Genomic DNA, 56,954 nt, shown 5'->3' with positions numbered 1-56,954 from the left:
CTTGGCGACCGGCATCAGATCGGGCTCGAGACCGTAGTGCTGGCTGCCAAACCACTCGCCAAGTCGCCCGAAACCGCAGATCACCTCGTCGACGACCAGCAGGATGTCGTATTTCGCCAGCACTTTCTTGACGGCCGGCCAGTAGCTCTCCGGCGGCATGATGGCGCCCCCGGCCCCCTGAACGGGCTCGGCGATGAAGGCCGCCACCCGGTCTTCGCCAAGCTCGAGAATCTTGGCTTCCAACGCGGCGGCGCACTCCCGGCCGAACGCTTCCGGCGACATGCCCTGCCCTTCACCAAACCAGTAGGGCTGACGGATATGGGCAATACCGGGAACGCAGGGGCCGCCCTGAGCATGCATCGGCGCCATGCCGCCCAGACTCATGCCAGCCAGGGTGGAACCGTGATAGCCATTCTCGCGACCGATGATCCACTGCTTGTCGGGCCGACCTTTCAAGGCCCAGTAACGGCGCACCATGCGCAGCACGGTATCGTTGGCCTCGGAGCCGGAACCGGTGAAGAACACCTGGTTGATGTGCGACGGCGCCAATTTGCACAGCTTCTCGGCCAAGCGCACCGCAGGGGGGTGCGTGGTCTTGAAGAAGGTGTTGTAGTACGGCAGTTGCTCGAGCTGCGCCGTTGCCGCTTCAACCAGCTCGCGGCGTCCGTAACCGAGATTCACGCACCACAGCCCCGCCATGCCGTCGAGAATGCGGTTGCCCTCGCTGTCACGGAGGTAGACGCCCTCGGCATGGGTCACGACACGACTGCCTTCTTCGCCCAGTGCCTTGAAATCGGTGAAGGGATGCAGGTGATGGGTGCGATCCAGGGCCTGATAGTCTTGGGTTTGCATGATGTTGTTCTCCATTCACAAGGGGCTCGCAAAGCACTCAGGCCGTCACCGCCGCTACCTGTCTGTGGTACGCCTCACAGGCCCCGGCGAAGCCGCGGAAGATGGCGTCGTAGAGCGGGTGTTCCCGAGGCTGCCACTCGGGATGCCACTGCACCGCCAGGGTGAACCCCTCGGCCTGGGTCACCGACACCGCCTCGACCAGCCCATCGGGGGCCACGGCCTCGGTCGTGAGGCCATCGGCGAGCCTGTCGATCCCTTGCTGGTGCAGCGAATTGACGCGTGACCGCCCTTCTTCGAACAGCCGCGACAGGACACCACCCGGCCGGATTTCCAGATCATGCACGGGCGCATAGCGTGTCGCCTTGTCGCCTTCGGGCTCCCGGTGGTCGAGCTTGCCGGGCTGGTTTTGCACCGCCTGATACAGGCTGCCGCCGAGCGCCACGTTGATCTCCTGGAACCCGCGGCAGATACCCAGCAGGGGCAACCTGCGCGCCAGCGCCACCGATACCAGCGCCAGGGCAAGCGCGTCGCGGTCGAGATCCGCTCGGGTATTCTCCGGCGCCCGCTCGGCCCCGTAGCGCTGTGGTTCGACATTGGTATGACTACCAGTCAACACCAGGCCGTCGAGCCGCTCGGTCAGGGCCTCGACCTCCGCCGGCGCGATGTCTTCCCAGACCGGCAGCATCACCGGCGCGAGCCCATAGTCACGCAGGGCGCTCAGATACTTGTCGGTGACCATGTGTGACGGATGGCCCTCCACCTCACGGCGGCAGGCGATGACACCCACCAGGGGTCGAGTCGGCATGGCAGCCTCCTTGATCGAATCGAGATCACGCTTGTTATGTTTTAATCAACATACACAGGTTGAATAATCTTGCCAACTCTCGTCAGAACGAACACCCAACCTCTTAACACAACCAATTGATATTAATCATAAATGCAGAAAAAACGGAGAAGCTATTGCCAGGCATCCGCGAGATGTCGTAAAAAATTTGACAACACGAAGAGTTGATTCAAAGATGACAGCATCATCAACAATCCGATTCCAACAGGTGCCACATGTCACCCAATCCCGTCGATGAGGCCCGAGCCTTTCTCGAGCGCCACCCCGACATCGTCAGCATCGATCTGCTGATCAGCGACCTCAACGGCGTACTGCGCGGCAAGCGCATTCCCCGGGACAACCTCGAGAAGGTCTATCGCGACGGCGTCAACCTGCCTGCCTCGGTGTTCGCCCTGGACATTCACGGCAATACCGTGGAGGAAACCGGTCTGGGGCTCGACAGCGGCGATGGGGACCGAGTCTGCCATCCGGTGCCGGGCACCCTGATGCCGAGTCCCTGGCTGCGCGACGGCCGGCAGGCCCAGTTGCTGATGACCATGACCGAGCCCGACGGCGCGCCCTTCTTCGCGGATCCCCGCCAGGTGCTCGCCCGCGTGCTGGAGCGCTTCCGGCGTGTCGGGCTGACGCCGGTCGTGGCGGTGGAGCTGGAGTTCTACCTCGTCGATCGCCAGCGCAACGCGCTGGGCATGATCCAGCCGCCGCTGTCACCGAGCAGCGGAGAGCGCGCCACCCAGAGCCAGCTCTACTCGATCAACGAACTCGACGAATACGCGGACTTCCTCGAAGCGATCCACAGCGCCGCCGAACGCCAGGAGCTGCCGCTGGACACGGCCCTGAAGGAGTGTGCGCCGGGACAGTTCGAGATCAACCTGCTCCACTGCGACAACGCCCTGACGGCCTGCGACAGCGCCGTTCTGCTCAAGCGCCTGATCAAGGGCGTGGCCCTCCAGCATGGTTTCGATGCCACCTTCATGGCCAAGCCCTACGGTAACGAAGCCGGCAGCGGCACCCATGTACACATCAGCCTGCTCGACGACAACGGTCGCAACGTCTTTTCCGCCGAGGACGAGGCACCCCTGGGCACTCCCGAGCTACAGCGCGCGGTGGCCGGCCTGCTCGAGACCATGCCGGCCTCGATGGGGCTGCTCGCTCCCAACCTGAATTCCTTCAAGCGTTTCCAGCCCGGCCTCTACGTGCCCATGGCGCCGACCTGGGGCTACGACAATCGCTCGGTGGCAGTGCGCATCCCTTCCGGCGACAACCGGGCGAGGCGCATCGAACATCGTGTTGCCGGGGCTGACGTCAATCCGTACCTGTTGGTGGCTACCCTGCTCGCCGCCATTGATCACGGCCTTCACCATCACCTGACGCCGCCACCGGCGATCACCGGCAATGCCTATGACCAGGTCGCCCCTACCCTGACCAACAGCTGGCGCCAGGCGCTGGATCTGCTGGAGCGCGATACCACCCTCGCCGAGGCGCTGGGTCCCGACTTCTTGCGGGTCTTCATCGCCAATCGACGCGTCGAGCGGGACCAGACCATGCAGTCCATCAGCAAGCTGGAATACGACTGGTACTTGCGCCACGTCTGATCTTCCCACCCCGGCACTACACCACCTTCCCGGCTGCCCCAGCGGCCGGGCCAGGGCCCGTATGCCCGGATATCCCATTCCATTCATCCACAACAAAGGGACAGGCAAGATGACAACGACAACCTGCATCGTCTCGACAACGGTCAAGCGGCCTGCCTTCCGTACCGAAGGAGGTCGAGCATGAGCCAGTCACCCCATCCTTTCGCTCCCAGCCTGCCGATGCAGCGCGGTACAGGCCGTACCCTGCTGCTGGTCATCGGCATACTGGCCACCGTGACGACCCTGGCCCTGACGCACCGCGGCGTCAGCGACTATGGCTGGGTCAGCCTGGTGCCTTCGTTGATCGTGCTGATCGTGGCCATCACCACCCATCGCACCCTTGAGGCCCTGGCGATCGGTGCCATCTGCGGCCTGATCCTGCTGCAGCCCGATGATTTCATCGGCGAGCTGGCCGATATCTCGCTGTCGGTGATGATGAACGAGACCATCGCCTGGCTGATTCTGGTCTGCGGCCTGATGGGCGGCTTCATCGCCATGCTGGAAATATCCGGCTGCACCCTGAGCTTCAGCCATTGCCTGACACGGCTGGTCAAGACCCGTCGGCAGTCGATGCTCAGCACCGCCGCACTGGGTGTGCTGATCTTCATCGACGACTATCTCAACGCTCTGGCCACCTCGGCGGCCATGAAGCGCCTGACCGACCGTTTCGGCGTCTCCCGCGAGAAGCTGGCCTATATCGTCGACTCCACGGCAGCACCGATCTGCATCCTGGTGCCCCTGTCGACCTGGGCGGTGTACTTCGCCGAATTGCTGGAAACCAACGCCGCCACTGACGGTCCCGGCATGTGGCTGTACATCCAGTCGATTCCCTTCATGCTCTATGGCTGGGTGGCCATGGGATTGGTGGTGCTGGTGGCGCTCGGCCTGCTGCCCGACCTGGGACCGATGAAGGCCGCCGAAGCGCGCGCCAAACGCGGGCAACCGATCCCCGACGGCGCTCCGGACAAGCCACTCTCCGACGACGCGGCCCCGAGCGGACGTCCGTGGGTCGGCGTGTTCAACTTCCTCGCCCCCATGGCGGTGCTGATCGGTGCCAGCGCCTATTTCGAGATCGACCTGCTCAAGGGCGTGATCGTCGCCACCCTGTTCACCCTGGTGCTCTATCTCATCCAGCGGCTGGCGACCTTCAATACATTGATGGACGCCATCATGGACGGCTTCCGCACCATGATGTTGCCGTTGGCCATCGTTGCCGTGGGATTCGTGCTGCGCGAGATCAACGACCAGTTGGGCATGACCCCGTTCATGATCGACGCCTTGTCGCCCTATCTGACCAAGGCACTGCTGCCGGCCCTGGTATTCCTGTCCATGGCGGTCGTGGTCTTCGCCACCGGCTCGTCCTGGGGCGTGTTCGTGATCTCGATTCCCATCGTGGTGCCCATGGCCCAGCACCTGGATGCCTCGATGCCCCTGGTGGTCGGCGCCCTGCTCTCGGCCTCGAGCTTCGGCAGCCATGCCTGCTTCTTCTCCGATTCCTCGGTGCTCTCCGCCCAGGGCAGCGGCTGCCTGCCCATGCAGCATGGCCTGACGCAGTTTCCCTACGCCCTGCTCGGCGCCCTGGTGACTGCCGCCGGCTTCCTGGCACTCGGCTTCGCCCTGAGCTGACCTCCTTCGACCACGCCCGGGCCGGGCGTGGTCGACCTCATCCCGCCATCAGCGCCTCGATCCCCTCGACCTCGCCACACCGGTTCAGCGAATAGCCCGGCAACGCCAGAACGGCCTCCTGGAAGGCCTGGCCGGCCAGCACCTCCCGAAAGCTTTCCAGCCTTGGCTCGGCAAGGCTGCGATGATGGCACAGCAGCAGATAATCCTCGCTGGCCAGCGGCACGAAATCGAGCCCGAAACGCCGTGCCGCCGTCTCCACCCCGAATCCCACGTCGGCCATGCCGGCCGCGATGTAGGCGGCCACCGCCGAGTGGGTGTATTCCTCCAGCTCATAGCCACGAATGCGACGGGCCGATAGGCCCTCGGCCCGCAGCAACCCGTCAAGCAAGGCGCGCGTACCAGATGCGGACTGACGATTGATGAAACGTGCCTCGCCGCGTGTTAGATCGGCCAGGCCATGGATATCGCAAGGATTTTCCGGCGTGACCATCAACCCCTGGCGGCGGGTGATGAAGCGCAGCACACGATGGCTGCGCGGTTTCAGCAACGCGCGATAATCACGTGCCAGCCGTTCACCGACCGGCCCCTGGGGCAGGTGAAAGCCGGCCAGGTCACAAGCACCGCGATTCAGGGCGACCAGCGCCTCCCGAGGGCTGCAATACTGCAGATCGAGGCGCAGCTCATCGAGAAATTCCGGCAGCAGCTCCACCGCATAACCGTGGCTGGCATGCAAGCGTAATACGGGCTTCACCCCTTCCAACGTCTGCTGGATGGCCAGGTTGAGCTCCGACCCCAGGCTTTCCAGTTGTGGACCGAGACGCGCGATCACGCGCTGCTCGGCCCACAGCAATTTCTCGCCGAGCGGCGACAGGTGCGCGCCACGCCCACGCTGCAGCTCGACCAGGCTGATGCCGAAGAATTCCTGCCACTTGCCGAGCAGGTTCCAGGCATGCCGATAGGACACCCCGGCCATTTTCGCCGCCTCGGTCAACTTGCCATGACGATGGACGCCCTCGAGCAACACGAACAGCTGCGGGTCGATCTGATTGCCTGCCTCGTCGCTGAAGTACCAGGCCGGCGTGATGCGTATCCGTTTCATATGAAGCAAGTTTCATATTTTGCAATTGGCATACCAATGCTAGCTTTAAATCAACCGTGACGCACACCGATCCACCATAATATGAAATGGTGTGCCTATATAGACACAACAACGATCAGGTGATGCCCGATGAGCGCTCCCGCCGAGTGGACGCCGCAGCTGATTCAGGCCGAAGTCGATGCCCTGAAGGACAAGCCCGGCGCCCTGCTGCCGATTCTCCATGCGATTCAGGATCGCGTCGGCTTCGTGCCCGACGCCTCCGTACCGATCATCGCCGAATCCCTGGGCCTGACCCGTGCCGAGGTCCATGGCGTGATCAGTTTCTATCATCATTTCCGCACGTCCCGCCCGGGAAGTCATGTGGTCCGTATCTGCCGCGCCGAGGCATGCCAGGCAATGGGGTCCAGAGCGCTGGAAGCCCACGCCAAGGCCAGTCTCGAGATCGACTACCACCAGACCACCCGCGACCGGGAGATCACCCTGGAAGCCGTCTACTGCCTGGGCAATTGTGCCTGTGGCCCCTCGATATGCGTGGACGACCGCGTCCACGGTCGTGTCACCCCGGAAGCCTTCGACCGCCTGGTCGATGACCTGCGCACCACGCCACTGGAGGTGAAATGATGGCTCGCGTCTTCGTTCCCCGTGATACCACGGCACTGGCGATGGGCGCCGACGAGGTGGCCGACCGCTTGATGTCCGAAGCCGAGGCCCGAGGCATCGAGATCGCCCTGACCCGCAACGGCTCGCGCGGCCTGGCCTGGCTGGAGCCTCTGGTCGAGGTCGAGACCGACACCGGCCGAATGGCCTATGGCCCGGTTAGCGTGGAAGACGTGCCGGGGCTTCTCGATGCCGGCTTGCTGGAGGGCGCCACCGACCACCCGCTGGCCCAGGGCCTCACCGAGTCGATTCCCTACCTGGCTGGCCAACAACGCTTGACCTTCGCCCGAATCGGCGTCACCGATCCCCTCTCGCTAGCCGACTATCTGGCACACGATGGCTTCCGTGGCCTGGAAACCGCCCTGACCCTCGACGCCCAGGCCATCGTCGACGAGGTCAAGACATCCGGCTTGCGTGGCCGAGGTGGCGCTGCCTTCCCTACCGGCATCAAGTGGCAGACCGTGCACGATGCCCCGAGCGACCAGAAGTACATCGTCTGCAACGCCGACGAGGGCGACTCGGGCACCTTCGCGGACCGCCTGGTGATGGAATGCGATCCCTACATGCTGATCGAGGGCATGGCCATCGCCGGCCTCGCCGTCGGCGCCACCCAGGGCTACATCTACCTGCGTTCGGAGTACCCCCTGGCGCATCGCATCCTCGATGACGCCATCGCGCGGGCCGAGCAGGCCGGTTACCTGGGGGCCGACATTCGCGGCAGCGGTCGACGCTTCGACCTCGAAGTGCGCCTCGGCGCCGGCGCCTATATCTGCGGCGAGGAGACTTCGCTGCTGGAGAGCCTCGAGGGCAAGCGCGGCATGGTTCGCTACAAGCCGCCGCTGCCGGCCATCGAGGGGCTATTCGGACGTCCCACCGTGGTCAACAACGTGCTCTCCCTGGCGGCGATTCCCTATATCCTCGCCCGGGGCGGACAGGCCTACGCTGACTACGGCATGGGCCGCTCGCGCGGCACCCTGGCGCTGCAACTGGCCGGCAACGTCAAGCGCGGCGGCCTGGTCGAACTGGCCTTCGGCACCACCCTTCGCACGCTGATGGAAGACTTCGGCGGCGGCACCTTCAGCGAACGTCCGTTACGTGCAGTACAGGTCGGCGGCCCGCTGTGCGCCTATCTGCCAGAGAGCCAGTGGGACCTGCCACTGGACTACGAGACCTTCGCCGGCGTCGGTGCGGGAGTCGGACACGGCGGCGTGGTGATGTTCGACGACACCGTCGACATGGCCGAACAGGCACGCTTCTCGATGGAATTCTGCAAGGTGGAATCCTGCGGCAAGTGCACCCCCTGTCGCATCGGCTCGACCCGCGGGGTGGAGGTCATCGACCGCATCCTTGCCAACCAGGATCGCGACGCCAACCTCGAGTTGCTCGACGAGCTCTGCGAAACCATGGAAGACGGCTCCCTGTGCGCCATGGGCGGCATGACCCCCTTCCCGGTTAAGAGCGTGATGACCCATTTCCCCGACGACCTGCAGCGTTGAACGCTGAGGGAGAGATCGCCATGATCGGCTATTACGACCCCAACAAGGATTACGGCACCCCCGCCAGGCTGTCAGAGAACCACGTCAGCCTGTCGATCGACGGCGTGGAGATCAGCGTGCCCGAAGGCACCTCAGTGCTGCGGGCGGCGGCACTCGCCGATATCAATATCCCCAAGCTATGTGCCAGCGACAACCTCGAGGCCTTCGGTTCCTGTCGACTGTGCGCGGTACAGGTCGAAGGCAAGCGCGGCTATCCGGCCGCCTGCACCACGCCAGTGGAAGCCGGCATGCAGGTGACCACTCAGAACACCAAGCTGGCGCGGCTGCGCCGCAACGTCATGGAGCTCTACATCTCCGACCACCCGCTGGATTGCCTGACCTGTCCGGCCAACGGTGATTGCGAGCTCCAGGACGTGGCCGGCGCCGTGGGCCTGCGCGAAGTGCGCTACGGCTTCGAAGGCGAGAACCACCTGGCCGCCGAGAAGGACAACTCCAACCCCTACTTCAGCTTCGACCCCAGCAAGTGCATCGTCTGCTCGCGCTGCGTACGCGCCTGCGAAGAAGTCCAGGGTACCTTCGCCCTGACCATCGACGGCCGAGGGTTCGACTCCAAGGTCTCGCCGGGGCAGATGGAAGACTTCATGGACTCCGAGTGCGTCTCCTGCGGCGCCTGCGTCCAGGCCTGCCCGACGGCGACGCTGATGGAGAAGAGCGTGGTCGATCAGGGCGTGCCGGAACACAGCGTGATCACCACCTGTGCCTACTGCGGCGTGGGCTGCTCGTTCAAGGCCGAGATGAAGGGCGATCAACTGGTGCGCATGGTGCCCTACAAGGGCGGTGACGCCAATCATGGCCACTCCTGCGTCAAGGGCCGGTTCGCCTTCGGCTACGCCACCCACCAGGACCGCCTGACCACCCCGATGATCCGCGATTCCATCGACCAGCCCTGGCGCGAAGTCGGCTGGGAGGAAGCCATCAGCTTCGCCGCCGAACGCCTCAAGGCCACCCAGGCAAAATACGGTCGCGAAAGCATCGGCGGGATCACCTCCTCGCGCTGCACCAACGAGGAAACCTACCTGGTGCAGAAGCTGATCCGCGCCGCCTTCGGCAACAACAACACCGACACCTGCGCTCGGGTCTGCCATTCGCCGACCGGCTATGGTCTCAAGACCACCCTCGGCGAATCCGCCGGTACCCAGACCTTTGACTCGGTGATGAAATCCGACGCCATCATCGTCATCGGCGCCAACCCGACCGATGCTCATCCGGTGTTTGCCTCGCTGATGCGTCGCCGGCTGCGCGAAGGCGCCAGCCTGATCGTCGCCGACCCGCGCCACATCGACCTGCTCGACACCCCGCATCGCAGCGATGCCCAGCACCTGCCGCTGCGTCCGGGTACCAACGTGGCGCTGGTCAATGCCCTGGCGCACGTGGTGGTCACGGAGGGTCTCGAAGACCACGACTTCATCGCCAAGCGGTGCGACACCGAGGCCTACCGGGCCTGGCGCGACTTCATCAGCGAGGAGCGCCACTCCCCCGAGGCCGTCGAATCGGTCACCGGCGTATCCGCCGCGGCCGTGCGCCACGCCGCTCGCACCTACGCAAAAGCCCCCAATGGCGCCATCTACTATGGCCTGGGCGTCACCGAGCACAGTCAGGGTTCGACCATGGTGATGGGCATCGCCAACCTCGCCATGGCCACCGGCAACATCGGGCGCGAGGGGGTCGGCGTCAATCCGCTGCGCGGCCAGAACAATGTTCAGGGCTCCTGCGACATGGGTTCCTTCCCCCACGAACTGCCCGGCTATCAGCACGTCGCCGACGCCACGGCCCGCCAACGCTTCGAGGAACTCTGGGGCGTGCCCATCGACGACGAGCCCGGCCTGCGCATCCCCAACATGTTCGACGCGGCCATCGAGGGCAGCTTCAAGGCGCTCTACGTCCAGGGCGAGGACATCGCCCAGTCGGACCCCAACACCCAGCACGTCGAAGCGGCGCTGACCTCGCTGGACTGCCTGATCGTGCAGGACATCTTCCTCAACGAGACCGCCAAGTACGCCCATGTGCTGCTGCCCGGCTCCAGCTTCCTGGAGAAGAACGGCACCTTCACCAACGCCGAGCGACGCATCAACCGGGTACGCAAGGTCATGCCGCCGCGTGCCGGCAAGGAAGACTGGGAGATCACCGTCGAACTGTCCCGGGCTCTGGGCTATCCGATGGACTATCGCCATCCCTCCGAGATCATGGACGAAATCGCCCAGTTGACGCCGACCTTCACCGGTGTTAGCTACGACAAGCTCGAGCGCCTCGGCAGCCTGCAGTGGCCCTGCAACGCTGAACATCCCGAGGGCACGCCGACCATGCACGAGTTCGACTTCCCGATCGGCCTGGGACGCTTCGCGATCACCGAGTACGTGGCCACCGAGGAACGCACCAACCGGCGCTTCCCGTTGCTGCTGACCACGGGGCGCATCCTCTCCCAGTACAATGTCGGCGCCCAGACCCGGCGTACCGACAACCAGGTCTGGCACGACGAGGACGTCCTGGAGATCCATCCGTCCGATGCCGAAATGCGCGGCATCGCCGATGGCGACTGGCTGGGCATCACCAGCCGCTCCGGCCAGACGGTATTGCGTGCCCGCCTCAGCGAGCGCATGCAACCGGGGGTGGTCTACACCACCTTCCACCATCCGGCCAGCGGTGCCAACGTGATCACCACCGACAGCTCCGACTGGGCCACCAACTGCCCCGAGTACAAGGTCACGGCGGTACAGGTGGAAAAGGTCAGCCGTCCCTCGGCCTGGCAGCGGCGCTTCGATGACTTCGATCGCGAACAGCGCCAGTTCCTCGAAGCGGCCAGAGAACCCGCGTCGCAGGGAGTGGCACCGTGACGGGTGACATGGAGCGCATGGGTCGGCTGCCGGTCGAAGAACACCGGGAGCCGACCTGGGAAGCCATTGTTCGCGACGACGACCTGACCCTGGAAACGCCCGTGGCGCTGGTCTACAACGGCATCTCCCATGCCGTGATGATGGCCAGCCCCGACGACCTGGAAGACTTCGCCCTCGGCTTCAGCCTGACCGAGGGCATTCTCGAGCATCCTCACGAGCTCTATGACATCGAGATGCACAACGAAGCGGCAGGCGTCGCCATTCATATGGAGATCGCCAGCCAGCGCATGGCGGAACTGCGCCAGCGTCGCCGGAGCCTGTCGGGCAAGACCGGCTGCGGCCTCTGTGGTACCGAATCGCTGGAGCAGGCCATCCGACCGATCCCTTCGGTCATCGCGCCTGATCCGAGCGACAACGCCATCCAGCATGCCTTGGTGCAATTGCGCGAGTACCAGCCGGTCCAGGCCGCTACCGGGTCCAGCCATGGCGCCGCCTGGTGCGACCTGAACGGCGACATCCTCCTCGTCCGCGAGGATGTCGGTCGTCACAATGCGCTGGACAAGCTGATCGGCGCCCTGGCTCGCGAAGCCGTCGACCGCCATGCCGGCTTCGTCCTGGTCTCCAGCCGTGCCAGCTACGAGATGGTGCACAAGTGCGCCAGCGTCGGCCTCGGCGCCCTGGTCGCCGTCTCGGCGGCCACCGATCTGGCAGTGGCACAAGCCGAGACCGCCGGCCTGTTACTGGTCGGATTCGCCCGCCCGGGCCGTCATCTCATCTACCATCGCCCCGCCATCCAGCCATCACCGGCGTCCATGGCCGGTTGAGGACATCGATATGCAGCACGACCAACGCGCCACTCTGATTCACATGGCCAACCAGATTGCCGCCAACCTGCAGAGTTCCGATGACGCCGCAGCGGGCGTGCGCACTCACCTGGAAAAGTTCTGGGCGCGCAGCATGAAAGAACGCCTGATCGGCTGCCTGGACGACGCCGACTGCGACCTGAGCCCGATCGCCCGGCAAGCCGTCGAACAAATGGCCGAGCAGCGCCGCCAGGCCTCTTGATCGCCCCTTTCCTGGCAGGACATCCACGCCCCAAGCCAAGGTCAGGGTGACGGTCGCTCATCCCTCGGCGGGCAACGACTTCCACTGGGGCTGGCCATCCACCAGTCGGACACGCTCGCCCTCGGGCCGGTTGTCCAGGCGCGTGGTACGTACCTCGCCATCGTGCTGCCAGGTCACTTCATAGCCCGTCGTCTCCTGATGGGTATCGGTCACCGTATGACAGCGCTGCTCGGTGGTGGTGACCGTCTGCCCGGACTCGATGCGCTCCTGCACCTCGCGCCCGGCCAGGCCACCACCGACCGCCCCGGCCACGGTGGCGATCTTCTTGCCGCTGCCGCCACCGATCTGATTGCCGAGAAGCCCGCCGACGATGGCGCCGGCAGCCGATCCGACGACACGATGCGGATCACGGGTCGGCGCCTGGCGCTGGACCGTCACGTTCTCGCAGACCTCTCGCGGCGTCTCGACGCTGCGCGTCAATGGCTCGACCCCGGTGATATCGGCATATTGCGGCTGCCGGGCCTCCTGCGCCTCCTGCATCTGCCAGGCGCCGAAGGCCATGCCACCCAGGCCCAGCACGGCCAGGGTGGTACCCACGACGATCGACTTGCTCATGTTCCACCTCCTCTTGTGATCATCATCGGCTCTACGACAGCAAGACCGAGGATAGCGATGGGAAACGGCGCCTCCCGCGCCCGATGCTCCTAGCATAAACGGCCGGAACGCCCCGAGGGGCGTTCCGGCAAGACTTCCACATTGATTGGACCGGCCGTCGCCGGTCGGCGACGATCCAGGGCCTATAGCCCCAGTCGGTCCCGGGTCTGGTAGTACCAGGCCCCGATGGCCGAGAGCGGTACGCGCAACATGCGCCCACCGGGAAATGGCAGGTGCGGCAGGCCGGCAAAGGCATCGAAGCGCTCGTCGCGGCCGGTCATGACCTCGGCGATCAGACGTCCGGCCAGGTGGGTACAGGTCACGCCATGGCCCGAATAGCCCTGAGCATAATAGACATTATCGTTGAGCACGCCGAACTGGGGCAGCCGGTTGAGGGTCATCAGGAAGGTTCCGCTCCAGGCATACTCGACGCCGACATCCTTCAGGCCAGGGAAGGTCTTCTCCATCTTGGGTCGGATCACTGCCTCGATATCGTTCGGATCCTGCCCCCCATAGTTGACGCCGCCCCCATAGAGCAGCCGGTTGTCGGCGGTGAGACGGAAGTAATCCAACAGATAGTTGCAGTCTTCCACCGCCATGCCGTTCGGCAACAGTGCCTGGGCACGCGTCGGCTCCAGTGGCTCGGTGGCGATGATCTGGGTGCCGCAGGGCATGGACTTGCCTTCCAGCTCGGGCAGCACGCCCTGCAGGTAGGCATTGCCGGCCATCACCACCCGAGCAGCACGCACCACGCCACCGGGTGTGGTCAGTTGCACCGGATCGCCATGCGCCAGGCGAGTCACCGGTGTCTGTTCGTAAATCGTGCCGCCCCGCGACTCGAAGGCGGCGGCCTCGCCCAGCACCAGGTTGAGCGGATGCATGTGTCCGCCCGAATGATCGACGAGTGCCCCGACATAACGCTCCGAATTCACCTCGCGCTTGACCGATGCTCCCTCCAGCAGCTCCAGCTCCCGGTGACCATAGCGCTCCCAGAGCGCCTTGTGCTCGCGCAACCCCTTGAGCTGTTTGGCATTACAGGCGGCGAAAAGGTTGCCATCACGCAGGTCACAGGCGATATCGTAGTCGGCCACGCGTTCGCGGATGATGCGATTGCCCTCGAAGGCCATGTCGCCCAGGGCGCGAGCCGTCTCGGCGCCGTACCGGGCTTCGATCATGTCCATGTCACGGCTGTAGCTGTTGACGATCTGCCCACCATTGCGCCCGGACGCACCGAACCCCACTCTGGAAGCTTCCAGTACCACCACGTCGAACCCTTGCTCGGCCAGGTGCAGGGCCGCCGAGATCCCGGTGAAGCCAGCACCCACGACGCAGACATCACAACTGACCTCCCCTTCCAGAGCGGGGCGCCTCGGTGCGGGATTCGCGGATGCCGCATACCAGGATGCGACGTGTTCCGTGGATGAGGTGGCAGTCATGGAAGCCTCCAATCGGTGAATTTATTCAACATGTTTTCGCCGATGATAGGCACTCTCCCATCACATGGCAAACCAAGAGTCACATTATATTCACCAAAAAAGCGAGCAAGGGATCTCTCCGTTGCTCGCCTTTCCGGGTCACGTGACCGTGCTCGGCGCAAGTGGCTAGCGACTGCGCACTTCCGTCCACAACTGCTGCAGCAATTGCAGCGCATCTCCCTCGATGAGCGGAGTGGTCACCAAACGACCGCGATGCTCCCCATCCAGCCGCGAACTCTCGGCCAACGCCGGGGGCAATCGTTCGAGTGCCGCTTCGTTGGGCGTCCGATAATAGGCATACTCGGCCGAGCGTGCAGCATTCTCGGGCTGCATCAGAAAATCGATGAAAGCATGGGCCAGTTCCGGATGCGGTGCTCGAGCGGGAATCACCAGAGTATCCACGCCCAGTTGCGATCCCTCTTCGGGCACGAAGAACTCGAGATGTTCATAAGTATCGGGAGACGCCGCCTTGCGATACTCCACGTCACCGCTGTAGGTCACGGCGACCTGAGTGACGCCCCTGGCCACCTGCTCGACGGCCGCTGTACTGTCGACGAAGCCCGTGAAATTGGGACGCTCCAGCGTCTCGCCGACCAGCCGCGCCGCCTCGACCCAGGGCTGCTGGCCGACACAGTCGAAGCCCGCTCCCTGATAAGCGCAGGCCATGCCCAATGCGACCTGCGGGTCGCCTCCCAGCAACGCAAAGGGCTGATCGGGATTCGCCTCCGGCTCGAAGAGCAGGCGCCATGACGGCGGCGGATCGGGGAAGGTCTCGGTATTGTAGACGATACCGGTCACGCCCCATAGATAAGGCACGCTGTAGCGCTCCTCCGGATCGTAGGGCGGATGGCGGAACGCTGTCATCAGGTGGTCGCGCCCTTGGAGCAAGGAAGCGTCGAGCGGCTGGACGAGCCCCGCCTCGATGAGCCTGGGCACGAAATAATCGGTGGGTACCACCACGTCGTACTGGGCATCGCCACCCGCCGAAAGCTTCGAGAACATCTCGGCGTTGGAGGTGAAGTAGTTCTGGATCACCTCGACGTCGTGGGCCTTCTCGAAGGCTTCCACGACCTCGGGATCCATGTATTCCGTCCAGTTGAACAGGTAGAGCTTGTCGGCAGCACTTGCCATCGTGCCGGAGCCGAGCAGACAAGCGCCGACAATGCCGGCCAGGAAGGGTCGCATGAGCGTATCTCCATATGGATGAAAAGCCCTTCCAGCCTAGCCTATCGCCCACTCAGAGGCTGTTTGCCAACATCACGAGGACGGCCCGACAAGGCGAAAATGCGAAGAGACGCGAAGTTTCGCCACCCTGCATGAGCGCATCGAGCCGAAGTCGACACCGTATGGGCGAGCGCCGTCATGGGTCGGCCCTCTCAGACTCTCAGCAGCAAATGCTCCCGCTCCCAGGAACTGATGACCTGGAAATACTCGCGATGCTCGGCGCTCTTCACCGCCAGGTAACTGTTGGTGAAACGCTCTCCCAGAATATCGGCCAGGGGCTTGCAGTCACGCAGAAGCTCCAGTGCCGGCCCGATGTCGTCGGGTAGCTTGCTGCCATGAGACCAGGCCGAGCCGACCATGGGGGGCCGCGGCTCGAGCTGGCTGAGCATGCCCAGATAACCGCAGGCCAGTGAGGTCGCCATCACCAGATAGGGATTGGCATCGGCGCCGGCCAGCCGATTCTCGACTCGGGTGGCCTCGGGCGTGGACACCGGCACCCGCAGCCCCACGGTCCGATTGTCCATGCCCCATTCCACGTTGATCGGTGCCGAACCGCTGCTCTCGGTTCGCAGCAACCGCCGATAGGAATTGACGTTGGGCGCCAGCAACGGCATGGCCGCCGGCAGATAGCGTTGCAGGCCACCGATGAAATGATGGAAGAGGCGGCTCGGCTGGCCGTCGTCGCCAGCAAACAGGTTATGCCCCTTCTCGGCATCCATCAGGCTCTGGTGAAGATGCATCGAGCTGCCCGGCTCTCCCGCCATGGGCTTGGCCATGAAGGTGGCATACATGCCGTGACGCAAGGCCGTCTCGCGCAGGGTGCGCTTGAAGAGCACCACCTGGTCGGCCAATGTCAGCGGGTCGCCGTGCTGGAAGTTGACTTCCATCTGGCCGGCCCCTTCCTCATGGATCAGGGTGTCCAGATCCAGGCCCATCGCCTCGCAGTAGTCGTACATCTCCTCGAACAGCGGATCGAACTCGTTGACCGCGTCGATGGAGAACGACTGACGACTGCTCTCCTGTCGCCCATTGCGGCCGATCGGCGGTTCCAGCGGATAATCCGAATCCGTGTTGGTCTTGACCAGGAAGAACTCCACTTCGGGGGCCACCACCGGCTTCCAGCCCCGAGCCTCGTACAACGCAAGCACCCGCTTGAGGACATGGCGCGGCGACAGTTCCACGGCTTCGCCGCTCAGATAATGGCAATCATGGATGATCTGAGCGGTGGCGTCCTCGGTCCAGGGCACCAGGTAGACGGCATTCGGATCGGGCACCAGCTCCATGTCGCGCTCGACGGGATTCCAGAACTGGGTGTCCTCGTCATCGGGATAGCCGCCGGTGACGGTCTGAATGAAGATCGAATCTGGTAGCCGTGGGCGGCCGCCATTGAGGTACTTGCCGGCGGGCATGATCTTGCCCTTGAGGATGCCGGTCAGATCGGTCACCAGGCACTCGACCTCGGTGATGCCATGCTGCTGAAACCAATCGCTGAGGAGCGGAAGCTCCTGACGGTTACTCATGGGAATATCCTTGCTGCTGAAGGTGGGCCCGGCACCAGGCCAGGCCCTCGTGCCTCACCGCGACTTCACCTCAGACCACAGCTGCTGGAATGTCTGCAGCTGCTCGCCCTCCAGGGTCGGCGTGAAACGCAGCCGCTCCATGTCCGCCTCGCTGGGCTGGACAGGCGGCTCGGTCAGCACCTTGTCGAGATAGGGCCGGGCCGCCTCGTTGGGGCTGGCGTAGTAGTTGTAGTTAGAAAGCTGAGCACCGATCTCGGCGTCGAGAATGAAATCGATGAACTTGTAGGCCATGTCGGGATTCGGCGCTTCACTGGGAATCATCATGGCATCCACCCACATCTCGGCACCTTCGTCGGGAATCATGAACTCCATGTTCGCGAAGGCATCCGGATTCTCCTCCTTGTAGAACAGAAAGTCGCCATTGTAGGAGAGTCCGACATGGGTCACGCCCCGTGAAAGCTGCTGCAATGCCGGCGTGCCGTCGGTAAAGCCGCTGAATGTCTCGCGACTCTTGGTTTCGATGAGCAGGCGCGCCGCTTCACGCCAGGCCTCCATGGAGGTGCAGTCGTAACCATGGCCGAGATAGGCACAGGCGCCTCCCATGCTGACCTGACCATCTCCCATCAGACCGAAGGGATGCTGCGCGTTGACCTCGGGATCGAAGAGCAGCGACCAGCTCTTGGGCGCATCGGGAAAGGTCTCGGCATTGTAGATGATGCCGGTCACGCCCCATTGGTAAGGCGCGGAATAACGTGCCCCGGGATCGTAGGACGGATCGGCGAACTGCTCCATGACATTGTCGAGATTGTCGAGCTTCGACTTGTCGAGTTCCTGGACCAGGCCCGTCTCGATCAGGCGCGGTATATAGTAGTTCGACGGTACGATGATATCGTATTGGGAGACGCCGCCGGCATTGAGCTTGGCGAACATCTCCGGATTGGAATTGAAATAGTTCTGGACCACCTCGACATCGTACTTCTCCTCGAAGGCCTCGATGATCGCGGGATCCATGTACTCGGTCCAGTTGAACAGGTACAGCTTGTTTTCCTGCGCCTGCACCTGCCCTGCCAGCGCCAGGCCAGCCAGGGACAGGGCCAATGCGGTCTTGTTGGTCTTCATGATGGACTCCTCGTTTCCCCTCGATGATGATGCCGGCTCAGGCCCGCCGGCGACGGCTGAAAAAGAGACTCAGGATGGCGGCGACCACCACCGCACCGATCATCAGAGATGCGATGGCATTGATCTCCGGCGACACGCCTTTCTTGATCGCGCCCCAGATATAGATCGGCAGGGTCGCGCTTTCCGGTCCCGCCGTGAAGAAACTGATGACGAAGTCATCGATGGACAGCGTAAAGGACAGGAAGAAGGCCGAGATCAACGCCGGCTTGATGGTCGGCAGCATGAAATGCAGCACCCGCTTGAATGGCGTGGCATACAGATCCTTGGCGGCCTCGAAGAGCGTCGGGTCGAGTCCCACGAAACGCGAGTAGACGATCAACGCCACAAAGGGAATCTGGAAGGTCACGTGCGCAATGATCATGGTGCCAAGTCCCGGCTTCAATAACCCGGTAGCCTCGTGGATCTGCACGAAGAAGGCCATCTCGGAGATGCCGAAGACGATATCCGGCAGAACGATCGGCAGATAGATCAGCACGATCAGCCAACCAAGCTTGCGATGGCGATGGCGATACATGCCGTAACCGATCAGGCAACCGATGACCAGGGCGATCACCGAGGAGACGATGGCCAGCACCATGCTGTTGGCGAAGGCCGAGAGTATCTGCTCGTTACCCAGCAGACGCTGGTACCAGCGCAGCGAGAAGCCCGCAAAACTGGCCGAGCTGTTGGCGGCATTGAAGGAAAACAGGACCACCACCGCCAGCGGCAGGTACAGGAAGACCAGGGTCAGCCACCAGAAGCCGGTCAGGCCACGCCTCAATACCCGCTTGTTCATATCACCACCTCCTCACCGCCGCCCAGGCGCTTGCCGATGCGTCGCATGGCAAAGAGCCCGATGAAGGTCGCGATCAACATCAGGATCGCGCCGGCCGCACCCAGCGGCCAGTTGGAGCCTCCCGAAAACTGGGTAGCCACCAGGTTGCCCAGCATCATGCCCTTGCCGCCCCCCAGAAGCTCGGGGATCACGTACATGCCGAACGCCGGGATGGCCACCAGCACGATGCCCGCCAGCAACCCCGGCAGGGTCTGCGGAAAGACCGCATGCCAGAAGGCGCGCACCGGCGAGGCATAGAGATCCTGGGCCGCCTCGACCTGAGCGGTATCCAGCTTCTCGAAGGCCGCATAGAGCGGCAAGACCATGAAGGGCAGGAAGTTGTAGACCAACCCCAGCGTGACCGCGAAGTTGGAAGGATAAAGCCCCATGTTGGGCGCGATCAGGCCAAGCCCTTCCGCCAATTCCGAAATGGGCGTTCCCGGCGCCAGCAAGTTCATCCAGCCAAAGGTGCGAATCACCTGATTGGTCCAGGAGGGCACCACGACCGCCAGCAGCATGATCGGACGCCAGCGTTCTCGGCAGGTGGTGATGTAGTAAGCGATGGGATAGGCCACCAGCACCACCAGGGTCGTGGAAAGCAGGGTCTGCCACAGCGAGCGCAGCAGGGTGTAGAGATTGCCCGGACTCCAGCCGAGAAAGCCAAACCCGGCCAGGCGCTCGAATGCATCCAGCGTCAGGGGCATCTCGGGCAAGCCGTAGGGGCCGTTGGTCATGAAGGCCACGCCCATCAGGTAAGCACTGGGCAGCACCAGGAAGATGACGATCCAGGCCGCACCGGGCGTGACACTGAACAGCAGATGACGCATTTCGCCGACCACGGCCCGGCGACGCATCGCATGTTGGGATATCTCGGCCATGACGCCCTCCTCAGGCAGCGACCCGAACCAGATCTTCCGGGCAGACGCTGATGGTCACCTCATCGCCCTCGTGATGTATCCGCTGGCCCAGATTGCTGGCCACCGCCATCACCATGCACTCGTTGACTTCGAGCCGGTACTCGATACGACTGCCACGATAGAGGCGTTCGCGTACGATGCCCGTCATTCGGTTGTAGCCCTCCGGCACCTCGGGCCCCAGCTCCAGCGTCTCGGGACGCACCAGCAACCAGCCATCGGCGTCATCACGCTGCTCGCCGGGCATCAGCCTCAACCGACCGATCTCGGTCTCCACCCAGTCGCCTTCACTATGATGAATGGCAAAGAGGTTGTCGTGCCCCATGAAACGGGCCACGAAGGCATTGGCGGGACGCTCGTAGACGTCGTTGGGAGCACCGACCTGCTGGATGTTGCCGCCATCGAGCACGGCGATGCGATCCGACATGACCATCGCCTCGTCCTGGTCATGGGTCACGAACACGAACGTCATGCCCAGTCGCTTCTGCAGGCGCTGCAACTCGACCTGGAGCTGAGCGCGCAGGCCGGCATCGAGCGCCGAAAGCGGCTCGTCGAGCAGCAGGACATCGGGCTCGCAGACCAGCGCCCTCGCCAGGGCAATGCGCTGACGCTGCCCCCCTGAAAGCTGGTCGACGCGTCGATCGACCAGGTCCCCCAGCTTGATGAATGCCGCGATCTCATCGACCTTGGCATCGCGCTTTTCCGCCGGCAGACCACGCATCTTGAGGCCGAAGGCGAGGTTGTCGCGCACCGAAAGATGAGGAAAGAGCGCATAGGACTGAAAGACAGTATTGACGCTACGCTGGTGCGGGGGCACCTCGGTGAGCTCCTTGCCGCCCACCACCAGCGTTCCCTGATCGGGCTCTTCGAGACCGGCAAGGATGCGCAGCAAGGTCGTCTTGCCACAACCGGAAGGCCCCAGCAGGGTGAAGAACTCACCGGCCTGGATCGTCAGGTCGACCCCGTCCAGCGCCACGGTATCCCGTCCGAAGCGCTTGTGCAGGCCCCGCAATTCGATGGCGGAGGCCTTGCGGGTCGACGCCTGGTGTCGTGTTGTCTTCGCCGCCGGCGCCACACCCGTCTTGTCGGCGATGTCCGCCGAGATGGTATCGCTCATGGAGGTGCCCTCTTCGTTGGTCGATGGCCTCACTCAGAGGCGATCGCGAAGTTTATAGAATTGAGTGGCCAGCACCAGTAGAGGCTTGCGCAGCAGCCGCCCCCCGGGAAAATGCCGGTGCGGCATGGCGGCAAAGGTGTCGAACCCCTCGCCATGCCCGGCGACGGCATCGCTCATCAACTTCCCAGCGAGCCCCGCCATGGCCATGCCATGCCCAGAATAGCCCTGGGCGTAGAAGAGGTTGTCGTCCAGGCGACCGAAATCCGGCGCCCGATTGAGGGTGATGGCCACGTCGCCACCCCAGCGGTACTCGATGGGTACGCCCTCGAGAACGGGAAAGAGGTGAGCGATCTTGGCGTCCATGCGTGTCTGGAGATTCGGGGGCTCGCGTCCATCGTAGCTGACCTCGCCGCCATAGATGAGGCGACGGTCCGCCGAGAGGCGATAATAATCGAGCACGAAATTGGCATCGGACAAGGCATCGCCACGCGGCAACACCTGGGCGGCCTGTTCCTCGGTCAGTGGCGCGGTGGCGACCATGTAGTTGGCCGCCCGCATGATGCGTCCCGACAGCTCCGGCACCAGGCCAGTCTGGTAGGCATTGGTTCCCAGCACCACGACATCGGCCGTGACGCTGCCCTGCTCGGTGCGCACGACAGCCGGTTCGCCACGGCGAATTTCCTGGACGGTACTGTGCGGATACAGCCGAGCACCGGCTCGCTGGGCGGCACGAGCCAGGCCCAGCGTATAGTTGAGCGGGTGAAGGTGGCCCCCCTCGCGATCGTAGAGGGCCGCGGGATAGACATCGGTGACCACGTGCTCGTGCAGCGCCTCTCCTTCCAGCCACTCCAGCGCCTCGTACCCGTACTTGCGGCTCAGTTCCTCGCGGAACTGTTCCAGCTCCCGGACGTGGCGCGGCTTGACCGCCGCATGGAGATAGCCCCAGGCCAACTCGCAAGGAATCGCATGACGCTCGACCAGTTCGGCAGTGAGGCGTACCGCTTCTCGGCTCATCTCCCAGATGCGACGTGCACACTGGAGTCCCAGCGCCTGCTCGACCGTGGCGATGTCGGTCCCGAGTCCGGGCAGGATCTGACCGCCGCTGCGGCCGGAAGCGCCATGGCCGATATCCTCGGCTTCCAGCAACGCCACCGAATATCCACGTTCGGCCAGATGCAGCGCCGCCGAACAACCGGTGACTCCTCCGCCGATCACACAGACATCGGCATGTCGGTCCTCGGTCAAAGGCGCACAGGGTTCGAGTTCGACGGCGATGGAATCGCGGTACCAGGAGGCGGGACGCTCGTGTGGCGCAGAAGTCTTCATACACTCAGCCTGTTCGGTGCGCAGTGCGCTCGTTGTTGTTCATCGCCCCGATGGCTGCCACCGATCGGGACAGCTTCAGTTTGACACCAGCACTGCGTTTAATGTCAAGTATTCAATAACGGAACAACAACGTCTGCCGACAGGATGGCAGGCCAAAAGCATCGCGTCTTGTCGCCTTCTTCAAGGCACCCGGCTCGGAATTCATGCAGCAGCCCTTCCACCGCCAGTCGCCACCAGGCGTCAAATAAACACCATCAAGCATCATCAAAGGGAGCATCGAGAGAGCCGGCCTGACCGGCTGGGACGCCGGGGCGGCAACATGGCGCCATTCAGGCCCCGCATACCGGGCACTCGGGGTCTCGGGGCACCTTGAAATGGCGCCACTGCCCCGTCAGGCCATCGAAGGTGGAAAGCCCCTGATGCACGCTGCCCGCGCCACTGACCAGCTTGAGCGCTTCCAGCGCCTGGAAGCTGCCGATGAGCCCGACCAGGGGAGCCACTACCCCATTCTCGGCACAGCGCAACTCGTCGTCGCCCCCTTCCCCCGGCGGATAAAGGCAACCGTAGCACGGCGCCTGTGGATCACGCGGGTCGAACACCGCCAACTGCCCGGAAAAACGGATCGCCGCCCCCGACACCAGAGGCACACCGGCATGCCGGCAGGCCTCGTTGACCGCATAGCGACTGCTGAAGCGATCGGTGCAGTCGAGCACCACATCGACCTGACTCACCACTGTACGAAGATCTTCACCACTCAGGCGTCGGGGCAGCGCAACGATATCGCAATCGGGATTGAGCGCCAGGCTGGCATCACGGGCCGATTCCGCCTTGGGACGACCGATGTCGGCCATGCCATGAGCGATCTGGCGCTGCAGGTTGGAAAGCTCCACGGTATCGTCATCGGCCAGCGTCAAGCGCCCCATCCCGGCCGCTGCCAGGTACAGCGCCACCGGGGAGCCGAGCCCGCCGGCCCCGACCACCAGGGCGTGCCCGGCCAGCAGCCGCTCCTGCCCCTCGACATCGATCGACTCGAGCATGATCTGACGGCTGTAACGCAACAGCGCTGCATCGTTCATGGGGCTCACTTGTCGTCGAACTCCTCGATATCGGGCACATGGAGGGAGACGTCTTCCTTGACCTCCTCCATCACCACATAGCTCTTGGATTCCTTGACGCCCGGCAAGGTCAGGACCACATCACCGAGCAACTGGCGATAGGCCGACATCTCGGGAATACGACACTTGAGAATATAGTCGAACTGACCCGAGACCAGATGGCATTCCTGAATCTGCGGCAGCTTGGCCACGGCGCGGCGAAACTCGTCGAACACCGAGGGCGACTGGGTTTCCAGACTGATCTCGACGAAGACCAGCAGATTGGCCTTGAGGGCACGAGGGTCGAGCAGCGCCTTGTAGCCACGGATCACGCCCGAACGCTCCAGGCGCTTGACGCGCTCCAGGCAGGGCGTCGTGGAGAGCCCCACCTGAGAGGCGAGATCCACGTACGAGATACGGGCATTTTCCTGCAGGCAACGCAGGATATTGAGGTCGATACGATCGAGCGAGCGAGTCTTGGTTTTCATTGTCTTCCTGACACGCGGTGGGCGTTGGTCTTTGCCGTCTTGGCAGAAGCTTTACCTGAAAATCACCCTTTGGCAGGCGATTGTTGGTTTTCACTCATGCGAAGCCGGCCATTGATGGCATTTTTTACTGCGTTCAGGTTTAACACAGCCGCCCCCGCGGGCTCCACCCCGGCCCTCAACGGCACGCTTTCGTCCAACGCCCAAGACTGACCCTTTCATGCCCCGATAGATCGCGTTCGCAGGTCACGTCCTGGTAGCCGCTTGCATGCAATGCTTCGCGCACCGCGCCTCCCTGATCGGCACCATGCTCCAGCAGCAACCAGCCACCCGACGCGAGCCGCTCCCTCGAGGCATCGACCAGGTGATAAAGATCCGAGAGCCCTCGTTCGCGCGCCACCAGGGCGCCACGCGGCTCAAAACGGACATCGCCCTGATCGAGGTGCGGGTCATCATCGGCCAGGTAAGGAGGATTGGCGACGATCACGTCGAAGTCGCTCTCCTCGAGTGCCGCAAACCAGTCGCCGACTCGAAAGTCGACATTGTCGATGCCCAGGCGCTCGGCATTGCGTATCGCCAGCGACACGGCCTCGGGGTTGAGATCGATGCCGACGGCACGCCAGCCGGAACGTTCGCTTGCCAGGGCCAGGGCCACGGCACCAGTGCCTGTGCCCAGGTCCAGCAGCCGGCCGGCGCGAGCGGGCATGCGCGCCAACGCCGCCTCGACCAGCGTCTCGGTGTCGGGTCGGGGAATCAGAGTGCTCGGCCCAGTGAACAGGGGCAGCCCCCAGAATTCACGCTCACCGGTGAGATAGGCCACCGGGTGCCCCGCCGCGCGGGCGGCGACGAGCGCCTCGAAACGCGCCTGCTCGGAGGTGTCAGCGTTCCGATCCCCCCAGGTATAGAGCCAGGTGCGGTCGACACCGAGCACATGGCACAGCAAGACCTCGGCATCGAGACGCGCACTCGGCGAGCCGGCGTCGGCAAGCCGAGAGGCGGCCTGTGCCAGGAGCATATCCAGCCGCATCATCCCTCCTGTTGCAGGGCGGCCAGTTGCTCTGCCTGGTACTCGTTGATCAAGGGCTCGATGACATCGTCGAGTCCCTCGCCGCCGACCACCTCGGAAAGCTTGTAGAGCGTCAGGTTGATGCGGTGATCGGTCACTCGCCCCTGCGGGAAGTTGTAGGTGCGAATCCGCTCGCTGCGATCGCCCGAGCCCACCAGCGAACGCCGCTCATCGGCCTGCTGCTGGCGCTGACTGTCCTGAGCCGCCTGCTTGAGGCGCGCGGCGAGCAGCGACATGGCCTTGGCGCGGTTCTTGTGCTGACTGCGTTCTTCCTGACATTCCACCACCACGCCGCTCGGCAAGTGAGTGATACGGATCGCCGAATCGGTCGTATTGACGTGCTGACCACCTGCCCCACTGGCGCGAAAGGTGTCCACGCGCAACTCATTGGGGTCGAGGTTGACCTCTCCCACCTCGGCGGCTTCTGGCATCACCGCCACGGTGCAGGCCGAGGTATGGATGCGCCCCTGGGATTCGGTCGCCGGCACGCGCTGCACACGGTGGGCGCCGGACTCGAACTTCAGCCGGGCATAGACGCCCTCGCCCTTGACCCGGGAAATCAGTTCCTTGTAGCCGCCCTGATCGCCATGGCTGGCACTGACGATTTCCACTTTCCAGCCATGCAGCTCGGCATAGCGGGAATACATGCGAAACAGGTCGCCGGCGAACAGCGCGGCCTCGTCGCCGCCAGTGCCGGCGCGAATCTCCAGGAAGACGTTGCTCTGGTCATCCGGATCCCGCGGCACCAGCAACTGCTTGAGCCGAGTCTCCAGCGCCTCCAGCTTCTCCCGACCGGACTCGCGTTCCATCGAGGCCAGTTCACGCATCTCGGCATCGGCATCGTCGGCGAGCGCCTCGGCGGCTTCGAGGTCTTCCTCCACGGCGCGATAATCGCGCCAGGCCGCCACCAGAGCATCGAGCTCGGCATATTCCCGCGAATAGTCGCGAAAGCGAGGCTGATCGGCAATCACCTCAGGATCCGCCAACAGGGCGGCGAGCTCCTCGAAGCGCTCGGCGAACGTCTCGAGGCGCTGACGCAGGGAAGCTTTCATCAACAGGTCCTATCGGGGTGGGTCAGAAGTGTCGTCCAGCAATAAGGTCGCGGCGGCGTCCATGAGATCATGGCGATCGTCCGAGGCGGCTTCGCGCAGGGCCAGGGTAGGGCGGTGCAGCAAGCGGTTGGTCAACTGATGCGCCAGACGGCGCACGACTTCCTCGGGGTCCTCGCCTCTGGCCAGGCGCGCCAGCGCCTGATCGCGAGCTTCGTCCCGCAACGATTCCCCCCTGGCGCGAACGTCACGAATCAACTCCCCGCCGCCGCGCAACCGACGTTCGTGCTGCCAGCGTCCCACGCCGCTTTCTATCAACGACTCAGCCTGATCGGCCGCGACCTGCCGATGACGGCGATTCTCCTCGATGACCTCCTGGAGATCATCGACGGTATACAGGAAGACATCGCTCAGCTCTCCCACCTCCGGCTCGATGTCGCGAGGCACGGCAATATCGACCATGAAGACGGGGCGGTGTCGGCGCTTCTTCAATGCTCGCTCGACCATGCCCTTGCCGAGAATCGGCAGCTCCGCGGCAGTGGAAGCAATCACGATATCGGCGTCGACCAGCGCGTCGGGAATGCCATCCAGGGTGATCGCTTCACCGCCAAGGGGAGCGGCAAGCTGGTCGGCCCGCTCACGGGTCCGGTTGGCCACCGTCAGGCGGCGCACTCCAGCTTCGTGCAGATGACGGGCCACCAGCTCGATGGTCTCGCCGGCACCGATCAGCAGTGCCCGGGAGCCGGCCAGGTCGTCGAAGATGCGACTCGCCAGGCTGACCGCGGCATAGGCCACCGAGACGGGGTTGCGCCCGATACCGGTCTCGGTCCGCACCTGCTTGGCCACGGCGAAGGTATGCTGGAAGAGTCGCTCGAGTTCCCCGCCCACGCCCTTGGCACGTCGTGCGACCTGGTAGGCCTCCTTGAGCTGGCCGAGGATCTGCGGCTCGCCGAGCACCATGGAATCGAGCCCCACCGCGACCCGCATCAGGTGGCGCGCCGCATCGCCATCGAGAAAATGGTAGGCACAGTGCGTCAGTGCCGAGACCTCCATGCCATGAAAACGCCCCAGCCACTCGTAGATTGCGTGCTCGCCCGCCTGGTCGGTCACGCAATAGAGTTCGGTGCGGTTGCAGGTCGAGAGTACCGCAGCCTCACGGACTTCAGGCAGGTTCCGCAACTCGGTCAGCGCCTGCTCGAGCTGGGTCGGCGTAAAGGCGACCCGTTCGCGGACCTCGAGCGTCGCGGTGCGGTGATTGATTCCCAGGGCAAGAAGCGTCATGCGTCGGTGTCTTTGCGAAAGTGAGCCGGCGTCGTCATAGCGGTGGAATGGCTTGGCACCCTATCCCATTGCGTCGCCACGGCGCTACATTCTACCACAGCGCATCCTGCGACGGCGCCCATCTACCGGTCGCGATGTCCTTTGCCCAACGAAGACAAGCCGTTATGCTGACGGCTCGGCCTTACTTATCGAGACTCGCATGTCCCGAGCACTTCTCAAGTCGCGCGCCCATCGCCACCCCATCGCCATTCTCGGTCTGGCGATGATGCTCGGCAGTTGCCAGACCCTATCGTCCGACGCCTCACCGGACGACCCGTTTGCCAGTGCGCCCCCCATCACCCGGGGGCTCGATGCCAGAGGGCTGTCCACCCTGCTGGAGGCCGAACTGGCCGGGCAGCGCGGCGACTATCGACGCGCCAGCCGAGGCTATCTCGAAAGTGCCGAACGCTACGGCGCCGCCGACCTGGCCGAACGGGCCGCCCTGGCCGCACGTTTCGACGAAAATTCCGACCTGCTCGAGCACGCGGCCCAACGCTGGCAGCACCTGGCACCCGATGACACCGCTCCGGTTCGCCTGCTGGCCAGCCTCGCCGCGCAACGGGGGGACTGGGACACCGCCCTGGCCCGGCATCTCGACCTCATCGAGCGCAATGGCGCCGACGAGCTCGTCCCCTTTCTCGAATCGGCCCTGGAATCTGGCGCGCCTCCCGCATCGCTCCTGGCGCGTCTACGGGATTTTTCCCCCATGCCTTCGTCACGCCACGACGTCGAACTCGCCACCGCCCTGCTGGAAGCCGCCAATGGGCTTACCGCCTCGGCACAGGACCGGCTTGCCCGACTCGCCGACGAGATGCCAGGACTTCCCGGCCTGTGGCGTATCCGCGCCGCCGTTTCGCTCGACACCGGCGCCCCTCGGCAAGCCGAGACCATGGCGCGACGAGGCCTCGAACACACGCCCGGCGACCCACGGCTGATCCTGCTGCTGGCCCAGGCCGAAATACGACAGGGCAATACACAGGCCGCCGAGGCCAATACCGATGCCTTGCTCGAGGATCATGGCGACAGCCCCGACCTGCGCCTGGCGCTGGCGCAGCTCTATCTCGAGGAAGGCCATACCGGTCCGGCCCGGCGTCTGCTTCTGCCCCTGACGGACAACGAGACGCCCGCCTCGACGGCCTACCTGATGCTTGGTGCCATCGCCGAGCAAGAAGGCGAAATCGACAATGCCCTCCTTTATTACCGACAGGTTCCCGAGGGCGAGAACTTCCTGGCCGCCAGGGCCAATGCCGCCCGCATGCTGTTCGAGCATGACAGACCGAGCGATGCCCGGACCTTTCTGCGCATCGAACGCCTGAGGCATCCGGACGACGCGCCTGGACTCTACTCGCTGGAAGTCGAGCTGCTGGACGAATCCGGCGCCCGTCAACAGGCCGATGCCCTGTTGAACCAAGCCGTCGAGGCCCATCCCGAAAGCCACCAGTTGCGTTACCAGCGGGCCATGCGGGCCTTCCGTCACGGCGACATCGCCGCCATGGAGCGCGACCTGCGCATCCTGATCGAACAGGATTCGGAAAACGCCAATGCCCTCAACGCACTGGGCTACACCCTGGCCGACGAGAACATCGACGGCAGGCTCGACGAGGCCCGGCGACTCATCGAGCGCGCCCATGCAATCGCGCCCGACAATCCGGCGATTCTCGACAGCATGGGATGGGTACGCTATCGCCAGGGCAATCCCGAGGCCGCCCTGCCCTGGCTGGAGCGCGCCTGGGCCAGCATGCCCGACCAGGAGGTGGCTGCCCACCTGATCGAGGTCCTCTGGCAACTGGGACACCATGACCGGGCACGCGAGTTGCTCCAGCAGGCACATCAACGCTTCGCATCTCACCCGCGAATCGATGCGTTGCTCGATCGCCTGCCCGAGCTGGCGCAATAGCGACAGGCGCCATCGCCATAGGAGCATGCGCACATGACTCATCCACGAAAGGAATCGACCATGCCATTCCGCCATTCGATCCGACTGACCTGCCTGGCCATGGGACTGATCCTGCTGGCCGGCTGCGCCAGCCGCACCCCCATGCAAGACGCGCAACGCGATATCGGGCAGTGGGAAGCTCAGCAGGAACGCCTGGCCGAACTGCAGAGCTGGAAACTTCAAGGCAAGGCGGGCCTGCGCACGCCCCAGGATTCCACCAGCGCCAATCTCGACTGGCTGCAGACGCCCTACTACTTCCGCATCCTGCTCAGCGGCCCCTTCGGCAGCGGGCGGAGCGTGCTGGAGGGTCGTGAGGGGCGCGTCTCGCTGACCACCGGCGAAGGGCGAACCGAAGCGGAAAGCCCGAAGGCCCTGATGCAACAGGAACTGGGCTGGTCGTTGCCCGTCTCCGCCCTGACCGACTGGATTCGCGGCCTGCCCGCCGCCGACCGGCCCCACCACATGGAAAAGGACGAGCTGGGCTTCCCGGCCCGCCTCGAGCAGGACGGCTGGCAGATCGTCTACCGCGACTGGACCCATACCGGCGAGCTATGGCTGCCACGGCGGATGAAGCTGACCTATGACGACCTGGACGTCACCCTTGTGGTGACTCGCTGGCAGCCGGAGCCCGACGAAGATGCCTGAGGCCGGGACGCTGACATTGCCAGCACCCGCCAAGCTCAACCGGATGCTGCACATCACCGGCCGCCGCGACGACGGCTACCATGCGCTGCAGACGCTCTTCCAGTTCCTCGACCATGGCGACACCCTGACGCTGGCCCCCCGCGCCGATGGCGAGATTCGACTCGATGCCACCCTGCCGGGCGTGACCTCCGACGACAACCTGATCCTGCGCGCGGCCCGGCGACTCCAGGCCATCACCGGAACACACCACGGCGCCCACATCACGTTGGACAAGCGACTGCCGATGGGTGGAGGACTCGGCGGTGGCAGCAGCGATGCGGCGACCACCCTGCTCGGCTTGAACCGACTCTGGAAGCTGGACCTGCCTCTGGCATCCCTGGCCTCGCTCGGCCTCGAGCTCGGCGCCGACGTGCCGGTCTTCGTCAGGGGACATGCCGCCTGGGGCGAAGGCATCGGCGAGCGCCTGACCCCCGTCGCGCTCGACACGCCCTGGTTCGTGGTCGTCCACCCGGGTGTCGGCATCTCCACGGCGAGCGTCTTCGGGGCCCCGGAATTGACACGGGATACCCCCCCGATTACCATGGCGCGCGCACTTCAGGGGGGAGTGGCGAGCTGGCGCAACGACTGCGAACCGACGGTCAGGGCACTGTATCCCGAGGTCGCCTCCGCACTCGACTGGCTTGGCACGCGGGCACCGTCAATGCTGACGGGCACGGGAGCCTGCATTTTCGCCCGGCTGGAACGGGAAGAGGATGCCGACGCGCTGCTGGCCGAGATATCGGAGCGCTGGCAAGCCTTCAAGGCGCCAGGCCGTAACCGCTCTCCCCTCCATGATGCCTTGGATCGACGAGCGCCCTGAATGGCGACTCGCGGTTCGGTCCGGTGCGGTAGGTCGCTGGGGTATAGCCAAGTGGTAAGGCAGCGGTTTTTGGTATCGCCATGCGCAGGTTCGAATCCTGCTACCCCAGCCATTTCCAGCCTGGAGCGACACCGATCCGAACACTGAAGACCCAACACTGCAAAGGTGGCTGCGCGTGTCAAAATTGATGGTTTTCGCCGGGAACGCCAATCCCGAGCTCGCCCAGAAGGTCGCCGAGAGCCTGGACAACCGATTGGGCCACGCCACGGTCGGGCAGTTCAGCGACGGCGAGGTCGCGGTCGAGATCAATGAGAACGTGCGCGGCAAGGATGTCTTCATCCTGCAGCCCACCTGCGCGCCGACCAACGACAACCTGATGGAACTGATCCTGATGGTGGACGCCCTGCGCCGCGCCTCCGCCTCGAGGGTCACCGCCGTGGTTCCCTACTTCGGCTATGCCCGTCAGGACCGTCGCGTCCGCTCCGCCCGCGTACCGATTTCCGCCAAGATCGTCGCCGACATGATGGTCAAGGCAGGGGTCGACCGGGTCATGACCATGGATCTGCATGCCGACCAGATCCAAGGCTTTTTCGACGTCCCGGTGGACAACGTCTACGGGTCGCCGATCCTGCTCGACGATATCGAGCGCCAGAACTATGACGATCTGGTGGTGGTCTCGCCCGACGTCGGCGGTGTGGTGCGGGCCCGCGCCATCGCCAAGCAGCTCAATGCCGACCTGGCGATCATCGACAAGCGCCGCCCCCAAGCCAACCAGGCCCAGGTGATGCACATCATCGGCGAGATCGACGACCGCACCTGCGTGGTGGTCGATGACATGATCGATACCGCCGGCACCCTGTGCAAGGCGGGCGAGGCACTCAAGGAGCACGGCGCACGCCGCGTGGTGGCCTACGCCACCCACCCGATCCTGTCCGGCCCCGCCGTCGACAACATTACCGGCTCGGTGCTCGACGAAGTGGTCGTCGCCGATACCATCCCGCTGTCCGACAACGCGCGTCGCAGCGGCCGAATTCGCCAGCTCAGCGTGGCCGGCCTGATCGCTGAGGCGATCCGGCGGGTCAGCAACGAGGAATCCGTCAGCGCCATGTTCCACTGAGGTTTCCCTCGGCGGACCATGGCCTCGGAAAAGCACCCTTCGGGGCAATCGGAGGCGTCAAGGAACTGGTCGCGGTCCTTGGCGCCCTCCTTATTTCAAGCAAGAGGCAAAACCATGTCCGATTACATCCTCACCGCCAGCGTTCGCCACGACCTGGGGAAAGGTGCGAGCCGCCGCCTGCGTCGTGCGAACGAACAAGTACCGGCCATCATCTATGGTGGCGAGCAGGCACCGCAGGCAATCGCCGTCGACAAGACCCGCTTCTACAAGGCAATCGAGGAAGAAGCTTTCTTCTCCTCCGTGATCACCCTGGAAGTGGAAGGCAAGGCCCAGCAAGTGGTCGTGCGTGACCTCCAGCGTCACCCCTACAAGCCGCTGGTGACCCACGCCGACTTCATGCGTATCGATGCCACTCACGAGATCACCATGCGCGTGCCGCTGCACGTGGTGAACGAGGAGAGCTGCAAGGGCATCAAGGACGAGGGCGGCGAGCTTCACGTCCTCTCCAACGAAGTCGAGATCAGCTGCCTGCCGAAGGATCTGCCCGACTATCTGGAGATCGATATCGCCGAGGTCAGCCTGGGCACCACGCTGCATCTGTCCGACCTGAACCTGCCGGCCGGCGTGACACTGGTCGCACTGACCCACGGCGAGGACCATGACAACGCCGTGCTGAGCGTCACCCAAGCCAAGGTTCGTGGCGACGACAGCGATGCCGAAGACGGCGACGCCGCCGAGGGCGAAGAAGGCGAAGGCAGCGCCGAGTAATCCGGAGCCGCCAGGGCCGCGCGAATCGGCGCGGCCCTTTCGTCACGATCAAGCGCTCCGGCGCTTGATTTTTTTTGTGGCCTGCCATCCTGGCAGCCACCCTCCGGATCGCCGCAGGCACAACCTCGAAAATCGTTCCAGACGATGCTTTGGAGACAGAGAAGATGACCCAGGTCAAAGCCATCATCGGGCTGGCCAACCCCGGCGCCGAGTACGAAGCCACCCGCCACAATGCCGGTGCCTGGCTGGTCGACGCCCTGGTTCGCGACGCCGGCGAAACCCTGCGTCCGGAGAAGAAATTTCTCGGGCGTTACGCGCGTATCCGCCTGGATGGCCAGGATCTGCACCTGCTCGAGCCCACCACCTTCATGAACCGCAGCGGTGGTGCCGTCGCCGCCCTGGCCCAGTTCTTCAAGCTGGCGCCCGGTGAACTGTTGATCGCCCACGATGAGCTGGACCTCGCGCCCGGCACGGCCCGCTACAAGACCGGAGGCGGGCATGGCGGCCATAACGGCTTGCGCGACATCGTCCGGGCATTGGGCAACGACAACACCTTCCATCGACTGCGACTGGGCATCGGTCATCCCGGCGACGCCCGCCAGGTCACCCACTACGTCCTGGGGCGCCCCGGCAAGGCCGAGCGCACCGCCATCGACGACGCTATCAACGAGTGCCTGATCACCTTGCCCCAGGCGATCGCCGGCGACTGGACGAAAGCCATGCAACGGCTGCACAGCTTCAAGGCATAAGACGGCAGAACGCGGCGGCGCCGCTTGAAGAAGGATGAAAGGCACTCCGTGGCGGGATAGAGGTCCACCGGTAGTCTCTTCTCTCTTCCGACTTCCCCTTCTGGCTCGCGCCGAAGGCGTCCCGTAGAATACCGGCCAATCATCCTTTTCGAACTCTCATTCCAGGATCAGCCCATGGGTTTCAACTGCGGTATCGTCGGCCTGCCCAACGTCGGCAAGTCGACCCTCTTCAACGCCCTGACCAAATCGGGTATCGACGCCGAGAATTTCCCGTTCTGCACCATCGAGCCCAACGTCGGCATCGTGCCGATGCCGGACCCGCGGCTCGACAAGCTGGCGAGCATGGTGAAGCCCGAGAAGGTGATCCCCACCACCATGGAGTTCGTCGACATCGCCGGCCTGGTGGCAGGCGCCTCCAAGGGCGAAGGGCTCGGCAACCAGTTCCTGGCCAATATCCGCGAGACCCAGGCCATCGCCCATGTCGTGCGCTGCTTCGACAACGACAACGTCATCCACGTGGCCAACCAGGTCGATCCGCGGGCCGATATCGAGACGATCAACCTCGAGCTGGCCCTGGCCGACCTGGACACCGTCGAACGCGCCATCCAGCGCCTCGCCCGTGTCGTCAAGGGCGGCGACAAGGAGGCCATTGCCACCAAGGCCATCCTCGATCGCATCCAGCCCCATCTGGCCGAGGGCCAGCCGTTGCGCAGCTTCGGCCTGGATGACGACGAGAAGCGTCAGCTCAAGAGCTTCGGCCTGCTGACGCTCAAGCCCACCATGTACATCGCCAACGTCAACGAAGACGGCTTCGAGAACAATCCCTATCTCGACACCGTCAACGAGATCGCCGCCGAGGAAGGCGCCGTGGTGGTACCGGTATGTAACCAGATCGAGGCCGAGATCGCCGAGCTCGATGACGAGGAGCGCGCCATGTTCCTCGACGAGATGGGCATGGAAGAGCCAGGGCTGGACCGCGTGATTCGCGCCGGCTATGCCCTGCTCGGCCTGCAGACCTACTTCACCGCCGGCGTGAAGGAAGTCCGGGCCTGGACCGTCAAGGTCGGCGCCACCGCCCCCGAGGCTGCCGGCGTGATCCACACCGACTTCCAGAAAGGCTTCATTCGCGCCGAGGTCGTGGCCTACGACGACTTCGTGGCCCTGGGCGGCGAGCAAGGCGCCAAGGATGCCGGCAAATGGCGCCTCGAGGGCAAGGATTACATCGTCGCCGACGGTGACGTCATCCACTTCCGGTTCAATGTCTGATGCCGTAACGGCTTGACGTGCCGGGGCCTTGCCGGTATGATTCGCCCCCGTTGTCGGCTACGTAGCTCAGCTGGTTAGAGCACATCACTCATAATGATGGGGTCCCCTGTTCGAATCAGGGCGTAGCCACCAGATATCGAAAAGCCCGCCTGGTTCGCCAGGCGGGCTTTTTGGTTTCCGGCCCGGACGATGCCCGGGCCTTCCTTCTTCCAGCACAGCGGCGCAGCCGCGTTCTTGTCTAAAGCGCTTCGCGCTCGAGAAAGGCGGTGAGCACTCGGATCAGGTACTCCACATCCTGCACCCCCGCTGTCTCGCGGATCGAGTGCATGGCCCATTGCGGCACCCCCACGTCCAAGGTCGGTACCCCCAGCTCGGTGGCAGTGATCGGGCCGATGGTACTGCCACATCCCATGTCGGCACGGGTGACGAAGGTCTGCACCGGTACCCCTGCTTGACGGCACAGCTCACGAAACAGCGCCGACGTGGCACTGTTGGTGGCATAACGCTGATTGGCGTTGACCTTGATGACCGGCCCGCCGTTGATCGTCGGCCCATGGGCCGCATCGTGCTTGTCGCGGAAGTTGGGATGCAAGGCGTGGGCGTTGTCACAGGAAATCAACCGCGAGGCCTGCACCAGGCGAATGAAGCCCTCTTCGCCGGCCTCGCCCAGCGCCGCGTTGACCCGCCGCAGCACATCCCCCAGGAAAGGCCCCTGGGCACCGCAGGCACTGGCACTGCCGACTTCTTCATGATCGTTGGCGACCAGTACTGCCCCCTGGCGGCCATCGCTTGCCAGCAAGGCCTCGAGGCCGATGAAGCACGACAAGAGGTTGTCGAGACGGGCACTGGCGAGCAGCTCCCCTTCGACCCCAACGCGCGAGGGCGGCTGAACGTCGTAAAGCGCCAGCTCGAAGTCGATCACCTCGACGCCCTCGATTCCATGCTGCTCCGCCAGCCAGTGCCGCAACAACCGATCCAGATCGGCATGCTCGCCGCCTTGCAGGAAGACTGGCGGCATATCGGTCTGGGCGTTCATCGCCTTCCCATTGTTGGCCTCGCGGTCGAGGTGTATCGCCAGGCTCGGGATGATCGCCAGCGGCCGGTCGACATCGAGCAGTAGACCTTCGAGCCGACCATCGGCATGGCGCACGTGTACGCGTCCTGCCAGGCCCAGATCGCGATCGAACCAGGGCGCCAGCAAGGCGCCGCCATAGACCTCGACACCCAACTGCAACCAGCCGGCCGACGTCTGAGGCGCATGCGGCTTGAGACGCAATCCCGGGCTATCGGTGTGAGCGCCGATCATGCGCAAGGCATCGAGCGGCTCTGACGGCAACTGCAGCGCGATGATAGAGGAATCGTTGCGCGTCACGTAGACACGCTCGCCGGGTGACAGACGCCAGGCCTCGGTCTCCTCGAGGCGGCGAAAGCCCTCGGCCTCCAATCGCTCGGCCATGTTGGCGGTGGCGTGCCACGGAGTCGGAGAGCGACGCAGAAAGTCGAGCAAGCGCTCGAGTCGGGCATCCTGGGGCATGGGGTCCTCTCGTGATGAAATGTACAAGGGGTCTTGGCATGTCGCCGGAACTGCTACAATGCTCGCTCGGTCTTGCAACTCGAGCGCCGAATCACAGTCTGGACAGATACAAGAGTGTACATGAATCAGGGAGTGCTTCATTGATGAGCCTGTTTGCTACCCTGGGGCGCACGGCGGCCCTGGCCATGCTGCTGGTTGCCGGCCCGGCACTGGCCGATCTCGCCCCCAGCGACGCCCAGCGTCAAACGGCCGAGGAAATCGCCGACTCCCTGCTACACGGCCATTACTCGGATATCGATCTCGACGATGACTGGTCGAAGCGCGCCTTCCAGCACTACCTGGACGTGCTCGATGGCCAGCGCGCCTATCTGCTGCGCAGCGACATCGACGACTTCCAGGATCTGAGCACCCGGCTCGATGAGGCCGTCCTCGACGGTGAACTGGCACGCCCCTTCGCTCTTTACGAGCGTTACCAGACACGCGTCGAGGATCGTCTCGAATGGCTGCTGGCCCGCCTCGACGAGGGACTCGACTTCACCTTCGATGGCGACCAGCGGATGATCCTGGATCGGTCCGACATGCCTTGGCCCACCGACGAGGCACAGCTCGATGCCTTGTGGACCAAACGTCTCAAGAACGCCGCCCTGGAGCTGGCAATCAACCGACAGGACGCCGAGGAACGGAAAGCGAATGCCGAGGAAAACGAGGACTCGGCCTCCACCGAGGCGGACACCTCGTCATCACGCGACGACGATACCGTCGACGAGAAGGAAAAGACCATCGAGGAGACCCTTCGCGAGCGCTACGAAGGGCAACTCAACCGGATACGCCAGATCAACGCCGAGGATGTCTTCGACCTGTTGATGACGGCGGTGACCGGCACCATCGATCCGCACACCAACTACATGTCGCCGCGCGAGAGCGAGGACTTCGATATCCAGATGAAGCTCTCCCTGGAAGGCATCGGCGCCCTGCTCCAGGCGGACGGTGAATACGTCAAGGTCTCCAGCCTGGTGCCCGGCGGCCCAGCCGAGAAGGCCGGCGTGCTCGAACCCGCCGATCGCATCATCGGCGTCGGCCAGGAAGACGAAGAGATCGTCAACGTGGTCGGCATGCGCCTCGACGAGGTGGTCGACATGATTCGCGGTCCCAAGGGCTCGGTGGTGCGCCTCGAGATCGTTCCTGGCCAGGCCATGGACATGACCCGCTCCAAGGTCGTCGAGATCACCCGCGACACCGTCAAGCTGGAAGACCAGGCAGCCCAGAGCGAGGTGGTCGAGATCCAGCGCGACGATGGCAAGCACCGTGTCGGCGTGATCAAGGTACCCGCCTTCTATGTCGATTTCGATGCCTGGCAGGCCGGCGCGGACGACTATCGCAGTACCACGCGGGACGTGGCCAAGGAAATCGAGAAACTACGCAAGGAGAACGTCGAAGGCATCGTCCTCGACCTCCGCAACAACGGCGGCGGCGCCTTGCAGGAAGCCAACTCGATGCTCGGCCTGTTCATCGACCGCGGCCCCACCGTTCAGGTTCGCGATGCCCGTGGTCGCATCAACCTCTATGGCGACACCGACAGTGGCAGCCTTTATGACGGCCCCCTGGTCGTGCTGGTCAACCGTCTCTCGGCCTCGGCCTCGGAAATCTTTGCCGGCGCCATCCAGGACTACGGACGCGGCCTGGTGGTCGGCAGCAACACCTTCGGCAAGGGTACCGTGCAAACGCTCAACGACCTGGATCTCGGCCAGATCAAGCTGACCCGGGCCAAGTTCTACCGCATCTCCGGCGACAGCACCCAGAATCGAGGCGTCGTGCCGGATATCCAGTTCCCCAGTCTGGTGGACCCGGAAAGCATCGGCGAGAGCAGCCTCGACAACGCACTGGGCTGGGACAGTGTGCGCAAGGTGCAGTACCGCCAGTACGGCGATCCACGCCGTTACCTGGACATCCTGCGCGAGCGTCATCGCCAGCGTGCCGACGATCATCCCAACTTCCATTACCTGGAACGCCGTGCCACCCTCGCCGAGCGGCTCCGCGAGCAACACACCAGCGTCAGCCTCAACCGCGAGCAGCGACGCCAAGAAACCCAGGCCCGCGAGAATGAACAGCTGGCCCTGGAGAACGAACGCCGCGAAGCCCTCGGGCTGGAGCCGTTGGACAACTGGATCGACAGCCGCGGCCAGGATGAGGAAGAGCCACAACCGCTGGAACGCGCGCCACTGACGGAGGCGGCAGAAATCCTGCTCGACTTTTCCCGGCTGGAGAGTGGCATACAGTTCGCCGAACACGAGTAAGGCAGCGCACCACTCCACGACAAGACGCCGGGCATTGCCCGGCGTCTTGCTTTCATCCTGGACTCGCCCTCCCCTCCACGTTCTAGCTACACGTACTGGGCTGCCTGGCCAACTCGCCCCGCCCCGCGCCACCAGAAAAAGCCCGCCTGAAAAGGCGGGCAATGCAGAAGCACACTTGAATCAAGGGGCCATTCGTTGCCGTGGCTCAGGCGACCCGGGACTCCCTCGTCATGTCCTGAATCCCCAGGCGCTGGCGCAGGTAGGAGGGAATCAAGCGGCGCGACGAGATACGATGACGGGGCATCTCGACGATCCGTTGCTCGAGGCCATAGAGCGCCACGTATTCATCGTAGTTGTCGAAGGCCTGACGATCGACATAGTCGATGTAGGTCTCGGCTTCGGTGCCGTTGGCGATGACCACCTCATGAGTCTCCGTCTCGATGTGGTAGTAAGTGATCGCCTCGGGCATTTCTCCCCATGGCAGATAGTCGATGGTGTCGTGGTTGACCAGCGCACCGGCATTGATCACCAGGCCATCGATGATGACGCCGTGGTTGGCGGTGAGGACGAGATCCCGGTTGGGTTGGCCATCCGCCAGGACGCCTTCCTTGATCCGCACGGGGGCATAACCTGCCGAGAAGAGGCGATGAACGGACTGGCGACCGATCCACTTCACCGGCACCGCCTCGCCGCTGGCAGTCATTACCAGATCACCGATCGACAGCGTCTCCACAGGCACTTCGCCATCGGGCGTGGCGATCATGGTGCCCGCCGCGAAGCAATTATGCGTATAGGTACCGCCGGAGAGGTAGGTATCCTGGTTGGCCTTGAATTCTTCGAACTCCGCCTGCGTCATCTCGATGCTGGCGTTTACTTGTGTAGTCGTAACGCCATTCCCTTGTGTGATATGCAAGGAAGAACCATCGTAGGCATCATCTGCCGTCGCACCATCCAGGCTCCAGTCTCCACTGCCGATATTTAGCTCATCCCCCGCCTGTATGTTATTGACGTCAAAGCTGATGCTGTCCAGTACCCCCGCATCCGGTTGATTGAATGTGAAGGAGCCTTCTCCGGCCTCCGCATAATTAACGGTATAGCTGTTCAGGGGATCACTGAGTGCACTCAGAGTAGAGCCATCGAGCGTCGTGTGACTCGCTCCATTGACATTGAAGGTAAAGCTATTGAGTTGGTTAACATCCAGCAGGCCCATATCCAGCGTCAGATCACCACCGTTAGTGGTAGTAAAGGTCGGACTCGAGCCACCATCAATGTTCGCAATCGAAGTGATCGTGACAGTAACGCCGTCGACGATCAGCTCCCCACTGCCTAATGCACTAATTTCAGCAGTGTTCTCTTGGTCCGCATTTTCCTCCGAGATGGTATGTGTCTCATCATCCCCAATCGAAATGTCCAACAGTTCAGCCATAGTTCTATACCCCTCCAGAGCAAGTTCTTGTTCACTTCGTTGTCTCACTCTGCGCGCCAGAGGCGGCGTGCCCTTTTCACCCTAGCACATGGCTGAAAATCTGCAGCAAGAAGGCCATTGCGTGTCTCAACGCCGTGAAGAGGTCATTTCGGAAAAGAGGCTAGTTTTAAACCGACTAACCATTAACCTCAATACCGTTAACCATTGACGCTAATGGTGCACATTTCCCCTTCACTTTACGGCTGAATATTAGAAATGCACGGTCGATTCCAGCCACAGCACCTTCGAACATCATGCATATTTCAGAAAAACCGTATATTCGAATCAGATTTTCGATACCCAACGACCGATACCTGACGAGATATCGATGATGGACCGCGCGAATCGGCAGGAGTCGACCGCCATCGCATAGCGCTGCAAGGCCAGCGCTGAATGATATGAGTTGATGCTTAATCAATTTTCCTACAATTCGTGTAGGAAATCGCTTACACGCACAAGGCTGATTACCCCTTATCCTAGGCAGGCGTTTTGGTAGCCATGCTGTCCACGCATGGAAAAAGCCTGGCGCGGACGCCAGGCAATATCAGGGGTGCCATGGAGGATGGATCCATGACGAACAAAATGTTACCGAAACAATACAATGCGAGTAAAATGACAGAAATATGACACGCTCGCCCTGACGACGACCTGAAAGGGCTGCCTGACACACGGGCGGCCCCGCCTTTATCGCATCCTCGCGTACTTCGCGCTATCGCCCAGCCTTCCACTCAACCTATAGCGTCACTGCCCATTGTGGGCAACGCATCGAGCATCCTGTGCCCGCTTCGATACGCAAGCTCCGCACCGTAAGGTTAGCCCCTGCCGTTGCTGGCGCCGCTATGGCACGGTGAACGCCAGACCGGTCCGGAGGCCAGGTTCTCTCAACAGAAGATGATGCGTATCGGGCCATCAACAGCAAGCGCGACGATGTGCTTGTCACCGATCGTGATGGCCATCCGGTCACCGCTGTGGAAGTTCAGGAGATCGGGTACAACTTGAGCAAAGACCCCGGGCTACGCGACGGAATCAAGAGGACTGCCTGGGAGAAGGCGGGTATTCACTACATAGAGGTCCATTCACCGCTGGATCGTCAGGCCTTGTCGACGCATCTGCTCAACCGGCGGCAGTCGCGCGTCAGCACATCCAAGGATTCCGTCTCGAACAACGCCAATTCGTTCGAAGCCTCCAATGCCCCAGTAAAGTTCACTTATCCTTGAATTTTCACTCTGAATATCGTGGTTCATTTCGAGCCATTAACCAGGGCACTTTGCCGCGAACGGGCTGAGTGAGGCCACCGCGTGTTACCGGGAATTACATAGACCTAACACATCGTGACGGTTAGCGCGGAGAAATTCTCTAGACTCAAGGGATAGCGGATCGCCATCCGCGAGTTTACTGGAATACGCTAATGGAGGGGACAATGACCGATTCAACCATTCGCACACTCAACGCAGAAGAACTGGACGCCGTGTCAGGTGGCCTTACCGATGCGCTGCCCGGCGGCACCGACCTGATTGGCAGCCTGCCCATCGCTGGCCTGATCGGCGGTATACTGGACACGGTCACGAGCACCCTGCTGGGAGCCGTGCCCGGCGACCTGCCAGTGTCCGGCGTCAACGACACCCCCGATATTTCATGATCTCTCCCCTCCGCCACTGACCTGGGCGGGGGGCAAGGCGCCGAGCCCGACGAAATACTCGTCGGGCATTTTTTTCATGCATGTCGACCTGTCCGGCCTTCGAATGCGGCATCATCACCCTATAACTTGCGAGCCCTATCTGCCTGAATGACCTGGTTGTGCAGTACCAGGTAGATGCTCAAGGGCATCGCCAGGGTCTCGCCAAGGCCACAGGGTCGTCCACCTCAATGGGAAAGCCATAGCACTCGTTCCCGCCCGGAGCTTCGTGAAGCTGCACAGTCACGCTATATCGTCCTGTGACGCCTTAGAAGCGTTTCGAGCCTTTCTCGCACCGCACAGCTGTGGTGGCGATTGATCTGGTGTGCTTGGCCACGAGACACCTTTTCTGTTGCGTACACCCTTCGTCTCTCATGACGCAACGCGACAGGGATGTTCACGATGCCTACGCTCGACAACATCTCACTTGCGAACCTATAACGGAGCACGTCTCCAACAAGCGGCCAGGCCCAACACACAACGCTGATACGAAGTGTCTATCGACGTTCGTGCCAAGACTTGAGGACAGGTAGAAAAGATGGCTCCCCGAGCAGGACTCGAACCTGCGACCCAGTGATTAACAGTCACTTGCTCTACCAACTGAGCTATCGGGGAATGACGATGTATGCACCCGGAAACGGGCAACAGGCAGGAAAGGTGGCTCCCCGAGCAGGACTCGAACCTGCGACCCAATGATTAACAGTCATTTGGACTTGGGATCAACACAGCAGACCTAGCGACAGCTCTATCGATAGTCTTACCAGATGAACCATGTAACCCCGTTCGTTCACCACGACACGGGGATTTCGCATGCGCGTCACATCCATCATCTCTTCCAAGGGCGGCGTCGGCAAGACGACCACGACCGCCAATCTCGGCGGCTTGCTGGCCGATGCCGGCTACCGCGTCCTGCTGATCGACTTCGATCCTCAGCCCACGCTGAGCAGCTACTACCCACTCGCCCACGACGCCCCGGGCGGGATCTACGAGCTGATCGCTCTCAACATCACCGAGCCCGAGCAAATCATCTCCTCGACCACAATCGAGGGGCTGGATTTGATTACCTCCAACGACGGCCAGGGTCAGCTTCCCCAGCTGCTACATGGGGCGCCGGACGGTCGCATTAGACTTCACCACCTGCTCGGCCAGTTGCCCGACTACGATGTCATCCTGATCGACACCCAGGGTGCCCGCTCCATCATGCTCGAGGCCGCCATACTGGCTGCCGACCACGCACTGTCGCCAATCACGATTGATGCGCTCTCCGCCCGGGAGTTCATCCGCGGCACCGTCGGCCTCCTTGATGACCTCGAGCCGCTGACGCGCTACACCGCTTTGGACCTGCCGCGCATCTCCCTGATGCTCAACCGACTCGACCACACCCGATCCTCAAAGAGTGTTTCCGACTTTCTGCTCGACTTCTACGACGATCCGGACGGTCGCGTCACGGTCATGGATAACAACCTTAAAAACCTGACAGCGTTCCGAATGGCCAGCGCCATCGGCCAGCCGATTCATCGTTTCGAGCCCCGCAAACCCTATCGGGACCGCGTCGCCCCGGCCGGCGCCGATCAGATCATCGACGTCGCCAGCGAACTCAACCCGGCATGGGCGCCGGCACTAACGGGACTGCAGGCCACCTTGCAGGCACAAGGAGGCCGCCATGAACACTGATGCTCCCGTCCAGCACACTGACGTGCCACAGATCGGCTACCAGCTACCGCACAGCCTCGAGGCCGAGCAGTCCGTCATCGGTGGCCTCATGCTCGACAACCGCGCCTGGGATGACATCGCCGATCGTCTTGATGGCGGCATGTTCTATCGGCCTGAACACCGCCACATCTTCGACGCGATGCGCGATCTCATCGCCCAGGACGCGCCGATTGATGTCGTGACGCTGTCTGAGGCTCTCGAGCAACACAGCCGTCTGGAGACGGTCGGCGGCCTGAATTATCTCGCCGAGATTGCCCGGCATACGCCGTCCGCCGCCAACATCAGCGCCTACGCCGAAATCGTCCGCGATCGCTACCAGCTGCGGCAACTGTCACAGACGGCCGTGGCGCTCAACCGGCAGGCGCTCGATGCCCAGGGGCGTAGTGCGACATCGATCATCGAGGCCGCCGAACAACAACTGTTCGAGCTCGTCGATGACCGACGGCACGCCCTGGGCTCCGTCAAGGAAATCCTGGAAGAGGTGGTCAACCGCATCGACATCGCGTCCCAATCTGACGGCGGTATCACCGGCGTGCCGACAGGTTTCACCGACGTCGACCGGATGACCACCGGTCTGCAGCCCGCCGAGCTGGTGATCCTCGCCGGGCGCCCCTCGATGGGCAAGTCCGCTCTGGGCATGGGCATCGCCGAGAACGTCCTAGCGTCGACGGCGACCCAGGCACAGGGGCCAGTGATCGTGTTTTCGCTGGAGATGCCCCGCGAGGACCTCATGCTCCGCCTGCTGGCCAGTATCGGCCATCTCCCCCTGCAGGCATTGCGGTCCGGCCAGCTCGAGGACGACCAATGGCCGTCCCTAGCCGCGGCGGTCGCCAAGGCCAGGGACTTCGAGAACCGCCTGTTCATCGATGATGAAGGCGGCCTCCATGCCTCGACCCTGAAGACCCGCGCACGACGTATTGCCCGCAAACACGGCCGTCCAGCGCTGATTCTGGTCGACTACCTGCAGATGCTGACCGAGCCGAGTGCCGGCGAGAACCGCAACCTCGAGATCAGTGCCATCAGCCGGATCCTGAAAGCCACCGCCAAGGAGCTGAGCTGTCCGGTCGTCGCGCTCTCCCAGCTCAACCGTCAACTGGAAAATCGCCCGAACAAGCGTCCGACGATGGCCGATCTCCGGGACTCGGGCTCGCTCGAGCAGGATGCCGATCTTATCGGCTTCATCTACCGCGACGAGGTCTATCACCCCGACAACCCCGAGAACCACGGCCTGGCCGAGTTGATCCTCGGCAAACAGCGCAATGGACCGACCGGCATCGTCCACCTGGCGTGGCTCGATGAACAAACGCGGTTCGAGAACCTCGAGTGGAAACACCGGGAGGTTCTGTCATGACACCGATTGATACCAACTATCTCCGCGACCTGGGTCGCATCCAGCAAGCGCGTTCGTGCGGAGCTCAAGCACTGGAGGAAACCCCAGCCTGGCGGGCCGCTGAACGGATCCAGGAGCTCGAACGTCAGCTCCAGCGGGAAGACACCAGCCACGACAATACCCTTGAACAGCGTGATACCGCCGAAGAGATGGCAGACAGGCTCGCCGCAGCCGTCATGGAGATCACCGGCCGCGATATTGGCGAACACTCTAGCGCCAATTCACCGTGGCTGAATGCCATCGAATATGCCGAGGAATACGAGGCTGAGCAGCGTCAGCGGGAACTGAAGCAAGACCGTACCGACGAGCTCGAGCAAGAGAACCGCAAACTGCACATGCAGTATGCCGGCGCATTGGGCTTGATCTCGGACATGTCCGGGCACCTGGCGCTCAGCCATCCCGAGTACCGGGAACCGCTGCGCGACCAGATCATTCAAGCCGCTGAGGACTGGTGCCAGCTCAGTGGATGGTCCGGTCGCATGGTCGGCAACAAGCTGGTCCTGGATCCGCCGAAGCAAGGAGGTGCCGCATGACCACCGATGCCCGTATGCCCAAGGTGTCACAGCGACTCAACGAGCGCAGTCGTCTCGCCCTCGAGAGACACGCCGCAGAAGAGGCTACCGTTGAGCAGCGCCTCAGCACACTGGACCAGAGCGGCCCCACGGCACTTGAGCGCTTGGCTGAGGTGGCCCAGGGCCATAGCGGCCAGAGCCACCACTGTCGCCGGATCTTGCTCGCTATCTACAACGGCCCCGAGTGGCCGCTCGAACTCACCCGCCTGCGCTGCCTGGACCGCAACCTGCAACGGGCTGCGCTCACTGTGATCGAGTGGTCCGCTTACTCCGGTCACGAACTTCACGAGTCCCTGGACGACGGTGAGGCATTGATGCGGCGCTTCTGGCACGTCGAATCCGATAAGGGAGGTGTGTCATGAATACGCCTTCCACCTCGACCGTTGGCTTGGATCCCACTAGCCGCATGATCAACCACATGGAGGTGGAGATCGCGCGATTGATCACGGCAGAGTCGGCACTGCTCCGGGTCGCCGGCATGCTTGGCATTCATGCCGAGCCAGATGGCCAAGGCCGCTACAGCGGCCAGGCCATTGCCGATCAGGTGCGTGACGCACTCGATCAGCGGCAGGTCGACCAGGCACTGGCCACCACGCCAACGCCCACGATTCTGACAGCTTCTGGCACGCCTATGTCACTGACGTTTCCTGCGTGGCAGAACATCGATGACCAGGACATTGCCCAGGCGCTGTCACGCATCTGCCGATTCGGTGGCCACTCTCGCCGGTTCTATTCCGTCGCTCAGCACTGTGTGCATGTCAGCGAGATCGTCCCCCGTGAGGACGCCCTGGCGGCCTTGCTGCACGACGCCACCGAAGCCTACATCGGCGACATGGTCTCGCCGCTGAAATCGATGCTGCCGACCTACCAGGCTATCGAGAAACGCCTCTGGTCCGCCATTGCCCAGCGATTCAGCGTGGATCCTGTGCTGCCAGCCAGCGTCAAGTCCGCTGACCTGCAGTTACTCGCCACCGAACGGCGCGACCTGCTGCCGGACTCGCCAATGGAGTGGCCCTGCCTCAAGGGCGTCGAGCCACTCGAAGAACCCATTGAACCCTGGTCCCCGGATATCGCCGCCCTCGCCTGGGGGCTGCGGCTCGAGGAGCTCCTGGTCGAGCGGGAGGAGGCGTGATGGACGAGCAGACAATGAAACAGGAGCTTACCGAGCTGGAAGCACGCCTGGCCGAACTGCGCGTGCAATGCCAGCAGCTGGAGGGCGACGTCCAGGCCTTACGCGCTCGGAAGCGCCAATTGATCCACGCCCTGGAGGGCCAGCTGGATCTGTTCCGGGACCACGTCCACCACAGCGAGCAGCTGCTCGAGGAGGTCCGCCATGGCTAACCAGTTCGGGAAGGGCGTCGAGCGCGTCGTGCGGTATGCCCGCAATCACGGCTGGCACATCCAGCGCACCCGGGGCGGGCATCTGCGGATGACCCGGCCGGGCCTGCCGCCAGTGTTCACCAGTGCCACGCCGAGCGATGTTCGCTCACAGCGTAATGCCATCGCGCGCCTTCGGCGGGCGCAACGCCTCGCGTATCAGACTGGAGGGGCCTATGTACACTGAACGTCGAGATCCGGAACAACCCCTCGACCAACTGGCGGCCCCGTCGCTTGAACAGGCGCAGCGCGACGGTATCGTCGCCGCGTTTGAACACCTCTCGGGGCAATATGCCCATCTGCTGCAAAGCGACGATGTCCGTCAGGGGGTGTTCAGGCTCCTGGAAAAGCCGTCTCGCAATGGGTGGATGTCCAATCTCCGCCGGGTCAGTGAATTCCTGGCGATTGCCTCGGCCATCGAACATGGCCGTCAGGCACCGGACAGGCGTTCACGTGTCGCGGCCGTCGACGATGTCCCCGGGGATGCCGCGCCGAGCCCCCGGTCGATCGGCGAAGTCTTTCTCTACTGGCTGCAGCGGGGGCTCAAGGAGGGACGCCTGAATACCAATACCCGCGGTGCCCTGGTTCATGGCGTCGAGGGCACCTGGCTGTTGGTGAGCCCGGGCATCTTCCGGCGGTTCTGTCTCGAGCACGATGACCTGGTCAGTGACTGGCGAGACGTCCAACAGCGCTTCCAGAAACTGGGCCTCCACCGGGTGCATGAGGATGGGACCAACATCCACGAGGCCTCACTGGTGGGTGTCCCCGGCCATCCGAACCGGAGGATCAAGGGCTACCTGCTCAAAGAGCCGGCGTCGCTTCACCTCCCCCAACGCAACAACACCGTGCTGTCCCTGACGGCAGGAGGTGTCTCATGATTCCCGATCGCATCATGCGCAAGATCGAGCGCTGCCTCGCGCTGTCGCAGAGCGCCAATGCCCACGAGGCAGGCATCGCGCTGCGCCAGGCCCAGCAGCTGATGCAGCGCTATGGGCTGAGCGAGCAGGACATCACCCTGGCGTCAGTGACCGATCACACGGCCACCGCTCAGGCTGGCAAGGTGCCGCCCCGCTATCTCAATGCGCTTGCCACCCTGGTCAATAACGCCTTCGGCACCCAGGCCATCTATTCGGCCACGCCGCGGCTTAGCGGCACCCAGGTGCGTTGGATCGGCCAGTGGCAGTTCCTGGGCACCGACGGGGCCAGCCAGGTGGCCGCCTACGCCTATGCGGTCCTGCAACGCCAATTGATCCGCGATCGCCAGGCCTACCAGTCGGGCCTCAACAAGCGCATCAAGCGTGCCACGCGCATCCGCCGTGGCGACGCCTACGCCGAGGCCTGGGTCGCCGGTGCGCGGGAATCCATCGTGCCGGTCGAGCTCTCCCCGGCGGCATCCGAGGCCCTCGAGGCCTATGCCGAGCGGCAATGGGGCGAGCTCAGTTCCCTGACGCCACGCCAGCGTGGCCAACTCCGCCACCACGATTATCAGGCGGTTCACCAGGGCTACGATGCTGGTCGGCAAGTCCGGCTGCACGACGCCATCCAGACACCGGAACGGGAGGCCCTGGGTCATGGCTGACATCGTCGATTTTCCGCTCACGTGCACGCCTGGCTGCCCGGAATGCTATCTGGGCCTCGACCAGGATGTCGCCCAGGCCGACCTGCATCTGCTGTGCCCGATGCAGCACCTGATGCGCCACTGGCTGGCCAGCGCCGACCTCACCGCCTGGCATGACCTGCTGGCCGACACCGCCTTGCTGCTGCGCGCCGCCTGTCGGCGGCTGGAGAGCGCCGCGGAATCACGGCGTCTGGCCGAGCTGGAGATGCAGACATTGACAGACCTCGAGGCCCTGACCGTGGTCCTCGACAACCTGTATTGCCTGCATCGCCAGTTGCCCGTGAACCGCGATGACGCCGTCCGCCGCCCGCTGCGTGACCTGACCCTCAACCTCGAGCGCCTGCTGTCGGGCGGCGCCGAGGGCGAACTGGATTGACCCTCCGCCGCATGGATGGAGAGGCAGGAGACTCACATGAGCAAGAAACATCCTACGCAGGAACAGATGATGGAAGCCCTGACGAAACCAGGGCCGCAACTGAACTCGCAACGCGTCAACGAGGCCGCTCCGCCGTCCCAGGAGTTCGGCATGCAGGTGACGCTGAACCAGCTGCGCCCCTATGACCGCAACCCGCGGAGGCAGCGCAACCCGCGCTATGAGGAGATCAAGGCCTCGATCCGCGAGGTGGGGCTGAAGCAACCACCGCCGGTGACCCAGCGTCCCGGCGACGACAAATATATGATCAGCGACGGCGGCAACACCCGCCTGCAGATCCTCAACGAACTCTATGAGGAAACCGGGGAGGATCGCTTCAACACCAACTGGGTGATTTACCGCCCTTGGATCAGCGAGGCGCATGTGCTGGCCGGCCACTTGTCCGAGGACAAGGACCACGGTGAGCTGGCCTGGATCGAGAAGGCCCTGGGCATCGAGCAACTCAAGAATACGCTCGAGGAGGAAGCCGGTGAGACGCTGTCGCAGCGAGCACTCGCCAGGCAGGCACGTGAGCTCGGCTTTGCTGTCGACGTCAGTCACATCTCGCGGATGCTCTACACCGTCGAGCATATCTGGCCGTCGTTGCCCCTCACCTTGGAAAGCGGACTCGGTCGGCCACAGATCAAGAAGATCATCGCCTACCGCGAGGCCTGCCTGCGTATCTGGAAGCACATCGACGAGCGGCCTGAAGAGGAATTCGGCCCGGCCTTTCATGAGGTCCTCAGCCAGTTCGATCACGAAGAACAGACCGAGCTGCCGTGGTCGATCGTCGAGGACCGGCTGCTGGGCATGCTGGAGGATCACTCGACCGATATTCACCTGCACCCAATTGATAATGCCTTGAAGCAAATCCTGACGTATCGCCAGCGCCGCTGGCCGATCACTGACGACTGCCAGGACATTTGGCTGCCCCTGGATGCCGAGATCCAGCGTGCCCGGGATCCCGAGAACGCCCCGCCGCTGTGGCCGGCGGAACCCGAGGCCGGGAACCGCCAGCCACCCCGAACGACGCCGCGCTCGGACGATCAGGCGCCACTGGGAGACAGCGCCGGGGAACCGGTGACCCTGGAGACGGATGCCGAACCGTCCCACGCCCCGGCATCGAATGCGCCCACCGAGTCGCCGGCCGGTGGTGATGACGACCAGGTGTCAGCCCTGCAGGCACAGGTGCGGGAGCTAGAGGCCCAATTGGCCACCCGTACTGAAGATGAGAGCGTCGCGTCGACCACACTGGAGGCCGACACCGTCCCCTCACCGTCCTCCACCACAGAGGATAGTGATGACACGGCGTCCACCGAAACGCTGGATGCGTTGCTGGATGACCGACGTGACGCCCTGACGCTCTCCGAAGTCGAGGAAGCCGAGGGCCACCGCCGCTTGCGTGACATGCTCACCCGGGAGCATGGCGAGGCCCCCAACGACTTCGAAGACAATGCGCTGCGGGCGATTCCGCTGATGAGCAATGGCCCGATGCACCCAATCACCGATCTGTGGTACGTCGAGCCTCGATACCGCGAGCCGTATCAGCTCCGGCTGCAGATTTCCCAGTTTGCTCAGGCGCTCGCGCGCTGGGCCGGCTTCAACCTCCCCGGCGACAGCGACAACCCGGTCCAGCCCGACTATCACAATGGGCTCGGTTATACCCTCGAACCGCTTAGCGAAGCACAAGCCCATAGCCAACGCGCTCAGCGCGTCTGGCAGCTGCTCGCCAGCTTGCTGGGTGAGGAGGAGCTCAACCCGGCCTATCCCATGGAACTGTCGGTGCTCGGTGGCCTGATCGGGGGCACTGACGATGATGAGCGGCTGCCGGACGAGGTCCTGGTGCGGCTGTTCCGTCTGATCCGCCTGATTCGCCTGCTGAAGGATGCTCTCGCTGAGGAGGATGCCTCATGAACCAGAACCAACAACCACGTCATATGAGCCGTTCGCTGACCCTCGCCGTGCTCAACCAGGCCATCGGCTATCTGCGCGAGGGCAACATGCGCCGCGCACGAGCACTCGGCTTCAGCGACGACGAGCTGCGTGAATTACGACGGCTCAGTGCCACCGATATCGAAGCCCTGTCCTGTGATGGTCCCGCCGTCTGCCGTTTGACCGTGGACCACGAGATGCTGCTGATTGTCATGCAGCGACTGATCGAGGACCAGGATCGCGAGACGCGCATCGACCGCTGCCTGACGCTCGGGGCCAGTGTCACCATGATGGGTACCTTCTTCGGCCTCACCGGCAACGACTGCGCCACGCGCCGCTCGTTGCTCGGTCTGCCCTCCCGTCAGGGGCGCCTGGCCATGCCGGAAGAGGCCATGGAACATGATGCCTGGCACCGCTGGCAGTCCATCTGCGAGACGCCTGATCAGCCCCGGGCGGCCGACGACCTGCACGGCATGATGACCCTGGCCGAGGAAACCCAGATTCCGCTCGCCGTGATCTGGCACCTGGTCAAGGCCTGGGCTGAACCGGATGCCCCGCGAGAGGAACTCGACGCCGAGGAGGACGCCGACGGCCCTTTTGACAGGAGGCAAGCATGCGCGGGGTAGACACGCTGCAGGCCCTCATCGGTCGGGCCACGTCACAAGTCACGCGCCGGGGTGAGGCCCCGGCGCCGTCGGATTCGTCGGACGAACCCGAGTCGCTGGATGGGCTGCTGTTCCTGGGCAACCCTCACGAAACCGTACCGCGTGCCCTGCTGCTCGATGAGCGATTGGGTGCAGTGGACATTCTCGGCTGGCAGATGATCCGGCTGTTGGCCAACGACGACAAGACCACAGCGTTTCCCACCTATGATCAGCTACAGCCCATGCTGCGAGGAAGTGTGGGCAAGAATGCCTCACGAGGGACCGTGGCTCGGGTCATCGCCATTCTGCGCCTGACCCGTTGGATGTCGTTGGCGCATCGTGCGCGACACGAAACCAATGGCCGCGTGCTCGGCAACGTCTATGTGCTGCACGACGAGCCGGTCTCGCCCACCGAGGCCGCCCTGATCGACCGCGACTATCTGACGTTCGTCGCCCATTGCTGTCATCACAAGACGCCCGCTGTCCGTGGGGTCGCGCAGCGAATCCGCGAGGAGCTCGCCGAGGATGGCATCCTGCTGACCGAGCAACACGCCGACAAACTGAAGCGGCAACAAGCCCAGCCAATGGAACGGTTACAGCGGCGGGCCGCCCGGTTCGAAGAAGTGCAGCCCCAGTTCGAACAGGAAACTGCCCAGTTCTCTAAGCGAACTCAGCCTGGAAACAATGACTTACAGCCTAGTTCCTGTAGCGAACTCAGGCAGTTCGACAGCGAAACTACCCCCAGTTCTCGTAACGAACTCAGTCTAGAATCAAGCACTTATCCCTCAGTTCGCGAGGCGAACTCGGCCCCTACCAGTACTGTAGGTAGTAATACCAATACCAACCCCGGTTTGGTTTGGCACGACTGTCTGAACCTGGGCGCCACGGACCGCCAACGGGTGACCGACTGGTTGGCCCCTTTGCCGAACGACACCCAACAACTCGTCCTGGACGAAGTGGCCGGCCGGGTCGACGCCGGGCACTGCCGTAGCCCGGTCGGCCTGCTGCGCAGCCTGGCAACACGCGCCTGTCAGGGCGAGTTCAACGCGACGCAGTTTGCCCAGCACTATGCCGCGACACGGCCATCCAGCGGCGCGTCGGGGCCAGCGCAGCCATCACCGACTCGATCGGCACCCCCGACGCCGCCCCAGTGGCCGGAGAAGCCCGTGCTGACCGAGAAAGGCAAGGCGGCCCGCGAGGAGGTTCGGGCGCTGGTCGGGCGAATGAAGCGAACGTGATTAACCGACATGATCCGCCCCAAGAAACGTAAAACACCGGATTTAACGTTTCCGGTCGCCAGGCAGTGCACTGTTCGTCATCGTTCGATCCATCGAACCCGTGAGATGGAATCCACGCTGGAGTGAACCGCAATGGCAGCACAAGCGCAGCAGCAAATGGGCGCCCTACGCAGCAAGATCCGAATGACGCTGCACACCTACCAGGCGACACGGCTGTGGCATGGCCGGGGCGTCGAGAGCGGCAAACCCCAGATCATCGGGATGCGGCAGCTGTTGGCCATGATCGGCAAGATTCAGCGGGATGCCGCCCAGGATGACCCCTATGCCGACTATTGGCTCATCCAGATCGAGGACAAACTGCGCGAAAACCGGCAATACCTGAACAACCAGCTCCACCTGGCCGAGAAGCGGCTCGCCCAACTCCCCGATCAGCTGACGGTCGAGGAGAACCTCAGTCAACAGCCGTTCACCACGCCGATCTACACCGGCGGTCAACTGGGCTGGCTGGCCATTCGCCAGTTGATCGACTATGACCGCCTGGTTCGTCAGGTCCTGCTGGCCGGTCACATCGCTCAGATGTCACGCAATGCCGAACACAACATCCTTCGGGGTGTTCATCGCAAGATGCACGGCCTGGTTGATTTTCCTAAGCGCTATCCCGGCTACAGCGGCATTACCCGGGATGACCTGGCAGCGAACAATGCGCGCGCCCGTCAAGCCATCGAGAAGCGTGGCGAGCTGCCCGAGGACGTTGCCCAGGGCAAGCGGCGGAGCAAGTACGCCCCGCCGATTCGCAAGACCCAGCCAAACGCCCAGGCAGCATCGGCAGCGACGTCACCTGATGCCTCGAGTGATGAGGCTGAGGTAGCACCTACGACACCTACGACTGGTTCAGCCGATGCCACGTCGGACGCTCCGACCGAAGATCCCCTGGATCAGGATATGCCTAACGGGTGATGTCGCCGGCATCACCCCGAACACCGCGACAGGTGTTGGCACTGCCAACAGGCCAGGAAAGTGCCGCAGGTGGCCGATGGACACTGGGCGACGAAAGCCTGGAGCTGGGACAACCTGACTATCCACATGAACTGGGGCAGAGAATGACCGATCGTTTCGCACCGCAACCCGACGACGGACTCGCACCGCGACCTTACGCAAAGGGCCTTTTAAAACCCTTTAAGGGTAAGGGGAGCGTCCTGCGTTTACGCGACGAGCTGATCGACGAGACGAACCGGCTGACCCAGACGGGGATCGAGATCAGCAACCGTCACAACCAGAGATGGCTGGCAGCCCTCGATCTGTCATTGCGAAACCATGGGGACAGTTCCCGTGAAGGCCTCGCCCTCTCGCTCAGGTGGCGAGATCGGATGGGGAAAAAGATGGGGCAACACCTGTGGGATGCGGCCATGTCCCGCGATGACCTGAGCCTCCCCCTAAAGCAGGACCTGCACGACCTGGAGATGGAGCGACTATGCCACAACGCCCAGGTCAGCATGGTCAACATGACGCTGAAGCGTATCCGGCAGAACTGGCTACCCGACATGGAGCATGTGACGTCCGTGTTCCAGGCCGAGTGCGATCGGCACTATCGACTGGGTAATGCGGTCCTGCGCAATGCCACAACCCAAGAATGAATGTACTGACAGCGCGTTAACATTCTTGGCGGACAGTCCCAATGCCCGTCATGGACAGTGCTCGTACATTCATTGATCGCTGGAGCTACTGAGATGAGCACGCGCTTTACCAATGACGGTCGCATCGGCACTCCTCCTGAAGTTCGCATGTTTGCGAGCAACGGCAACCAGCCGCCGCGCGGTGTGCTTCGCCTCAACGTCAAGTTCGACAACCTCGTGCCGACGGAGGATGGCCCGGTCGACAAGGGGGGATTCTGGGCCAATGTCGAGATCTTCGGTCGGGATGTCGAGCAGTGGGCCACCCTGTACCAACCCGGCATGAGCGTTATGGTCGACGGCCGCATGGTGCGCGATACCTGGCAGGACCAGAATGGCCAGGAACAGGCCGCCTTCAAAGTCACCAATGCCCGCGTCGCGATCCTGCCGTACCGCATCGCCAGCGTGGAGATGACTCCCTCGAATAACGGCGCGCCCGCATCCGCGCAGAATGCAACCACCGTTCAAGGCGCTTCCGCAGCCGCTTCGTCCGCATCTGACCATGACGGTGCGCCCGCATCCGCTCATGACACGCCTGCTGATCAGCAAACTTCTCCGACAGCCGATCCCAACCAGGGAGCATGACGAGGCCGTATCGGAGAGCGATGAGCTACCGGAAAACCAGGAGGACTGAACCTTGGATCCCTCGATGATGGAGAACAACGACAATCCTGCCCCGTCGCAGGCCGCCTCGTCATCGGCAGAGGAGACGACGTTGTCGACCCTCAAGCCCTCGGCCAAGGCAGCAATTCCGTCAGCCCTCTGGTGGCTGTCGATGGCATTGGGGGTAACCGGGCTGTTGCTGTTCATTGTGATCCAGCGGCCAGGGCTGGCTCAGATCTTCGAGGACACCGTCGGGGCGTCGCTTCCTGGTCTAGGGCTGATGTGGTTGCTGGGATTGGTCTGGCTGGTCTGCCTCACTCCGCCGCTGTTCCAGTTACTGGTGTTGAAGACGACCACCTACCACGTGACCAGTCAACGCCTGGAATATACCCGCGGCATTCTGCACCGCCGTCGCGATCAGCTCGAGTTGGTCCGGATCCGCGATCTCAGTGCCAGTCGCACCCTGGTACAGCGGATGCTGGGGATCGGTACCGTGATCATGGAAACCGTCGATCGCTCTCATCCCATCTTCCGCATCGAGGCCCAGCCCGATGTCTATGCACTGACTGACTGGCTTCACCAGTTGAATGCTGATGAGCGAACTCGACTCAACTACCGCGAATTCGAAGGCACTCAGGGCGTATAACGCGCGTCGCGTTTCTGCCTTTGCCTTGATGTTTTTCAATCACCTCGATTTGTAGACTTTCCGGTTGGCCGGTTGAATTCGCGTCACCGGTCCATCGCAATAACGTTTCGTCAGGAGATATGGATATGCAACGGACGACACCCTTCAAACTCGGTTTCGGTCTGGTGGCCATGGCCTTGATGGCCGGTTGCGCTGGGCAGGGCCACCAGTACGCGCAGGGGGTGTGCATCACCTGCGTGAACAACCCCCTCACCGGGGAACCGCTCAACTACGATCCTGACGAGACGCCTATGCAAGTCGCGCAGAATGCCGAAGGCGAGACGGTCGGTGTCCAGGAGTTGGGGCCACAGACGGGGTCGATCCAGATTGAGTCCCAAGTGGACGTCGACACAGCCTATGCACGCATCAAGCCCGCCTTCGACTTCAAGTCACCTGCCGACTTCAATCAAGGATATAAATCCGACCAGAGCTATATGATGGATGATGCTTGGCAGCATGATGCAACGCCCGGGGCCTACTATAACCTCAGCGATTATGGGGAGCAGGTCGTGGGTGGTGTGGAATACGACATCGTCCAGAAGGTCCAGATCCAGAAGAATGGAAGCGGATCACGTATCAAGTACACCTGGTTCCCATCAGACAAACGCCCCTATGACGGCAACGCCATGAAGGCTGCCATTAAGCAGCGGCTCAACGACGCGCTGCAGTAGTCCTAGCGCCGACCATCTTCCAGGAGGCATCTCATGTCAGACGAAGCGGATCTCGCTAATGACCTGATGGCCCATCACCATCTGCCGGCTGAGCGAGCCACCACGGCCGAATGCGAGAAGTGTGGTGACCCCATCCCCGACGCTAGGCGTCAGGCGGCGCCCTGGGCGACGACCTGCATCGAGTGTCAGGGCATTCTGGAGCAGAAGGCCAAACGGCGAGCGTGATACCGCTGCTTGGAGAAGCGAAAAGCCAGCGATACCTTGTCATGGTAAAAGCCCCCTGTCCGCGACATGACTTGGGGCTTCAGCTGTCGCATCGAAATCCCTTTGTTCACGGTTAACATTCCCAGATGACGGCCCCTACGCCTCTCCGTGACAGTGGCCTGGCACTAGGCGCGCACCACCGAGAGCTAGGAGAGGAGAGTCTTGATCATGACAGATGATAGAGCTGATGCGCTTAACAACCCGGCAAAGCTGAATGAGTCCCCACCGCCCCGTGAAGAGGCCGACTTGACCTGTGACGAGTACATGGTATTTGCGATGAAAGACAGCCATCACGCTTTCAGCCTTGGGCTCGAAACGGTGCTCGAATGCATTCGTGCCGCAGAGCTGGAAGGGGCCGTCCCTCAACTCCCAGCCCAATGGTGGTGGGAACTACAGACACGCTACTCACTCGACTTCAAGCACGCCCCACTGGACTAACGAGGCTCTTCATCTATTTCA

Annotated in this window: 55 protein-coding genes, 3 tRNA genes and 1 pseudogene (1 of these 59 running past the window's edge); 39 read left to right on the top strand and 20 right to left on the bottom strand. The window is 63.1% G+C overall.

Translation table 11 applies throughout. The features are described 5' to 3' along the window. Positions 1-852: the 5' portion of an aspartate aminotransferase family protein gene (locus A9O65_RS14645; RefSeq protein ID WP_064702480.1), read on the bottom strand. Its footprint begins 534 nt before the window's first position; the window shows 852 of its 1,386 coding nt (coding positions 1-852); its start codon is at positions 850-852; its stop codon lies off the left edge, out of view. 37 nt (positions 853-889) lie between these two features. Next, positions 890-1,657, bottom strand: coding sequence for a gamma-glutamyl-gamma-aminobutyrate hydrolase family protein (locus tag A9O65_RS14640; RefSeq protein ID WP_064700656.1), 768 nt, complete (start codon positions 1,655-1,657; stop codon positions 890-892). A 254-nt stretch (positions 1,658-1,911) separates the two neighbouring features. Between A9O65_RS14640 and A9O65_RS14635 the strand changes: the two genes are divergently transcribed. Together A9O65_RS14635 and A9O65_RS14630 are read left to right on the top strand one after the other, a co-directional pair. Then, the gene (locus A9O65_RS14635; protein WP_064702479.1) at positions 1,912-3,288 is read left to right on the top strand and encodes a glutamine synthetase family protein; all 1,377 of its coding nucleotides are present in this window, start codon (positions 1,912-1,914) and stop codon (positions 3,286-3,288) included. Positions 3,289-3,468: 180 nt separating this feature from the next. Further along, complete coding sequence (locus A9O65_RS14630) at positions 3,469-4,953, top strand: Na+/H+ antiporter NhaC family protein (RefSeq protein ID WP_064702478.1); 1,485 nt, start codon at positions 3,469-3,471, stop codon at positions 4,951-4,953. Positions 4,954-4,990: 37 nt separating this feature from the next. Here A9O65_RS14630 and A9O65_RS14625 read toward each other — a convergent pair whose 3' ends face one another. Beyond that, positions 4,991-6,052, bottom strand: a complete 1,062-nt coding sequence (locus tag A9O65_RS14625) for a substrate-binding domain-containing protein (RefSeq protein ID WP_064702477.1) — start codon at positions 6,050-6,052, stop codon at positions 4,991-4,993. Between the two features lie 129 nt (positions 6,053-6,181). Between A9O65_RS14625 and A9O65_RS14620 the strand changes: the two genes are divergently transcribed. From A9O65_RS14620 to A9O65_RS14600, 5 genes are read left to right on the top strand one after another with little or no spacing between them, the layout of a single operon-like run. Next, on the top strand, positions 6,182-6,673 hold the full coding sequence (locus A9O65_RS14620) for a formate dehydrogenase subunit gamma (protein ID WP_064700660.1): 492 nt from the start codon (positions 6,182-6,184) through the stop codon (positions 6,671-6,673). Then, the gene (locus A9O65_RS14615; protein ID WP_064700661.1) at positions 6,670-8,205 is read left to right on the top strand and encodes a formate dehydrogenase beta subunit; all 1,536 of its coding nucleotides are present in this window, start codon (positions 6,670-6,672) and stop codon (positions 8,203-8,205) included. The genes A9O65_RS14620 and A9O65_RS14615 overlap by 4 nt, the downstream gene beginning before the upstream one ends. Positions 8,206-8,225: 20 nt before the next feature. Continuing rightward, complete coding sequence (gene fdhF, locus A9O65_RS14610) at positions 8,226-11,096, top strand: formate dehydrogenase subunit alpha (RefSeq protein WP_064700662.1); 2,871 nt, start codon at positions 8,226-8,228, stop codon at positions 11,094-11,096. 17 nt (positions 11,097-11,113) lie between these two features. Next, positions 11,114-11,920: a formate dehydrogenase accessory sulfurtransferase FdhD gene (fdhD, locus tag A9O65_RS14605; protein ID WP_064700774.1), complete on the top strand. Its 807-nt coding sequence runs from the start codon at positions 11,114-11,116 to the stop codon at positions 11,918-11,920. 10 nt (positions 11,921-11,930) lie between these two features. Further along, entirely contained in the window at positions 11,931-12,161 is a 231-nt protein-coding gene (locus A9O65_RS14600; RefSeq protein WP_064702476.1) for a formate dehydrogenase subunit delta, read from the top strand. A gap of 57 nt (positions 12,162-12,218) precedes the next feature. Here the strand turns inward: A9O65_RS14600 and A9O65_RS14595 are convergent, their stop codons facing one another. The 14 genes from A9O65_RS14595 to hemA all read right to left on the bottom strand — a co-directional run bounded on the left by A9O65_RS14595 (position 12,219) and on the right by hemA (position 27,359). Then, a complete protein-coding gene (locus tag A9O65_RS14595) occupies positions 12,219-12,776 on the bottom strand; it encodes a glycine zipper 2TM domain-containing protein (protein WP_064702475.1) in 558 nt (185 codons plus the stop codon). Between the two features lie 182 nt (positions 12,777-12,958). Next, complete coding sequence (locus tag A9O65_RS14590; RefSeq protein WP_064700665.1) at positions 12,959-14,251, bottom strand: NAD(P)/FAD-dependent oxidoreductase; 1,293 nt, start codon at positions 14,249-14,251, stop codon at positions 12,959-12,961. Between the two features lie 165 nt (positions 14,252-14,416). Next, positions 14,417-15,475 carry a polyamine ABC transporter substrate-binding protein gene (locus A9O65_RS14585; RefSeq protein ID WP_064700666.1) on the bottom strand — a complete coding sequence of 353 codons (1,059 nt, stop codon included), beginning with the start codon at positions 15,473-15,475 and terminating at the stop codon, positions 14,417-14,419. A gap of 191 nt (positions 15,476-15,666) precedes the next feature. Beyond that, complete coding sequence (locus A9O65_RS14580; protein ID WP_064700667.1) at positions 15,667-17,034, bottom strand: glutamine synthetase family protein; 1,368 nt, start codon at positions 17,032-17,034, stop codon at positions 15,667-15,669. Positions 17,035-17,088: 54 nt separating this feature from the next. Further along, complete coding sequence (locus A9O65_RS14575) at positions 17,089-18,153, bottom strand: ABC transporter substrate-binding protein (protein ID WP_064700668.1); 1,065 nt, start codon at positions 18,151-18,153, stop codon at positions 17,089-17,091. 37 nt (positions 18,154-18,190) lie between these two features. Further along, positions 18,191-18,988: an ABC transporter permease gene (locus A9O65_RS14570; protein ID WP_082920062.1), complete on the bottom strand. Its 798-nt coding sequence runs from the start codon at positions 18,986-18,988 to the stop codon at positions 18,191-18,193. Then, the gene (locus A9O65_RS14565; RefSeq protein WP_064700669.1) at positions 18,985-19,905 is read right to left on the bottom strand and encodes an ABC transporter permease; all 921 of its coding nucleotides are present in this window, start codon (positions 19,903-19,905) and stop codon (positions 18,985-18,987) included. The genes A9O65_RS14570 and A9O65_RS14565 overlap by 4 nt, the downstream gene beginning before the upstream one ends. 10 nt (positions 19,906-19,915) lie before the next feature. Then, positions 19,916-21,058, bottom strand: coding sequence for an ABC transporter ATP-binding protein (locus A9O65_RS14560; RefSeq protein ID WP_082920063.1), 1,143 nt, complete (start codon positions 21,056-21,058; stop codon positions 19,916-19,918). Between the two features lie 33 nt (positions 21,059-21,091). Further along, the gene (locus A9O65_RS14555; RefSeq protein ID WP_064702474.1) at positions 21,092-22,384 is read right to left on the bottom strand and encodes an NAD(P)/FAD-dependent oxidoreductase; all 1,293 of its coding nucleotides are present in this window, start codon (positions 22,382-22,384) and stop codon (positions 21,092-21,094) included. Between the two features lie 329 nt (positions 22,385-22,713). Continuing rightward, on the bottom strand, positions 22,714-23,460 hold the full coding sequence (locus tag A9O65_RS14550) for a HesA/MoeB/ThiF family protein (protein ID WP_064700671.1): 747 nt from the start codon (positions 23,458-23,460) through the stop codon (positions 22,714-22,716). A gap of 5 nt (positions 23,461-23,465) precedes the next feature. After that, complete coding sequence (locus A9O65_RS14545; RefSeq protein ID WP_064700672.1) at positions 23,466-23,966, bottom strand: Lrp/AsnC ligand binding domain-containing protein; 501 nt, start codon at positions 23,964-23,966, stop codon at positions 23,466-23,468. 175 nt (positions 23,967-24,141) lie between these two features. Next, a complete protein-coding gene (prmC, locus tag A9O65_RS14540) occupies positions 24,142-24,990 on the bottom strand; it encodes a peptide chain release factor N(5)-glutamine methyltransferase (RefSeq protein ID WP_064702473.1) in 849 nt (282 codons plus the stop codon). Continuing rightward, positions 24,990-26,081: a peptide chain release factor 1 gene (gene prfA, locus A9O65_RS14535; RefSeq protein WP_064702472.1), complete on the bottom strand. Its 1,092-nt coding sequence runs from the start codon at positions 26,079-26,081 to the stop codon at positions 24,990-24,992. Before prfA ends, prmC begins: the two co-directional genes overlap by 1 nt. Positions 26,082-26,090: 9 nt before the next feature. Beyond that, entirely contained in the window at positions 26,091-27,359 is a 1,269-nt protein-coding gene (gene hemA, locus A9O65_RS14530; RefSeq protein WP_064700675.1) for a glutamyl-tRNA reductase, read from the bottom strand. Positions 27,360-27,558: 199 nt separating this feature from the next. On the opposite strand from hemA, the gene A9O65_RS14525 reads away from it, so the two are divergent. From A9O65_RS14525 to A9O65_RS14485, 9 genes are all read left to right on the top strand, one after another. Then, entirely contained in the window at positions 27,559-29,295 is a 1,737-nt protein-coding gene (locus A9O65_RS14525; RefSeq protein WP_064702471.1) for a tetratricopeptide repeat protein, read from the top strand. A gap of 60 nt (positions 29,296-29,355) precedes the next feature. Continuing rightward, a complete protein-coding gene (gene lolB, locus A9O65_RS14520) occupies positions 29,356-29,979 on the top strand; it encodes a lipoprotein insertase outer membrane protein LolB (protein ID WP_064700677.1) in 624 nt (207 codons plus the stop codon). Continuing rightward, positions 29,972-30,838 (top strand): 4-(cytidine 5'-diphospho)-2-C-methyl-D-erythritol kinase, encoded by an 867-nt coding sequence (ispE, locus tag A9O65_RS14515; protein WP_064702470.1) that lies wholly within the window; start codon positions 29,972-29,974, stop codon positions 30,836-30,838. The genes lolB and ispE overlap by 8 nt, the downstream gene beginning before the upstream one ends. Positions 30,839-30,875: 37 nt before the next feature. Then, positions 30,876-30,950, top strand: a tRNA-Gln gene (locus tag A9O65_RS14510). A 63-nt stretch (positions 30,951-31,013) separates the two neighbouring features. Then, entirely contained in the window at positions 31,014-31,955 is a 942-nt protein-coding gene (locus A9O65_RS14505) for a ribose-phosphate pyrophosphokinase (protein WP_170825761.1), read from the top strand. Positions 31,956-32,069: 114 nt separating this feature from the next. Next, on the top strand, positions 32,070-32,723 hold the full coding sequence (locus A9O65_RS14500) for a 50S ribosomal protein L25/general stress protein Ctc (protein WP_064700680.1): 654 nt from the start codon (positions 32,070-32,072) through the stop codon (positions 32,721-32,723). Between the two features lie 164 nt (positions 32,724-32,887). Beyond that, positions 32,888-33,472, top strand: coding sequence for an aminoacyl-tRNA hydrolase (gene pth / locus A9O65_RS14495; protein ID WP_064702469.1), 585 nt, complete (start codon positions 32,888-32,890; stop codon positions 33,470-33,472). Between the two features lie 174 nt (positions 33,473-33,646). Then, a complete protein-coding gene (gene ychF, locus A9O65_RS14490; protein ID WP_064700682.1) occupies positions 33,647-34,738 on the top strand; it encodes a redox-regulated ATPase YchF in 1,092 nt (363 codons plus the stop codon). Positions 34,739-34,793: 55 nt separating this feature from the next. Continuing rightward, a tRNA-Met gene (locus A9O65_RS14485) sits at positions 34,794-34,870 on the top strand. A gap of 106 nt (positions 34,871-34,976) precedes the next feature. Here the strand turns inward: A9O65_RS14485 and A9O65_RS14480 are convergent. Continuing rightward, a complete protein-coding gene (locus A9O65_RS14480; protein WP_064702468.1) occupies positions 34,977-36,272 on the bottom strand; it encodes a M18 family aminopeptidase in 1,296 nt (431 codons plus the stop codon). A 143-nt stretch (positions 36,273-36,415) separates the two neighbouring features. On the opposite strand from A9O65_RS14480, the gene A9O65_RS14475 reads away from it, so the two are divergent. Continuing rightward, positions 36,416-38,566: a carboxy terminal-processing peptidase gene (locus A9O65_RS14475; protein ID WP_064702467.1), complete on the top strand. Its 2,151-nt coding sequence runs from the start codon at positions 36,416-36,418 to the stop codon at positions 38,564-38,566. A gap of 205 nt (positions 38,567-38,771) precedes the next feature. Here the strand turns inward: A9O65_RS14475 and A9O65_RS14470 are convergent, their stop codons facing one another. Further along, positions 38,772-39,992: a Hint domain-containing protein gene (locus A9O65_RS14470; protein WP_074749343.1), complete on the bottom strand. Its 1,221-nt coding sequence runs from the start codon at positions 39,990-39,992 to the stop codon at positions 38,772-38,774. Between the two features lie 935 nt (positions 39,993-40,927). On the opposite strand from A9O65_RS14470, the pseudogene A9O65_RS17590 reads away from it, so the two are divergent. Both A9O65_RS17590 and A9O65_RS14465 read left to right on the top strand, forming a co-directional pair. Then, positions 40,928-41,248, top strand: a pseudogene (locus A9O65_RS17590) (DUF2726 domain-containing protein); the annotation flags it as partial. 203 nt (positions 41,249-41,451) lie between these two features. Further along, positions 41,452-41,670 (top strand): hypothetical protein, encoded by a 219-nt coding sequence (locus A9O65_RS14465; protein WP_064702465.1) that lies wholly within the window; start codon positions 41,452-41,454, stop codon positions 41,668-41,670. A gap of 575 nt (positions 41,671-42,245) precedes the next feature. On the opposite strand, the gene A9O65_RS14460 is transcribed toward A9O65_RS14465, so the two are convergent. After that, positions 42,246-42,321, bottom strand: a tRNA-Asn gene (locus tag A9O65_RS14460). 195 nt (positions 42,322-42,516) lie between these two features. Here A9O65_RS14460 and A9O65_RS14450 point away from each other — a divergent pair. The 20 genes from A9O65_RS14450 to A9O65_RS14355 all read left to right on the top strand — a co-directional run bounded on the left by A9O65_RS14450 (position 42,517) and on the right by A9O65_RS14355 (position 56,933). Further along, on the top strand, positions 42,517-43,380 hold the full coding sequence (locus A9O65_RS14450; RefSeq protein ID WP_064702464.1) for a ParA family protein: 864 nt from the start codon (positions 42,517-42,519) through the stop codon (positions 43,378-43,380). Beyond that, the gene (gene dnaB / locus A9O65_RS14445) at positions 43,370-44,770 is read left to right on the top strand and encodes a replicative DNA helicase (protein WP_064702463.1); all 1,401 of its coding nucleotides are present in this window, start codon (positions 43,370-43,372) and stop codon (positions 44,768-44,770) included. Before A9O65_RS14450 ends, dnaB begins: the two co-directional genes overlap by 11 nt. Next, positions 44,767-45,342 carry a hypothetical protein gene (locus A9O65_RS14440; protein ID WP_064702462.1) on the top strand — a complete coding sequence of 192 codons (576 nt, stop codon included), beginning with the start codon at positions 44,767-44,769 and terminating at the stop codon, positions 45,340-45,342. The genes dnaB and A9O65_RS14440 overlap by 4 nt, the downstream gene beginning before the upstream one ends. Beyond that, entirely contained in the window at positions 45,339-45,743 is a 405-nt protein-coding gene (locus A9O65_RS14435) for a DUF7673 family protein (protein WP_064702461.1), read from the top strand. Before A9O65_RS14440 ends, A9O65_RS14435 begins: the two co-directional genes overlap by 4 nt. After that, a complete protein-coding gene (locus A9O65_RS17270; RefSeq protein WP_139180708.1) occupies positions 45,740-46,513 on the top strand; it encodes a hypothetical protein in 774 nt (257 codons plus the stop codon). Before A9O65_RS14435 ends, A9O65_RS17270 begins: the two co-directional genes overlap by 4 nt. Further along, positions 46,513-46,722, top strand: coding sequence for a hypothetical protein (locus A9O65_RS14425; protein ID WP_064702460.1), 210 nt, complete (start codon positions 46,513-46,515; stop codon positions 46,720-46,722). Before A9O65_RS17270 ends, A9O65_RS14425 begins: the two co-directional genes overlap by 1 nt. Beyond that, the gene (locus tag A9O65_RS14420; RefSeq protein ID WP_064702459.1) at positions 46,715-46,945 is read left to right on the top strand and encodes a type II toxin-antitoxin system HicA family toxin; all 231 of its coding nucleotides are present in this window, start codon (positions 46,715-46,717) and stop codon (positions 46,943-46,945) included. Before A9O65_RS14425 ends, A9O65_RS14420 begins: the two co-directional genes overlap by 8 nt. Next, a complete protein-coding gene (locus tag A9O65_RS14415) occupies positions 46,935-47,636 on the top strand; it encodes a conjugal transfer nickase/helicase domain-containing protein (protein ID WP_064702458.1) in 702 nt (233 codons plus the stop codon). Before A9O65_RS14420 ends, A9O65_RS14415 begins: the two co-directional genes overlap by 11 nt. Continuing rightward, positions 47,633-48,337 carry a DUF7168 domain-containing protein gene (locus tag A9O65_RS14410; protein WP_064702457.1) on the top strand — a complete coding sequence of 235 codons (705 nt, stop codon included), beginning with the start codon at positions 47,633-47,635 and terminating at the stop codon, positions 48,335-48,337. Before A9O65_RS14415 ends, A9O65_RS14410 begins: the two co-directional genes overlap by 4 nt. Then, positions 48,330-48,752: a hypothetical protein gene (locus A9O65_RS14405; protein ID WP_064702456.1), complete on the top strand. Its 423-nt coding sequence runs from the start codon at positions 48,330-48,332 to the stop codon at positions 48,750-48,752. Before A9O65_RS14410 ends, A9O65_RS14405 begins: the two co-directional genes overlap by 8 nt. Positions 48,753-48,788: 36 nt before the next feature. Beyond that, the gene (locus A9O65_RS14400; RefSeq protein ID WP_064702455.1) at positions 48,789-50,702 is read left to right on the top strand and encodes a ParB family protein; all 1,914 of its coding nucleotides are present in this window, start codon (positions 48,789-48,791) and stop codon (positions 50,700-50,702) included. Further along, positions 50,699-51,346: a DUF2857 domain-containing protein gene (locus A9O65_RS14395; RefSeq protein ID WP_064702454.1), complete on the top strand. Its 648-nt coding sequence runs from the start codon at positions 50,699-50,701 to the stop codon at positions 51,344-51,346. The genes A9O65_RS14400 and A9O65_RS14395 overlap by 4 nt, the downstream gene beginning before the upstream one ends. Beyond that, on the top strand, positions 51,334-52,602 hold the full coding sequence (locus tag A9O65_RS14390; protein WP_064702453.1) for an STY4528 family pathogenicity island replication protein: 1,269 nt from the start codon (positions 51,334-51,336) through the stop codon (positions 52,600-52,602). The genes A9O65_RS14395 and A9O65_RS14390 overlap by 13 nt, the downstream gene beginning before the upstream one ends. Positions 52,603-52,734: 132 nt before the next feature. Then, entirely contained in the window at positions 52,735-53,559 is an 825-nt protein-coding gene (locus A9O65_RS14385) for a PFL_4669 family integrating conjugative element protein (RefSeq protein WP_064702452.1), read from the top strand. Positions 53,560-53,702: 143 nt separating this feature from the next. Continuing rightward, entirely contained in the window at positions 53,703-54,236 is a 534-nt protein-coding gene (locus A9O65_RS14380) for a DUF3158 family protein (protein ID WP_064702451.1), read from the top strand. A 93-nt stretch (positions 54,237-54,329) separates the two neighbouring features. After that, the gene (locus A9O65_RS14375) at positions 54,330-54,857 is read left to right on the top strand and encodes a single-stranded DNA-binding protein (RefSeq protein WP_064702450.1); all 528 of its coding nucleotides are present in this window, start codon (positions 54,330-54,332) and stop codon (positions 54,855-54,857) included. A gap of 64 nt (positions 54,858-54,921) precedes the next feature. Next, entirely contained in the window at positions 54,922-55,521 is a 600-nt protein-coding gene (locus tag A9O65_RS14370) for a PH domain-containing protein (protein WP_064702449.1), read from the top strand. A 125-nt stretch (positions 55,522-55,646) separates the two neighbouring features. After that, the gene (locus A9O65_RS14365) at positions 55,647-56,231 is read left to right on the top strand and encodes a hypothetical protein (protein WP_064702448.1); all 585 of its coding nucleotides are present in this window, start codon (positions 55,647-55,649) and stop codon (positions 56,229-56,231) included. A 33-nt stretch (positions 56,232-56,264) separates the two neighbouring features. Further along, positions 56,265-56,456, top strand: coding sequence for a TraR/DksA C4-type zinc finger protein (locus A9O65_RS14360; protein ID WP_064702447.1), 192 nt, complete (start codon positions 56,265-56,267; stop codon positions 56,454-56,456). A 207-nt stretch (positions 56,457-56,663) separates the two neighbouring features. Beyond that, complete coding sequence (locus A9O65_RS14355; protein WP_064702446.1) at positions 56,664-56,933, top strand: hypothetical protein; 270 nt, start codon at positions 56,664-56,666, stop codon at positions 56,931-56,933. Positions 56,934-56,954 lie beyond the last annotated feature (21 nt).

Source organism: Halomonas caseinilytica (genome assembly GCF_001662305.1).
GTDB lineage: Bacteria > Pseudomonadota > Gammaproteobacteria > Pseudomonadales > Halomonadaceae > Halomonas > Halomonas caseinilytica.
This window is presented reverse-complemented; position numbering and strand designations above follow the sequence as displayed.

Coding starts and splice junctions, on each gene's coding strand:
- dnaB (WP_064702463.1), top strand. CDS start 43,370: ATGAACACTGATGCTCCCGTCCAGCACACTGACGTGCCACAGATCGGC.
- A9O65_RS14640 (WP_064700656.1), bottom strand. CDS start 1,657: ATGCCGACTCGACCCCTGGTGGGTGTCATCGCCTGCCGCCGTGAGGTG.
- hemA (WP_064700675.1), bottom strand. CDS start 27,359: ATGACGCTTCTTGCCCTGGGAATCAATCACCGCACCGCGACGCTCGAG.
- A9O65_RS14585 (WP_064700666.1), bottom strand. CDS start 15,475: ATGCGACCCTTCCTGGCCGGCATTGTCGGCGCTTGTCTGCTCGGCTCC.
- A9O65_RS14410 (WP_064702457.1), top strand. CDS start 47,633: ATGATTCCCGATCGCATCATGCGCAAGATCGAGCGCTGCCTCGCGCTG.
- A9O65_RS17270 (WP_139180708.1), top strand. CDS start 45,740: ATGAATACGCCTTCCACCTCGACCGTTGGCTTGGATCCCACTAGCCGC.
- A9O65_RS14450 (WP_064702464.1), top strand. CDS start 42,517: ATGCGCGTCACATCCATCATCTCTTCCAAGGGCGGCGTCGGCAAGACG.
- A9O65_RS14545 (WP_064700672.1), bottom strand. CDS start 23,966: ATGAAAACCAAGACTCGCTCGCTCGATCGTATCGACCTCAATATCCTG.
- A9O65_RS14590 (WP_064700665.1), bottom strand. CDS start 14,251: ATGACTGCCACCTCATCCACGGAACACGTCGCATCCTGGTATGCGGCA.
- prfA (WP_064702472.1), bottom strand. CDS start 26,081: ATGAAAGCTTCCCTGCGTCAGCGCCTCGAGACGTTCGCCGAGCGCTTC.
- A9O65_RS14480 (WP_064702468.1), bottom strand. CDS start 36,272: ATGCCCCAGGATGCCCGACTCGAGCGCTTGCTCGACTTTCTGCGTCGC.
- A9O65_RS14625 (WP_064702477.1), bottom strand. CDS start 6,052: ATGAAACGGATACGCATCACGCCGGCCTGGTACTTCAGCGACGAGGCA.
- A9O65_RS14560 (WP_082920063.1), bottom strand. CDS start 21,058: ATGAGCGATACCATCTCGGCGGACATCGCCGACAAGACGGGTGTGGCG.
- A9O65_RS14525 (WP_064702471.1), top strand. CDS start 27,559: ATGTCCCGAGCACTTCTCAAGTCGCGCGCCCATCGCCACCCCATCGCC.
- A9O65_RS14420 (WP_064702459.1), top strand. CDS start 46,715: ATGGCTAACCAGTTCGGGAAGGGCGTCGAGCGCGTCGTGCGGTATGCC.
- A9O65_RS14425 (WP_064702460.1), top strand. CDS start 46,513: ATGGACGAGCAGACAATGAAACAGGAGCTTACCGAGCTGGAAGCACGC.
- A9O65_RS14360 (WP_064702447.1), top strand. CDS start 56,265: ATGTCAGACGAAGCGGATCTCGCTAATGACCTGATGGCCCATCACCAT.
- A9O65_RS14635 (WP_064702479.1), top strand. CDS start 1,912: ATGTCACCCAATCCCGTCGATGAGGCCCGAGCCTTTCTCGAGCGCCAC.
- A9O65_RS14440 (WP_064702462.1), top strand. CDS start 44,767: ATGACACCGATTGATACCAACTATCTCCGCGACCTGGGTCGCATCCAG.
- A9O65_RS14385 (WP_064702452.1), top strand. CDS start 52,735: ATGGCAGCACAAGCGCAGCAGCAAATGGGCGCCCTACGCAGCAAGATC.
- A9O65_RS14390 (WP_064702453.1), top strand. CDS start 51,334: ATGCGCGGGGTAGACACGCTGCAGGCCCTCATCGGTCGGGCCACGTCA.
- fdhD (WP_064700774.1), top strand. CDS start 11,114: ATGGGTCGGCTGCCGGTCGAAGAACACCGGGAGCCGACCTGGGAAGCC.
- A9O65_RS14550 (WP_064700671.1), bottom strand. CDS start 23,460: ATGAACGATGCAGCGCTGTTGCGTTACAGCCGTCAGATCATGCTCGAG.
- A9O65_RS14380 (WP_064702451.1), top strand. CDS start 53,703: ATGACCGATCGTTTCGCACCGCAACCCGACGACGGACTCGCACCGCGA.
- A9O65_RS14370 (WP_064702449.1), top strand. CDS start 54,922: ATGATGGAGAACAACGACAATCCTGCCCCGTCGCAGGCCGCCTCGTCA.
- A9O65_RS14615 (WP_064700661.1), top strand. CDS start 6,670: ATGATGGCTCGCGTCTTCGTTCCCCGTGATACCACGGCACTGGCGATG.
- A9O65_RS14565 (WP_064700669.1), bottom strand. CDS start 19,905: ATGGCCGAGATATCCCAACATGCGATGCGTCGCCGGGCCGTGGTCGGC.
- A9O65_RS14570 (WP_082920062.1), bottom strand. CDS start 18,988: ATGAACAAGCGGGTATTGAGGCGTGGCCTGACCGGCTTCTGGTGGCTG.
- A9O65_RS14620 (WP_064700660.1), top strand. CDS start 6,182: ATGAGCGCTCCCGCCGAGTGGACGCCGCAGCTGATTCAGGCCGAAGTC.
- A9O65_RS14465 (WP_064702465.1), top strand. CDS start 41,452: ATGACCGATTCAACCATTCGCACACTCAACGCAGAAGAACTGGACGCC.
- A9O65_RS14435 (WP_064702461.1), top strand. CDS start 45,339: ATGACCACCGATGCCCGTATGCCCAAGGTGTCACAGCGACTCAACGAG.
- A9O65_RS14555 (WP_064702474.1), bottom strand. CDS start 22,384: ATGAAGACTTCTGCGCCACACGAGCGTCCCGCCTCCTGGTACCGCGAT.
- ychF (WP_064700682.1), top strand. CDS start 33,647: ATGGGTTTCAACTGCGGTATCGTCGGCCTGCCCAACGTCGGCAAGTCG.
- A9O65_RS14580 (WP_064700667.1), bottom strand. CDS start 17,034: ATGAGTAACCGTCAGGAGCTTCCGCTCCTCAGCGATTGGTTTCAGCAG.
- A9O65_RS14405 (WP_064702456.1), top strand. CDS start 48,330: ATGGCTGACATCGTCGATTTTCCGCTCACGTGCACGCCTGGCTGCCCG.
- A9O65_RS14500 (WP_064700680.1), top strand. CDS start 32,070: ATGTCCGATTACATCCTCACCGCCAGCGTTCGCCACGACCTGGGGAAA.
- A9O65_RS14415 (WP_064702458.1), top strand. CDS start 46,935: ATGTACACTGAACGTCGAGATCCGGAACAACCCCTCGACCAACTGGCG.
- A9O65_RS14400 (WP_064702455.1), top strand. CDS start 48,789: ATGAGCAAGAAACATCCTACGCAGGAACAGATGATGGAAGCCCTGACG.
- A9O65_RS14470 (WP_074749343.1), bottom strand. CDS start 39,992: ATGGCTGAACTGTTGGACATTTCGATTGGGGATGATGAGACACATACC.
- prmC (WP_064702473.1), bottom strand. CDS start 24,990: ATGCGGCTGGATATGCTCCTGGCACAGGCCGCCTCTCGGCTTGCCGAC.
- A9O65_RS14575 (WP_064700668.1), bottom strand. CDS start 18,153: ATGAAGACCAACAAGACCGCATTGGCCCTGTCCCTGGCTGGCCTGGCG.
- fdhF (WP_064700662.1), top strand. CDS start 8,226: ATGATCGGCTATTACGACCCCAACAAGGATTACGGCACCCCCGCCAGG.
- A9O65_RS14355 (WP_064702446.1), top strand. CDS start 56,664: ATGACAGATGATAGAGCTGATGCGCTTAACAACCCGGCAAAGCTGAAT.
- A9O65_RS14395 (WP_064702454.1), top strand. CDS start 50,699: ATGAACCAGAACCAACAACCACGTCATATGAGCCGTTCGCTGACCCTC.
- lolB (WP_064700677.1), top strand. CDS start 29,356: ATGCCATTCCGCCATTCGATCCGACTGACCTGCCTGGCCATGGGACTG.
- A9O65_RS14475 (WP_064702467.1), top strand. CDS start 36,416: ATGAGCCTGTTTGCTACCCTGGGGCGCACGGCGGCCCTGGCCATGCTG.
- A9O65_RS14600 (WP_064702476.1), top strand. CDS start 11,931: ATGCAGCACGACCAACGCGCCACTCTGATTCACATGGCCAACCAGATT.
- A9O65_RS14630 (WP_064702478.1), top strand. CDS start 3,469: ATGAGCCAGTCACCCCATCCTTTCGCTCCCAGCCTGCCGATGCAGCGC.
- pth (WP_064702469.1), top strand. CDS start 32,888: ATGACCCAGGTCAAAGCCATCATCGGGCTGGCCAACCCCGGCGCCGAG.
- A9O65_RS14365 (WP_064702448.1), top strand. CDS start 55,647: ATGCAACGGACGACACCCTTCAAACTCGGTTTCGGTCTGGTGGCCATG.
- A9O65_RS14595 (WP_064702475.1), bottom strand. CDS start 12,776: ATGAGCAAGTCGATCGTCGTGGGTACCACCCTGGCCGTGCTGGGCCTG.
- A9O65_RS14375 (WP_064702450.1), top strand. CDS start 54,330: ATGAGCACGCGCTTTACCAATGACGGTCGCATCGGCACTCCTCCTGAA.
- ispE (WP_064702470.1), top strand. CDS start 29,972: ATGCCTGAGGCCGGGACGCTGACATTGCCAGCACCCGCCAAGCTCAAC.